Raw genomic sequence first — 57671 nt, 5'->3', positions numbered from 1 at the left:
CGCCCTCAAAAAGGCGATCGTCGCCAAGTTCAAGCGCGAAAACGGCCTCGAGTATCAGCCGAACCAGATCACCGTCGGCACCGGCGGCAAGCAGATCCTCTACAATGCCTTCGTGGCCACGCTCGACCCGGGTGACGAGGTCATCATCCCGGCGCCCTATTGGGTGTCGTACCCCGACATGGTGGCGCTCGCCGAGGGCGAGCCGGTCTCGGTGCCGTGCGGCCAGAATGCCGGCTTCAAGCTGACGCCCGACGCGCTCGCCCAAGCGATCACGCCCAAGACCAAGTGGCTGATCCTGAACTCGCCGTCGAACCCGACCGGAGCGGCCTACACAGCGGCCGAGCTCAAGGCGCTGGCGGACGTGCTGCTCGACCATCCGCAGGTCTGGATCATGACCGACGACATGTACGAGCATCTGCTCTACGACGGCTGTGAATTCGCGACCATCGCCCAGGTCGAGCCGCGCCTCATGTCGCGCACGCTCACCGTCAATGGCGTCAGCAAGGCCTATTGCATGACCGGCTGGCGCATCGGCTACGCCGGCGGCCCGGTCGAGCTCATCAAGGCCATGGGCATGATCCAGTCGCAGTCGACCTCGAACCCGAGCTCGATCAGCCAAGCCGCCGCGGTCGAGGCCCTGAACGGCACGCAGGACTTCATCCCGAAGCACAACGAGAGCTTCACGGCCCGCCGCGACATGGTCGTCGCCATGCTGAACGAGGCCAAGGGCATCCATTGCACCAAGCCCGACGGCGCCTTCTACGTCTATCCGTCCTGCGCCGGCACGATCGGCAAGAAGACGCCGGCCGGCAAGGTGATCGAGACCGACACGGACTTCGCGACGGCTCTGCTCGAGGCCGAGGGGGTGGCGGTGGTGCAGGGCACGGCCTTCGGGCTCGCCCCTTATTTCCGCATCTCGTACGCGACCTCGACCGAGGTGCTGCGCGACGCCTGCACCCGCATCCAGCGGTTCTGCGCCTCGCTCAGCTAAGGAGTTCCGCGACCTCCCGCCCGGCACACCAACGGTCTGCACACCAATTGGTGATTTGCCCGGCGGGAGGGAGCGTCCTATGTCCCTTGCCATGAGGTCATGGTTGGTTGGGACAAGGGTGGCAGCATGTTGATCAAGCGCAAGCGCGGCTGGGAAATGCCGGAGCGAGAGGCAACGCCCGAGGCGCTGTTCCTCAATCGGCGCAATCTGCTGAAGGGGGCCGTCGCCGGCGGTCTGGTGGCGGCAGGCGGCCTCGGCGCCTTGGGCCTGGGCGCGTTCGGTGGTGGCAAGGCGATGTCCGCAGCACTGGCGGCCGACACGTCCGATCCCTCGGCTTCGCTCTATCCGGCCAAGCAGAACCCGGCTTTCACGCTCGACCGGCCGGTGACGGCCGAGAAGCTCGCGACCGGCTACAATAATTTCTACGAGTTCGGCACCGACAAGGACATCGTCGACGCCTCGCACGCGCTCAAGATCCGGCCCTGGACCGTCAAGATCGACGGGCTGGTCGAGCAGGAGCAGACGCTCGCGATCGACGACCTGTTCCGCCAAGTGCAGTTCGAAGAGCGGCTCTATCGCCACCGCTGCGTCGAGGCCTGGTCGATGGCCGTGCCCTGGACCGGCTTTCCCTTGAAGGCGCTCGTCGATCTGGCGAAGCCGACCTCGGGGGCCAAGTACCTGCGCATGGAGACGTTCAAGGACTCGTCGGTCGCACCGGGGCAGCGGCAGTTCTGGTATCCCTGGCCCTATGTCGAGGGCCTGACCATGGCCGAGGCGACGAACGAGCTCGCCTTCCTCGTCACCGGCATCTACGGCAAGCCGCTGCCGACCCAGAACGGCGCGCCGCTGCGCCTCGCGATCCCCTGGAAATACGGCTTCAAGTCGGTGAAGTCGATCGTCCGCTTCAGCTTCACGGCTGAGCCGCCGAAGACGATGTGGCAGTCGCTGCAGCCCGAGGAATACGGCTTCTGGGCGAACGTGAACCCCGACGTGCCGCACCCGCGCTGGAGCCAGGCGACCGAACGTTTCCTCGGTCAGCCCGGCCGCCGCCCGACCCTGCTCTTCAACGGCTACGCCGAGCAGGTGGCCGACCTCTACAAGGGCCTCGAGGGCGAGAAGCTCTATATGTGAGAGGGTGGCCGGCGAAGCCCAACTGATGCCGGCTCGCGAGCTGCAGCAGGAGAGGATCATGCGCGTGTTCCGACTGGGCGTTCCAGTTCTCTTCGGGCTCCTCGCGTTCGCAGCGCGAAGCGCTTCGGCACAATCGGCGCCCTCCAACGGCCTCGTCACGTTGCAAAGCCATCACACGGTGCTCGAGACGATCGACCGCTTCGAGGCCGCGGTGCGCGGCCGGGGATGGACGATTTTCACGGTGATCGATCATGCCGCCGCCGCCAAGGCGGTCGGCCTGACATTGCGGCCGCGGAGCGTGATCGTCTTCGGTCAACCGGAGCGGGGTACCGACGCCATGCGAAGCAATCCGACCCTGGCGATCGACCTGCCGATGAAGGCGCTGATCTGGCAGGACGACGAGGACAAGGTCTGGCTCACCTACAACTCGGCCGACTATATCGTTACCGATATTTATCCTCGGCATGGCCTGTCGATCCCGCCGGCAGCGCGCGACGGTATGAACCAGGTGTTCCGGGAATTCGCGCGCCAGGCCACCGACTGATGCCCTGTCCCGGAGTCGAAAATTCCGCGGCCGCAGTGCCTTGCTGGAGTGCGATCCGCTCTCGTAGAACCGCCTAACCCGCGACGGAGCAAGGTAATGGAACGCTTCTTCGGCCAGCTCAGCCGCTGGCCGACCTCTAGAAGGGGCTCGAGGGCAAGAAGCTCCATATGTCAGGGCGCGTAGGGCGACCGCGATTTAATCCTATGGTTGACTAACCGCACGGCAGCAGCAAACCTTCCCGCCAAGCTCGGCCTGTGTCGAGTCGGTTGGGGGGAATGTTTCCATGGGTTCGTGGTGTCGGCAGGGCGCGGTTGCGGCTCTGATTGCGGTTGTCGGGGTCGCAGGATGTCAAACGGTACCGCCCGAGCAAGCATCGCTGCCGGCGGCGGAAGCCGCCTTCAATCAACACAAGTTTCCGGACGCTTATGCGCAGGCGAAGCCGCTAGCCGACCGCGGTGACGTCAAGGCGGAGTGGCTATTGTACCGGATGTACTTCCAGGGCGGGTACAATTTCAGCCGCGACCTGGACGAAGCCGTCCGCTGGCTGACCAAGGCGGCCGAGCAGGGCGATGCGGAAGCGCAGGTGACGCTGTCGCTCGACTATGCCAACGGCTACGGTGGCATCCCTGTGAACGATCCGCTCTCGCTTAAATGGGCCCGGGCAGCGGCGGACCAGAACTATGCCGGCGGCCAACGCGTCCTTGGATATCTCTATGAGGTCGGGCGCGGCGTCCCCAAAGATCTAGGCGAATCCATTCGATGGACGGCTTTGGCGGCCGAGCAGGGCGACGGCACTGCACTCAGCAATCTCGGCGGCGATTTCCTCAACGGGAGGGGCGTGCCGCAGGACTACAAGGAGGCGTTGTTCTGGTTTTCGGCCTCCATCCCCCGAACAAACAATCCGACCATGCTGTCTCGCATTACGGCTGCGCGTGATACGGCTTCGTCGCATCTGAGCCAGACGGATGCGCAGCAAGTCAAGATGGAGGCGATGGCCTGGACGCCGACGGCCGGTGCGCTCGATCATGTTCGCTCTCTGGCTGGTCTCACCGGAACGCCGACCGCAGCTTCGACGCAGAAGATCGCTTCGGGCTCGGGCTTCGTGCTCAATAGGGCTGGTTACATTCTGACGAATGAGCATGTCGTCAAGAGCTGCGGCACGGTGACGGTGCGGCTCGCCGGCGGCCAGAACGAGAAGGCGGACGTCGTGGCGGTCGACAAGACGAATGATCTGGCCTTGCTCAAGGCGCAAGTTCCTGTCGGCGTGCCGGCAGCGTTTCGCGCGGGCCCTTCGATCCAGCAGGGCGATTCCGTCGTCCTCGTCGGGTTTCCGCTGAGCGGTTTGCTGACGACCGATCTCAATGTCACCACCGGATCGGTGAGCGCGCTGAGCGGCTTGCAGGACGATACGCGAAAGCTGCAGTTCACGGCCCCGACGCAGTCCGGCAATTCCGGCGGCCCGCTGATGGATCAGACGGGCGCCGTCGTCGGCGTCGCCGAGATGACGTTGAACAGCCTGGCCCTGGCGGTCACGACGGGCGCGCAGTCTGAAAACGCGAATTTCGCCATCAAGAGCTCGGTGGTTGAAACGTTCCTCGACAGCAAGGGCGTCCATTACGAGACCTCGTCCGTGGGGCGCGAGAGAAAGGTGGCCGATCTCACCAGTGCCGCCCGGGCCTTCACGATTTTTGTGGAGTGCCGGCGCTGACGGACGACCGATCGGCCCCAACCGGGACAACCGCGAGATCGGCCGACGATCGGCGATGACGGCGCCCCCGTTCACGGAAGCGTCGTCCGAGCGAGTCCTCCTGACCGGCGCCAACGGTTTCATCGGCCGCTACCTGATGGGGCATCTTCTGGCGGCGGGCTACCATGTGGTGCCCGCCGTCCGGCGGCCGGAAGAGATCGACCGGCTGGAGACGGCGCCGGCAGCGATCCGGGTTGACATGAACCGGGATGTCCGGCCCGAGGATTGGCTGCCGCGGCTCGACGGCATCGATGTCGTGATCAATTGCGCCGGCGTGCTGCAGGGCAGACCCGGTCAGTCGATCGAGGCGATTCATGAGGCCGCGCCCAAGGCGCTGTTCGAAGCGTGCCGTCGAGCCGGTGTCAGCCGCGTCATCCAGATTTCGGCGATCTCCGCCGAGCTCTCGGCGGGCACGGAATATGCCCTGACCAAGCTCGCCGCCGACCGGTTCCTGGCGACGACGGATCTCGACTGGGTCATCCTGCGGCCGTCGCTCGTCTATGCTTCTGGTGCCTTCGGCGGGACCGCGCTGTTCCGCGCGCTGGCGGCCCTGCCCGGGATCATTCTGGTGATCGGCCGCGGGGATCAGCCGTTCCGGCCAATCCATATCGACGATCTGGCGACTACGGTGCTACGAGTGCTGCGCGATCATTCGATCAATCGGGTTGTCATCGATCCGGTCGGGCCGGATCGGGTCACCTTGCGCGAGGTGCTGGTCGATCTGCGCGCCTGGCTCGGCCTGCCGCCGGCCCGTGTCGTTCCGGTGCCGCGTGCGCTCGTCGCCGGGGTTGCACGTCTTGGCGATCTGGTCGGCGGGCCGGTCAGCACGACGGCGCTCCGGCAACTCGACTTCGGCAACGACGGCAACCCCGCCGCTTTTGCCGCCGCGACCGGGATCGCGCCGAGAGGCTGGCGCCAGATGCTGCGGGCCTGTCCGGCGCAATGGCAGGACCGCTGGCACGCGCGGCTCTATTTCGTACGGCCACTGCTGCGCGGCGCGCTGGTGCTGACCTGGCTTGGCTCCGGCATTGCCGGTCTGGCGCAGCCGCCGGCGCGCCTGGGCGCGGTGCTCACATCGGTGGGCCTGTCTGGTCCGGTCGGCGAGGCTATGGCCAAAGCGTTCTCCGTGCTGGATCTGGCGATCGCGCTCGCCTAGCTGTTGCGCTGGCGGCCGGCGCTCGCTTGCTGGATTCAGCTGGTAGCCGTGCTCGGCTACACGATCGGACTCGGGCTCCTGGCGCCAGCGCTCTGGCTCGACCCCTTCGGTGCGCTGTTGAAGAACTTGCCGATCCTGGCCGCAATCCTGGCGCTCGGTGCCATGGAGGCCGATCGATGAGCGGGCTCTACGATCTGGTCAAGACGCTCCATATCCTGAGCGCCACGGTACTGTTCGGTACCGGGCTCGGGACGGCCTTCCATATGTGGTTCGCCCACTTGGGCGGTGAGCCGCGGACGATCGCGACGGTCGCGCGCAACGTCGTGCGCGCCGATTTCTGGTTCACCACTCCCGCCGTCGTTCTGCAGCCGGCGACCGGGATTGCGCTCATCCATCTCTCGGGGATCGATCCCGCGGCGCCCTGGCTCATGGCGGTCTACGGCCTCTATCTGATGATCGGCTTGTGCTGGTTGCCCGTCGTCTGGCTGCAAATCCGGGCGCGCGACCTGGCGGCGGTGGCTGCCGCGTCGGGCGTCACCCTGCCCGCGGCCTATTACCGGACGATGCGGCTCTGGTTCGGCCTCGGCTGGCCCGCGTTCCTCGGCACCATGGCGATCTTCTGGCTCATGGTCGCGAAGCCCGAGTTTTGGTAAGGCGCTAAAATCGCCGCACGAGCGCCAGGTTGAACAGGGCCGCCGCGATGCCGCAGGTGCAGATGACGGCGCCCAAGGGCACGGCGGTGCCGTTGGCGAGCGAGCCCACGGCCGAGCCGGCGATGGCGCCGAAGGTGAATTGCAAGGCGCCCATCAGGGCCGAGGCGGAGCCCGCGATCTCGGGATAGATCGACATGCCGCCGGCCATGGCATTGGCGGCGATCATGCCGGTCAGGCCCATGAACACGAAGAGCGCCGTCGCGATGGCGGCGAGCCCGCCGAAGCCGCTGGCGCACAGGCCGAGCAGCACGAAGCCGGTAAGGGCCGCGAGCAGGCAACCCATGCGCAGCACCCGGTCGGTGCCGAAGCGCAGCACGACCCGGCTGTTCACCGTGTTGACGATGATCATGCCGACGATATTGACGCCGAACAGATAGCCGTAGTTTTCCGGCCGCACGCCGAACAGCTCGATATAGACGAAGGGCGTGCCGGAGACGTAAGCGAACATGCCGCCGTAGATGAACGACGAGCAGAGCGCATAGCCCAGATAGCGCCGGCTGCCGAGCAGGCGGAAATATCCCGAGACCATGCCGGCGAGGCGCGACGGCTGGCGCCGGTCGGCCGGCAGCGTCTCGGGCAGGCTCATGAGGCCGGCGAAGGCGACGATGACGAAGCAGGCCTGGACCCAGAAGATCGTGCGCCAGGTGCCGATCAGCAAGACATGGCCGCCCAGGATCGGCGCCACCATGGGGGCGATGCCCATGACCAACATCATGAGCGATAGCACGCTCGCCGCCCGGTCGCGGCCGAATACGTCGCGCACCATGGCGCGCGCCAGCACCGGGCCGGCGCAGGCGCCCAGCGCCTGGACGAAGCGCCAGACTGCCAAATGGCCGATGTCGTTGGTGAGGCTGCAGCCGATGCAGCCGATGCCGTAGAGCAGGATGCCGGCGGCGACCGGCCGGCGCCGGCCGAGCCTGTCCGCAAGCGCGCCCCAGGCGATCTGGCCGATGCCGAAGCCCAGGAAGAAGGCCGACAGCGACCATTGCACCTTGTCCTGGCCGACGCCGAAGGCTTGGCCGATCGCCGGCAGGGCCGGGAGATACATGTCGATCGCCATGGGGCCGAAACACATCAGCACGCCCAACGCCGCAATGAATAGCGGGCCGGGCTGCGCAGGGCGCGATCCGACCTCGATACCTGCCGACATGGCTCTGTTCCAGCTGAGATAAGATTTCGAAGTATCCAAGCGTCCGGGAACTCCGGCCCGGGCACAAGCGGGCTTCTTGGCATGGCTGCCCTGAAATCATCGGACTATTGAACGGGCATGACGCTCGATCCAGCGCTTGCCGTCGGCGGCGATCCCGGTCACATGTCTTCCCGCACATTCCATGCGCGCGGCATCGGCCGCATCATTCTGCCGCATCAATCTGGAGAGTTGGAAATGGCGAAGCTCACGCGTATCGGGGTCGGTCCCCGGCTTTGCGAGGCGGTGATCCACGGCGACATTATCTATCTGTCAGGCCAGGTCGCCGACAAGGCCGCGGGCCAGTCGGTCGCGGCGCAGACCACCGACATCCTGGGCCAGATCGATCGCATCCTGGCCGATGCCGGCACGGACAAGACCAAGATCATCGAGGCGACGATCTGGCTCGCCGACATCTCGACCTTCGCCGAGATGAATTCGGTCTGGGACAAGTGGGTGCCGCAGGGCAACACGCCGTCGCGCGCCTGCGTCGAGGCGAAGCTCGCCCGGCCGGACCTGACGGTCGAGATCCGCGTCAACGCGGCGCTCTGATCAAAGATTGACCCCGCTCGGCGGCCAGCCGGGCGGGTTCCCGCCGGCTACCGGACCGTCGGCGACGGCGGTTCGAAATCGTAGGAGATCCTGCCCGCGGGCAGATAGAAGAGCGCGATCACGGCGCCACCGCGGACCTCAGGGAAATGCCGACTGCCCGGATCGGGCGCGGTCCAGCCGGCGCCCTGCCAGCCCTGAAGGCCTTTGAGCTCCGCCCCGGCATCGAGCGGCACCACCAGGTTCACCTCGCCATAGGGATGGCCGTGGTAGTCGCCGCGCAGCACGTCGTCGGGTCCCTCCTTGAAGGCGCGCGCGTCCTTGCTGTTCATGTAGACGGCGGTGACGCTGAAATGGAACGTCTCGGGTGAGGGCGGCAGGATTCGGCTGCGCCGGTAATTGGGGCCGGCAATCTCCTCGTTGGCGGCCCAGCCTTCGGTCATGCCCAGCTTGATCAGGTCCGCGAGCGTCCGGTAGAGCGCGCTGTCGGCGCCATAGGTCGCGTTCAGCCAGCGCTCCATGGCCGCGCCGGGGGTCATGTCCTTGATCTCCCGGAGAAACGGAATGCTGCGCTCGATCAGTTGCGCGCGATGATCCATCGTCCTGTCCTTCCTTTCAGAGCCTTAATCAAGGCGCGAGCGTGCAGCCGCCCTCGTTGGCGGGCCGGAACGCCTCAGCCGCCGGGATGGTGCCGACCAGTTCGTAGTCGTCCCAGGGACCGCGGCTCTGCGACGGCTTCTTCACGCGATAGAGATACATGTCGTGCACGGCCCGGCCGTCCGGGCGGATCGCGACCCGGCCGAACAGCGGATCGTCGATCGGCGCGCGCTTCATCTCCTTGACGACCGTCTCGCCATCGATCGACCGGACTGTCCGGACCGCGCGCAGATAGGCGAGGGTGGCCGAATAGACGCCGGCCTGGTCCATGGTCGGCATGCGCCCGCCCATCCGTGCCGCGAAGCGCCGGCTCCAGTCGCGGGTCGCCGCGTTCTGGTCCCAGTAGAACGCCTCGGTCAGCAGCAGCCCCTGCGCTGCGGCCAGGCCCAGCGTCTGGATGTCCGAGATCTGCAGGAACAGGGCGGCCAGCTGCATCTGGCCGGAGATGCCGAACTCGCCGGCCTGCTTGATCGCGTTGATCGCGTCGGCGCCGGTGTCGGCGAGCGCCAGCACCTTGGCGCCCGACGATTGCGCCTGCAGCAGCATGGCCGAGAGGTCGGGCGTGCCGAGCGGGTGCCGGGCCGCACCGCGCACCTCGCCGCCTTCGGCCGTGAGCGCCTCGGTCGCGTCGCGCTCGAGCGTCTTGCCGAGCGCATAGTCGACGGTCAGGAAGAACCAACTCTTGGCACCCTGTGCTGCGAGCGCGTGGGCCGTGCTGTGGCCCTGCGACCAGGTGTCGGTGACCCATTGCACCGTCGTGGGCGCGCAGGCCTTGCCGGTCAGGTCGGACGAGGCGGAACTCGAGGCGAGCGCCGTGCGGTGTTTTTCGCGCAGCGCCTCGGCGACGCCCAATGCCACGCCGGAATTGGGCAAGTCGACGACGGCGGCGACGCCGTCCTCGTCGATCCAGCGGCGGGCGATCGAGACACCGATGTCCGGCTTGTTCTGATGGTCGGCGGACAGGATCTCGACCTTGAGACCGCCGGCCTCCTTGGCGAAGTCTTCGGCCGCGAGATTGGCCGCGGCTACTGATCCCTGGCCGACCTGGTCGGCGAAGGGGCCTGACAGATCGGTCAGCACGCCGATCTTGACCAGACTGCCCGGCACCTCGGCCAGTGCGGACTGCGCCGTCAATCCAGCCAGCAAGATCGCCGCCAGTGTTGCCGGTCTGCTGGTCCTGAAGCGAACCCGTGAAGCTCCCGTCATGCTGTCCCCCTGCTGGATTGCTTCTGCTTTGGTTGGTGCGGGCGTGTGTCGGCGGCCCCTGGCTTTGGCGGCGTCAGAACAGCGAGAAATATTCCCGGTGCTCCCACTCGGTTACCTCGGCTTCGAAGCGGGCGAGTTCGGCGCGCTTCAGGTGCAGGTAATAGTCGACGAAGGCTGCGCCGAGGCCTGCCCGGAGGCATTCGTCCTGGGCCAGCGCACTCAGCGCCTCCTCGAGCCGGACCGGCAGGTGCTCGGCCTTGGTCTCGTAGGGCATGTCGGCCGACGGGCCGGGATCGAGCTGCCGCTCGATGCCGTCGATGCCGGTCAGGATCTGGCTCGCCATGTAGAGATACGGATTGGCCGCCGGCTCGCCGACCCGGTTCTCGAGCCGGGTCGCGGGATCGCCGGGGCCGCCCAGGACCCTGACCATGACGCCGCGGTTGTCGCGGCCCCAGATCGCCCGGTCGGGCGCGTTCGAGTAGGGACGGTAGCGCTTGTAGCCGTTGATCGTCGGCGTGCTGAACGCCGCCGCCGCCCGGGCGTGGGCGAGCAGGCCGCCGAGATAGGCCCGCCCGACGGGCGACAGGACAGCGCTGTCCTCGTCGGGCTGGAACGCGTTCCGGCCGGTGCCGGCCTCGATCAGCGACTGGTGCAGGTGCCAGCCGCTCGACACGACGTTTGGGATCTTCGGCCGGCACATGAAGGTCGCGTGATGGCCGTGGCGCCGGGCGATCTGCTTCACGGCGCTGCGCGCCAGCACGACCAGGTCGGCCGGCGCCAGCCCAGCGCCCGGGCCGAACGTGATCTCGCACTGGCTCGGGCCGAACTCGACCTCCAGCGAGCGCAGCGGCAGGCCCAGCGCCTGCAGGCCGCGCCGCAGATGCTCGAAGATGTCGTCGAGTTCGTCGTAGCGGGCCTCGGTCAGGTATTGGTAGCCCTGGGTGGTCAGCGCCACGTCCGGCGGCGAGCCGGGCTGGCCTGCGTCCGCCGGCGCCAGCCGCGGATCGACCAGGCGGAACAGGTGGAACTCCAGCTCGGCGCCGGCCACGAAGCCGTAGCCCTTGGCGGCGAGCCGGTCGAGTGCAGCCCGATAGAGATCGCGCGTCGAGAAAGGTACCGGGTGCCCGTTGGTGAAGCGCAGGTCGCACAAGAGCCAGCCGGTGTGCGGCGCCCAGGGCAGGACGTTGAACGTGGTTGGATCGGGCAGCATCAGCACGTCGCCGGCGCCCGCCATCTCACTGACGCCGATGCCGGCGCCGGCGGTAAAGACCGGGAACACGGTCCGGTGCGACGTGTCCTTGGCGAGCAGCGACGAGGGGCAGCCGCAGCCGTTCTTGAGTGCTGCCTGAAGTTCCGACGCGACGATGGTCTTGCCGCGCAGGATACCGTGCTGGTCGGCGAAGGACAGGCGGACGATCTCGACGCCGTCGCGCTCGATCCGCGCTTGGATTTCGGTGGCGGCCCGGGCGTGGTCGGCGGTCCACAGGCCGTGGCGCTCGACGAAGCTCGCCCGGCGCTTGCTGTCATGCGGCATGGTCTTTGGCTCCCCATGGCGCGCCGGTCCGGCGCTCGCGCTCGAGCCGGCGCCAATGCTCCTCCCAACCGACGGTCGGCCCGATGCTGTCGATGGTCGCCGGGCCGGTCAGGCCGGCCGCCTCGTCCGGCGACAGCACCATCAACGGCCGCTCGCCTGCCTCGGCCTGGTCGATCGCGGCCTGCAACAGGCGGCGATAGAGCGTGATCGCCTTGTCGGTCTGCCCCAGATGCTCGCGGGTGCGGTCCTGGATGCGGCCCTGGGATTCGACCGCCCACTGGTCGTGGACGTTGATGTCGTTCCCCATGCCCGTATAGGTCTGCTCGCGCTGCTCCTCGGCGCTGAAACCGTAATCATTGGCCTTGTTGCGGCGCGGGCGATAGTCCGGCAGCTCGTAGAGCTCGAGCCGCTGGGCGCGCATCTGCGCCTTGTCGACGGCGCCGGTGAAGCTGGTGAAGATCGCGTACCAATAGCAGGAGGTGTCGTCGACCGGCACGTGCCACTGGGTGATCGTCATCTCGGGGCTCATCGGGATGACGAAGGCGTGCGGGAAGGCGAGGTTGGTCACCCGCACGTGGGTATGCTCGTCGTCGATCCGGCGCAGCGCCGTCAGCCGCAAGCCATAGTCCGCGCGCTCGACCTCGATCACCGGTCGCGGGAATTCGCGGAGGACCTGCGTCATCGGCATGTCCGAGCCGGCTGAGGCGCCGCGGAACTGCTTGCCATAGGCGCCCGACGTGTCCTCGTCCTCGAAGAAGCGATGCAGGAAGGACGCGTGGGCGGGATCGATGCCAACCTCGAGCGCCTGCAGCCAGTTGCAGTCGATGAGGCCCTTGAAGGCGAAAACGTGGCTGTCCGGTGCCGTGAAGCAGTCGAAGGCCGGGAAGGCCGGCGGCTCGCCCTCGCCCAGATAGGCGAAGATGATGCCGCCACGCTCGATGACCGGATAGGACTTCTGCCGGATCCGCGTGCAGAGCGTGCTGCCCTCGGGCTCGGCTGGGGTGTCGAGGCACCGGCCGGCGGCGTCGAACAGCCAGCCGTGGAACGCGCAGCGCAGGCCGCCGCCCTCGAGCCGCCCGAAAGCGAGATCGGCGCCGCGATGCGGGCAGTCGCGATCGAGCAGCCCCAGCCGGCCCGTCTCGTCCCGGAACAGCACGAGATCCTGGCCCAGCAGGCGTACCGGCTTGATCGGCCGCTCGCCCATGAGTTCGTCCGCGAGGGCCGCCGGCTGCCAGTAAAGGCGCATCAGCTTGCCGGCCGGCGTTCCCGCGCCGACGCGCGTGATCCGTTCGTTCTGCTCACGGCTCATCATGATCGGTTTCCTCCCGCACGAGATGATTGATTTGTCCGATTAACGAACATATGTTCGATATTATTCCAATTCGAGACGCGCCGCAATGACGAACCGACGAGGTCGTCGCCAAAAGGGCGCTTGCCATCCGTGATGCTCTGATCGATAATCGAACAATAGTTCGTTAATCGGACAAATGGGAGGAGTCGATGCCGACGATCGTCTATGTGCAAGTCGATGGGGCCGAGCGTCGCGTCGAGGTGCCGAGCGGCCAGAGCGTCATGCTGGGCGCGATCCAGAACAATGTGCGCGGCATCGATGCCGAATGCGGCGGCTGCCTCTCATGCGCCACGTGCCACATCTATGTCGACACGGCCTGGGCCGACCGCCTGCCGGCACCCGACGCGGCGGAGAGCGAGCTCCTGGACGGCGTTGCCGCCGAGCGTCGGCCGACGAGCCGGCTCTCCTGCCAGCTTACGGTCGGACCGGCGCTGGACGGGCTCATCGTCCATGTGCCGGCCACCCAGTCGTGAGGTGCTGCCCGTGACCGCCGGGCTCGTCATCGTCGGGGCGTCCTATGCAGGCGTGCAGATGGCCGCGACCGCGCGCGACCTGGGCTTTGCCGAGCCCATTCTGCTGCTGAGCGAGGAGCCGCACGCGCCTTATCAAAAGCCGCCGCTCTCCAAGGGCTATCTCTCAGGCAAGGTCGATGACGCGGCGCTGCCGCTGCGCGGCGAGGCGTTCTTTACGGAAAATGCCATCGACCTGGTCTGCAACACGCGGGTCGCGGCGCTCGATCTCGCTGGCCGACGGGTGCTAACCGCGGACGGCGTCTATGGTTTCAGGAAACTGATGCTTGCCACGGGCAGCCGTCCGCGGCGGCTCGCCATTCCGGGGGCGGACCTCGACGGCGTCCACGTCCTGCGCACGCTCGACGATGCCCGCGCCCTGCGCGCGGCGATGCGGCAGGCCGAGCGCGCGGTCGTGGTCGGCGGGGGGTATATCGGCCTGGAAATCGCCTCAAGCCTGATTGCCGCCGGCCTGGCGGTGATGCTGCTCGAGGCGGCGGACCAGGTGCTGGCCCGGGTCGCGATGCCGCCGCTCGCCCGGTATCTCGCGCGCAAGCATCGTGAGAAGGGGGTGGCGCTGCGGCTCGGCATGACGGCCAAGGCCATTGTCGGCGACGCGGGGCGCGTTCAGGCGGTCGAATGCGACGACGGCCGGCAGATCCCGGCCGATCTGGTGGTGATCGGCATCGGTGCCGTGCCGAACGGCGAGCTCGCTATCGATGCCGGCCTCGCCACCTGCTCGGGGGTGGTTGTGGTCGATGACCGGGCGCAAACAAGCGTGCCCGACGTCTTTGCGGCCGGCGACTGCGCCTGCGCCGAGCAGGGTGGACGTCTCATTCGCCTGGAATCCGTGCAGAACGCCGGCGACCAGGCCCGGGCCGCCGCCGCGGCCGCGACGGGCCACGCGCCGCCCGCGCGGCCGGTTCCGTGGTTCTGGTCGGATCAATATGACTTCAAGGTGCAGTCCGCCGGCCTCGCCGCCGGCTATGACGAGGTCGCGATGCGCGGGAACGCCGAAAGCGACCGCTTCGCCCTGTTCTATTTCCGCGGCCAGCGGCTGATCGCTGTCGACACGGTGAACCGGCCCGGTGATCACCTGACCGCCCGCAAGCTGTTGGCGCGCCGTGCGCCGCTCACGCCGCAGCAGGCGGCGGACGAGAGCACCGATCTGCGCGCGCTGCTGGATCAGGCCGCTGCCACCTGATAGACAGCAGCCATGGCGAAACTTCGATCACAAGATGCGGCCGCTCGGATCGAGAACGGCCTCGGCCCGGACTTTTCCGAAGCGCTCGCCCGCGGGCTCGCCGTACTGACGGCGTTCGGCACCGAGCGCGGTCCGCTGACCTTGAGCGACATCGCGCGCCTGGTCGACCTGCCCCGGGCGACGACCCGACGCGCGCTCTACACGCTGACACACCTGGGCTTCGCCGAGAGCGACGGCAAGCTCTACCGCCTGACGCCCAAGGTGCTGACGCTCGCCGGCAGCTATCTGCTGTCGAACCAGATCTCGACGATCCTGCAGCCGGCGTGCGACGCCTTGTCGGCGGAATTCGGCGAAGCCGTCTCGGCGGCTGTGCTGCTTGATGACCAGGTCGTCATGATCGCCCACGCGTCGCCGCAGCGCCTGATGGCAGCTGGCGCCGGAATCGGCTTCCGCGTCCCGGCCTATTGCTCGGCACTCGGGCGGGTCTTGCTCGCCGCATTGCCGGATCTGGCGCTCGATCGCTATTTCGAGGTCTTGATGCCGGTCGCCGTCACCGCCGTGACGATCACCGACAAGGCAGCTCTCAGGGCCGCGGTGCTGGAGACCCGGACCCGCGGCTACGCGCTCGTCGACCAGGAGGCCGAGAGCGGCTTCCGGTCGCTGGCGGTGCCGATCCGCCGGTACGACGGCCGGGTCATCGCCGCCATGAACATCGGCGCCCGCGTCGAGCGGAGCAGCGTCGAAGATATGGTGGCGGCCCATCTGGAACGGCTGTGCGCCGTCAGCGACGAGATCTGCCGGCAGCTGATCTAGGGGCGGATCGAATTGACTGGAATCGCGTGGCGATTTCAGTCAATTCGTGAATCCGTCCCTAATCAAATAGTTAGAGCATGGCTGCATTGGCTGGCTCCAGCCAATGCAGCCATGCTCTATTCTTCCTTCGCCTGCATCTCGAGCGCCTCGAGGAAGCGGACGACCCGCGGGATCTCGTCGACCGGCAGCTGCACCGTGCATTCGTCGCCGGATTTGAACTGAATGCAGAATTCGATCTCGCGGCCGTTCTCGATCAGGATTCCCCGGTTGATATGCTTGAACCGGCCCAACATCTTCGCCATCACGCACCTGTTCCAGAATGAATGGATTGGCGCGCAGCTTTGCCTCATCCGGCCTCTTTTTTCCATCCCACGTCGGCGCGGTGCTGGCCGATCCAGTTCGAGACCATCGCCAGCATGGTCGCCGCGTCGAGCGGCTTCGACAGGTAATCGTCCATGCCGGCCGCGATGTAATGCTCGCGGTCGCCCGCCATCGCGTTGGCGGTGAGCGCGATGATCGGCACGCGGCCCCGGCCGTTGGCGAGCTTGCGGATCTCCTGCGTCGCCTGCAGCCCGTCCATGTTCGGCATCTGCGCGTCCATCAGGATGAGATCGTAGGCCTGCTGCTTGACCGCGGCGACCGCCTCGGTCCCATCCTCCGCCACGTCGACCGCATAGCCGGCATCGGTCAACAGGGTCACGACCAGCAGCTGGTTCACCGCATTGTCTTCGGCGACCAGGATGCGCCCGGCCTTGCTTGCGACGGGCGGCAGCGGCGAGGCGCCTGGCGCGGTGCTTCCGCCCGAGGCCTTGTCGCGCGCCGTCTTGTCCTCTGGCACCAGATCCACGGGCGCGGTGTCGGTCACCGGCAGCGTGAGCTCGACGGTGAAGCGGCTGCCGTAGCCGGGCGTGCTCGAGACGCCGATGCGGCCGCCCATGCGATCGATCAGCTGCTTGGAGATGGCGAGGCCCAGGCCGGTGCCGCCGAAGCGCCGGGCGACCGACGTGTCGGCCTGCTCGAATTTCCGGAACAGCTTCGCTCTCACCGTTTCGTCCATGCCGATGCCGGAATCCTCGACATGGATCCGGATGAACGACGCGCCGGTCGCGAGCGCCGTCGCCTTGACCTTGATCGAGACGAAGCCGTGGTCGGTGAATTTCACCGCATTCGACAGGAGATTGAGGATGATCTGCCGGAGCCGCGTCGGATCGCCGAGGTGGGGCAGGTAGGCCCGCTCAGCCACTTCGGCGGTGAGTGTGATGCCCTTGTCGAGCGCCTTGGCCGTCATGAGCTCGACGCAGTTCTCGACGATCGTCGAGAAATCGAACGGCACGGTCTCGAGGTTGAGCTTGCCCGCCTCGAGCTTGGACAGGTCGAGAATGTCGTTGATGACCGACAGCAGCGCGTCGGCGGAGATGCGCACGGCATCGGCGAAGCGCCGCTGCTCGGGGTCGAGCCGGGTCGCGAGCAGCAGGCCCGTCATGCCGATGATGCCGTTCATCGGCGTGCGGATCTCGTGGCTCATGTTGGCGAGGAAGTCGGACTTGAGCTGGCTCGCTTTCTCCGCCTCGATGCGCGCCCGTTCGAGCCGCTCCTCGATCGCCTTCTGTTGCGAGATGTCGCGCATGACGGCGATCATCTCCACAAGCTCGTTCGTCTCCGCTGCGCGGACCAGCGAGATGCGCGCTTCCAGCCAGATCGTCGTGCCGTCGCGCCGGATCACGCGGAAGGCGATGACATTGTCGCCGTCGCCCGCCACGATCGCCGCCATGCGTGCCTCAATGTGCGCGCGGTCCTCCGGATGGCTGAACGTGCCGCGCTTGGTGCCGACCAGCTCTTCCGGCTCGTAGCCCAGTACCGTGCGGCACGACGGCGAGACGTAGCGCAGCCGGCCGTCCGGCCCGCTGCGGATGATGACGTCGCTGACGCTGTTGGCGAGCGAGCGGAATTGCAGTTCGCTCTCGCGGATCGCCTGCTCGATTTCGTGGCGGCGGCTGATGTCGCGGATCAGGCCCAGGACGCGCAACTCGTCGGTCAGCGGATCGCGAACCAGGCGCATGTGGGTCTCGACCCAGACATAGTCGCCGCCTTTGCGCTGGGCGCGAACCTGGGCGACCGCGCTGGGCGCGCCGTTCGTCAGCTGCTCGAACGCATCGGTCAGGAAATGCCGGTCCTCGGGGTGGGCGGCGCCGAAGGTGTTGGAGCCCATCATCTCTTCGGGCTCGTAGCCGTAGAGTTCGCGCGCCGCGGGCGAAATGAAGCGCCGGACGCCGTCGATGTCGGCAAGCACGATCAGGTCCGAGGAATTGTCGGCGAGCAGGCGGTAGAGCCGCTCGTTCTCGAGCGCCGCCTGCTCTGCCAGGCTGCGGCGGTTGAGCTCCCTGAGCGCGAAGGTGCCGAGCAGCAGCGTGAGCCCGGCCGCAAACAGCATGGTGGCCCCCACGACCAGCGCCTTCTGGCGCCATTCGGCGAAGACCGTATCGCAGGCGGTCGCGATGCTGATGACGAGCGGGAACTTGCCGATCCGCTGATAGGCGGCGATCCGTTCGACCCCATCGGTGAGCGAGTGATATTGGAACCAGCCGGTGCTGTTCTGGGCAAGCTTCTGGAACAGGGGAGAGCGGGGAAGGCTTCGCCCCCACTCCGACGGGTTGTAGGGCTTGCGCAGGATCATGGTTCGGTCGACGTTGAACAGGGCGGCCGCCCCGTTCGGCCCGAGATCGATGCCGTCGAACAGGTTCTGGAAGAACGCGAGCTTCAGGCTGCCGGCGACGACTCCGGCAAAGCTGTCGTCCGGGTTGCTGATCCGGCGGCTGAGCGCGATCTCCCAGTCGCCGGTCACGCGGCTCTTGAACGGCGGGCTGATGTAGAGCCCGACGGCGGTATTGTCGCGATGGACCTTGAAATAATCCCGATCGGCATAGTCGCCCGAGTGCGGCTCGGTCGACTGGGAGTCGATCATCATCCGGCCGTCGGCGCCGATCACGGTGATGGAGCCGAAGAACGCCGCCGTCGCCGCCCGATCGAACAGGATCTGGCGCTGGAGGTCGGGCTTGAGAGTCCTCGTTTCGTCGAACTTGAGCCCGTCGATGACGCCCTGCAGCGAGAGATCGTAGCTGGTGATGTTGCGTTCCGCATCGTGGGCGAGCGTCGCGGTCAGGTTCTGCGCGGTCTGCACGGCGTGATCGAGCGCGCTGCGGCGCGAATCCCAGAGTGACCAGAAGAAAACGCTCAAGACGCAGACGGCCACGACACAGCTGCCGGCGATCAGCATCCGGGATTGCCGGGTGCGGGATCCGGGTTGCAGCCGTTTCGACGGCGGTTCGATGGCCTCTGACGCCGGCAAGGTCGCTCCTCGATTGCCGATTCGACCGAGGGTCTGCCTACAGGTCCTAATATATTCTTCAGATTTTATCTATGGCAGCGCAATAACGCCCTGATTGTAGCGACCGCCATGGCCGCCTGTTCAAGGCGCTATTCGCAAGGGCGCGAAAAAAAGGCCGGACACCTTGCGGGTCCGGCCTGAGTCAACAGGGAGGCTTCACGTCTGGGAGACGTAGGATCCGAAGACCCTTTCCCAAGCGCGAGCGCTTGGGAACTCGGTGCCGGCGGCCTCGACCGCCGGCGAATTCGTTCGGGGGAGGGCACGTTGGCCGCGCGCCGCATCGATCCCGCAGCGCAATACTTGGGCAGTTTGCCTGCGGAAACCACCCTAAAATTGGGCAAGTCACCCCTGCGGAGAACGCATCGCCTGTCGTTTATTTGACGTTTTCATGACGAACTCTTGCCGCAATGTGGAAAACGCCCGCGGGAAGGGCGGGCGTTTCGATTGAAGGTGCCAGCGGTATTAGGCTTAGGTCAGGCGGGATTCCTGGACCTTGCGGATGAGGAAGTCGCGGAACACCGCGATACGCTTCGACGGGCGCAGTTCCTCCGGATAGACGAAATAGGCTTCGACCGTGGGGCCGGACAGTTCCGGCAGCACGCGGACCAGGTCGCTCGTCTCCTGGCCCATGTAATTGGGCAGCGAGCCGATCCCGAGGCCGCTCTGCACGGCGCGATAGATGCCGTAGATGTTGTTGACCTTGAGGATCGGCCGGCGCTCGGCTCCCGGCTTGGCGCCGACCTCGGCCAGCCAGTTGATGCTGGGCGTCGGCGGCCGCGAATCGTCGCCGTAGATGACGGTGCGATGCTCGTCCAGATCCTCGGGCCGGGTCGGCGTGCCGTGCTTCTTCAGATAGTCGGGCGACGCGTAGGCATGCGAGCGCACGGTCATCAGGTGACGCTGCACCAGGTCGGGCTGGCGCGGCGGCGCCATGCGGATCGCGACGTCTGCCTCGCGCATGGAGAGATCGAGTTCGCCGTCGTCGACCAGCAGGCTCAAGGTGATCTCGGGATAGAGCTCGAGGAACTCGCGGATGCGCGGCGTCAGCCACGCCGAGCCGAAGGCGACGGTCGTCGTCACCTTGAGCGGCCCCTTGGGCCGGTCCTTGCTCTCCGACAGCATGGCCTCGGTCATCGACAGCTTCGCGAACACGTCGCGCGCCGTGCGATAGAGCAATTCGCCCTGCTCGGTCAGAATGAGGCCCCGCGCATGCCGGTGGAACAGCGGCACCTGCAGGCTCTCCTCGAGCCCGCTGATCTGCCGGCTGACCGCCGACTGGCTGAGGTTCAGCGCATCACCCGCGTGGGTGAAGCTGCCGGCCTCCGCGACCGCATGAAAGACCCGCAGCTTGTCCCAGTCCATTCCCGTCCCCTGTCGAACTTGGCGTCAGTCCACGGGCTGAATCGGAAGTCCCCCCGTCCAACGCCTCCCGCTACCGACCTCGCACGCGCATTTACTCGGCTGCGCGCAGTGCCGTACCGCCTTCGGTGCGATGATTGCGATGCCCTTCGGCCTCTTGGGCCGCGATGAATTTCTCGGCTTCGAGCGCCGCCATGCAGCCCATGCCGGCGGCGGTCACCGCCTGGCGATAGACCTTGTCCTTGACGTCGCCGGCCGCATACACGCCCGGCACGTTGGTCGCCGTCGAGTCCGGCCGCGTCACGATGTAGCCGTCCTGGTCCAGCGTGATCTGGTCCTTGAAAATCTCCGTCACCGGCGTATGGCCGATCGCGACGAAGAAGCCGTCAACCGCCATATGGTTCACGTCGCCGGTGACCGTGTCCTTGAGGCGGAGCCCGGTCACGCGCGGCGGGTTTTGCTCGCCCAGGATCTCCTCGACCGCGCTGTTCCAGATGACGCGGATCTTCGGATTGGCGAACAGACGGTCCTGCATGATCTTTTCCGCGCGCAGGCTGTCGCGCCGGTGGATCAAGGTCACCGTGTCGGCGTGGTTGGTGAGGTAGATCGCCTCCTCGACCGCAGTATTGCCGCCGCCGACGATCGCAATGTTCTTGTTGCGGAAGAAGAAGCCGTCGCAGGTGGCGCAGGCCGAGACGCCGAAGCCGCGATAGGTCTCCTCGCCGGGGACGCTGAGCCAGCGCGCCTGGGCGCCGGTCGCGATGATGACCGTCTCGGCCACGAACACGTCGCCGCTGTCGGCAGTGCACACGAACGGGCGCTTCGAGAAATCGACCGAGGTGATGAGGTCGAACACCATCTTGGTGCCCACATGCTCGGCCTGTTTCTGCATCTGCTCCATGAGCCAGGGGCCCTGGATCACGTCGGCGAAGCCCGGGTAATTCTCGACGTCGGTCGTGATCGTCAGCTGGCCACCCGGCTGCATGCCCTGCACCAGGATCGGCTGCAGGTTCGCGCGCGCAGCGTAGATCGCCGCGGTATAACCGGCCGGGCCGGCGCCGATGATCAGGACTTTCGTATGATGACGCTCGGACATGACTACTCCGGGCCTGTCGCAGGCCACACTGCTTTAGAGAGTATTGAGTTTTACCCCTGAAACGCAAGGGCTAAGGCTGAAAAAGTCTACGGATTGTGTGTCTCCGCGGTCAGAACCCGAACATATGGTCAAGACTGAATCGGCCGTCGGTTCCGGCGAGCCCATGATAGCCGAACAGGCGGCAGGTCGTGTCGCGTACCACGATATAGGCGTCGGTGCCGGCGGCTGCGCGCTCCTCGGCGGTGAAGGTTTCGTGATACCGCCAGAACAGCGAGCCGCCGCACGGGATCTGCACGCGCCGGCGTGCGACCTCGCGGCCCGTCGCGTCCAGCAGCGTGAGGTCGGTCTCGGACAAGGGATGCCAAGGCGTCGACGCCGGATAGACCAGGTGGCAGAGCGTGTCGAGCGGCTCCGCGCCCAGGCGCAGGAACAGGCGGGTCGAAAGCCCCGGCGGCCGGCCGGCATAGCTCTGCGGCTCGTCCTTGTAGGTGAGCACGGTATTGAAGACATGGGCACCGAAGCTCGTCTCCGCCGCATGGCCGCTCGCCCGGTTCTCGTAGCGGAAGAGCGCGTGCAGCCAGCCGTCGACGTCGGTGCCGGCAGCGAAGTCGTAGGTCAGCTCGACATGGCCCCAGGGGAGCGCGGTCGCATCGGCGACGAGCTCGTCGAGCGCCAGTTCCACAGACTCGCGGCGCGCGAGACGGCCGAAGCGCTTGGTGCCGAGCGCGCGGCCGGCCGGGTCATAGGCCGTCGCCTGGATCGGCAGCGCCGCCTGGCTGAGCGCCATGGGCGTCGGCAGCAGCAGGCTCGACCATTGCGCGGGCGGCAGGATCGGCGCCGGCAGGATGAAGCCTTTGCCGAGCCAAGGGCCAAGCTCGGCGATCTTCGGATCGGGCTTCAGGTCCGTGCGCTCGACGTTCGGATGGGCGATACGGGTGCGCGGCCCGCGGATCACTTCGTAGCGCGGGCGCACGACATATTTGCCGGCGGCGATCTCGATCTGCTGCGGCCAGCGCGCCTCGGGCAGCAGGCTCGCCACGTCGAGCGGCACGGTCGCGAACGGGGCGACTTCCTCGGGGAACGGCACGATATGCGCGTCGCCCATCAGGTTGAGCGCGATGCCGCCCGGCGGAATGGCGATCGGCAGGCTGTTCTGGACCCAGAGCACGACACGCTCGTCGGCGCGCGGAGCCGGCAGGCCGGCATAGAAATCGGCCGGCCAGGCGTTGGCGTCGTGGGTGCAGGAGAGCGACGGGCCGTCCTCTTCGAACGTATCGAGCGCGTATTTCACCACGTCGTGGCCTGCGCCGCCGACTGCATGAATGAAGAGCTGGCCCTCGAACGCCGGCAGGCCGAAGCGCGCGCGGACCCGCCGGCTGTCGATCACGACGGCGGACTGGCCGGGTGGGAGCGCCTCGCGCCAGCGCGCCAGCACCTGGCCGTCGGCATCGAACAGGGTCAAGGCGAGCGCCGTCTCCTTGGCGCCGTAGTTCGACCAGTAATTCGCGGTGACGACGCGGCTATGGCTGCCGTCGCGATCGCGGAAGAACGCGAAATTGGTCGCGAAATTGAGCGGGTCGAGATAGTTGCGCGGGTTGGTGATGAGGCTCTGCTCGAGCCGGAGCTCGTCCAGGCTCACGACCTCGGCGCCGGCCGGGACGAGATGGGCGATCTGCTGGGTGAGGCGCTCGGCATCGAACGCGGTGACGAACACCAGGTCGGCCGCACTTCCGGCGAGCGCCGTCACCGGCTTCGTCGCATGGCCGAGCCGCTCCTGGCCGAGGTCGGTCACCGCCTGGACATAGACGCCGGCGATGCGCACGGCCGAGAGGTCGCGCACGGCGGCAAAGCCGGTGGCGAAGCCCAATGGGTCATAGATCGCGACCGAGCGCGCCTCGCTCAAGCGCCGGATCAGCGCCGCCGCCTGCGTCGCCGCCTCCGGATGCGTCACCGCCTTGAAGAAGCTGTTGCCGCCCTTGAGCGACGAGAAGGTTTCGATCTTGAGCGCCATGTCGTCCGGAACTTGCTGGAAAGGGCTTTGGGCCATCAAAGATTGGAAGGCCGCCACGGAAGCGCCATATGGCGACGATCCCCCTGGCCCGAAACCCCGTTCTTAGCATGCGAGACCGGCGGATGCGATCAATCGCGCGGATAGGGCGGGCCTATCGAGCGCGAGTGATCAGGTTGGTCCACCTCTCCACCGTCATCCTCGGGCTTGACGGCTGGAGAGAGGCCAGAGGTAGCCTGCGACCCCGCGTCCTTCTAGCGCCGCGGGCCTCGTTTCTGTAGGGTCGCGCCGCCATGAGATCCCCAAAGAAACCGACCGCCGCCGTGCCTCAGAAGGCCTCGACCGCGCCCAAGACCGCCGCGCCCAAGACCCAGGCCCTGCCGCGCCGCGAGATCGACCCGATGTTCCGCGTGGCACTCCTGATCGTGGGCGCCGTCACGTTCCTGCGCCTGCTCTGGCTCGCCGGCCAGCCGATCGACCTCTATCCGGACGAGGCGCAATACTGGATCTGGGCCCAGAAACTCCAGTTCGGCTACTACTCGAAGCCGCCGATGGTCGCTTGGCTGATCTGGGCCACGACGCACCTGTTCAGCACGTCGGACCTGGCGGTCAAGGTCTCGGCGCCCTTGCTCTATGTCGTGACCAGCCTGGTCGTGCACGCGACCGCGAAGCGGCTCTACGACGCGCGCATCGCCGCGTGGTCGACGATCGCCTTCATCACGCTGCCGGCGGTCTCGCTGTCGGCGCTCATCATCTCGACCGACGTGCCGCTGCTGTTCTGCTGGGCGGTCGCGACCTACGGCTTCGTGCGGGCGCGCGAGGAGGGCGGGCAGCGCTGGTGGCTCCTCGTCGGCATCGCCGGCGGTGTCGGCCTGCTCTCGAAATACGCCACGGGCTTCTGGCTCGCCTCCGCACTGGGCTTCCTCCTGCTGGTGCCGGACGAGCGGCGCCACCTGAAGCCGTTCCTCCTGAGCCTGGGTCTGACGCTTGTGGTCTACGCGCCCAACTTCGTTTGGAACGCGACCAACGGCTTCGTCAGCTACTTGCACACCCGCGACAATGCGAACGTGCGCGACTACGGCCTGCACCCGCAGGCGTTCGCCGAGTTCGCGGGCGCGCAGTTCGGCGTGTTCGGGCCGATCTTCCTCGGCACCCTGATCGTGATCGTCGCGGGCGCCCGGCGCATCGGCGCCGACCGGCGTGCGCTCCTGCTGATGAGCTTCGCGCTGCCGACGCTCGCCATCATGCTGGTCGAGGCGATGCTGTCGCGCGCCCAGCCGAACTGGTCGGCACCGACCTATCTCACGGCGACGATCCTGGTCGTGGCGTATCTCACGCAGAAGGGGCGGGACGGGCTCGTGCAATGGTCCGTCGTGCTGCATGTGGCGCTCTGCGTGCTGCTCCTGGGCGCGCGCGACATCAGCAAGGCGGTCGGCCATCCGATCCCCGGCAAGCTCGACCCGCTGCACCGGGTGCGCGGCTGGCAGACGCTCGGCAACAGCCTGTCGCAGATCCACCTGCAGTATCTCGACCTGCCGCTGCTGGCGGACCAGCGCGAGCTGATGGCGGCGATGATCTATTACATGCAGCCGCACCCGTTCGACATGCGCATGTGGAACCCGGCGGGTCATGTGCGCAACGGCTTCGAGATGGACAACAGCCTCGGCGGCACGCCCGGCGGCGACTATCTCTGGATCACCCAGCGCGAGGGCGCCGAGCGGCAAGAAGTGTTCGACCGCTTCGCCGAGCATGCGCAGGTCGCCCATGTCGTGATCCCGCTCGGCCCCGGCCTGGCCCGCGATGTGACGCTCTACAAGCTCACGGGCTTCAAGGGCTACACGGACGCAAAGCCGTAGCCGTCACTTCGGTTCGGCCGCTGACAGTTCGGCGATACTGAACTGATGTTCGAGCATCGGGGCGCCTCGCGGCGCGGGCTCGTTGCGGAATTGATAGAGGACCTGAAGCGCCTGGTGATCTTCCTTGCGGATCACCATGGCGCCTTTGGGCGTGGCGAAGCGCAAGCCCTCCAGCGCGCCGATCAGCGCCTCGGTCTCGGTTGACGGCGCCGCCTTGAGCGCTGCGACCAGCGCCAGGGCGGCCGTCATACCCTCCGCGGCCGAGCCGTCCGGGTAGGCGTGGAACCGCCGGCGCCAGGCCGCGACCAGCCAGTCATTCACCCGATTGTGCGGGAAGCTGTGGAAATAGGACGTGATCCCGTCGAAGCCGACGGCCGGTAGCGGTGCGTTCGGGGCGAGCGGGCCCAGGTAGGCAAGGCGGATGCCGAACCGGTCGGGGCCGGCGGCGGCGATCGATGGGATCGGCGACGCGGCATCCTGCCAGATTGCCAGCAGCGTCCGGCCGCCGTGGAGATCGTGCAGGCCTTCGAAATCCGTGCTCAGCAGGCTACCGACGTCGGCCGTGCTCGGCGGGACGAGGCGAGCGCCGACGAAGAAGCCAGTGTCGGCGTGCCGGCCCAGCGCCTGCTTCAGGGCCGCGACCGTATCGGCGCCGTCGCGCGTGTCCTCGGCCGCGACGAACAGGTTGAGCTCCGGACGGGCGAGCGCCAGCGCCTCGGCCCGTGCCAGCTGGTCGGCGCTGGCGGCGGTGCTGACGACATAGTGGTTGCTGCCGGCAACGACGCTCGCGCGTGCCTCGGCCACGAGCAGGAGGCGCTGCGCCGCAGAAGCTGCGGGAAGCATGGCGAGTACTGTCTCCGACGGGCCGAACGCGACCGCAATGTCGGCACCGTCGCGATAGGCTGTGCCGGGTTCCTCGACGACGCTGAGCGCGACCGGGCGGCCGCGCACCTTGTTCGTGCCGCTCGTTGCATAATCGAGGCCGAGCCGGAAACCTGCGTCGCCGTGGTCGGCCGCGGAAGCCCCTGGAGCTGCGGGCTCTTCGATCAGCGCGATGCAGATGGGATCGGCCGCGGCGGCGCCGGTCGCGGTGGCGAGCAGGATCCCGATCGCAGCGATGAGCGTGCGCATTCTTCTTGTCCTTCCGCGTCATGGCGCGCGCGAAAGGATGCGCCGGTTTCAGGTCGCGGCCTAGTGCCGGTGGGCTTAGAGCCCGAGCAGCCGCCGGCGCCAGGTGAGCGCCGGGCGGACCTGCATGACGCCGGCTTTGAGGTCGGTGAGCGGCAGGCCCGAGCGGGTGAATACGCCGCGGATATAAGCGGTCACCAGCACGGCGAGGAAGGATGCCCCGATCGTGTCGCTCACGAAATGCTGGGTCGTGGCGATGCGGCTCAAGGCGATCAGCGCCACGAACAGCCAATAGGCCGCGACATGCCGCGGCCACAGCATGGTAAGCGCAGCGGCCAGCGCCGCCACGTTGGTCACGTGCCCCGACGGGAACGACCAATGGTCGCTGCGGAACGACAGGCCGGTAAGCGCGAAGCTGCCGTCGGCGAACAGCAGCTTCGGCCGGGTGCGGCCGACCAGGATCTTGACGATGTCGGCCACAAGCCCGCTCACCAGCACGGACAGGAAGATGAAGGCGGGGACGAGCGACCAGGCGATGAGCCGCTCGCGCCGGGCGCCGGCGCGCGGCGAATGTGCGAGGCCCCAGAGGCCGAGGGTCGCAACCCCCGAGATCACGAGCCAGCCCCAGCCGAGGCCGAACTTGGTGACCCATTGGAACCAGTGGACCAGTCGATCATCGTCGGCCTTGAAATAGAAGGCGAGCGGCCGGTCGATCCACAGCACGGACACAGCAATCCCGGCAGCGGTCGCGAGGCTGCCCATAAGCCAGTTCCGGCGCGCGGACGGCGGCAGGTTGTTGAGGGCGTCGCCCGCCCGGGTGAGGGCGCCGCCGAGCCGGCGCACAAGCCGCCGCGTCCATAGCCGGTCGAGCCCATCCGCCTCGACGATCCAGCGATGGAGGCCCCAGGCGACCACGCCGACCAGGAGGCCGGCAAAGATCGTGTCTGAGAGAAAATGGCCACCCTGGCCGATCCGCACCAGCGAGACCAGCACGCCGAAGCCGAGCGCCGCACCGGTCACCCAGCGCCGCCGGCGCTCGATCGCCGGCAGGAAGCCCAGCGCCACGAGCGAGAAGGCCATGGCGCTGTGGCCGGAGGGGAACGAGCAATTATGGTCGCACTGGTCGCTCGGCTGCAGCACCGGTGTGAATTGCTTGGTGCCGCCGAACTCGACGATCTGGCTCGGCCGCGCCCGGCCCCAATGGTCCTTGAGCACCGTGTTGGTCAAGAGGCCGGGCCCGAGTGCGATGGTGAGCAGCAGGAACGGGATCGTGCGCCGGTCGAGCGGCCCGATCGCCCGGCCGAGGATCCAACCCAAGAGCGCCAGCAGCAGCAGGCCCACGACCAAAGCCCAGGTCGCGACCGGCACGGCGTCGTAGACGACGCGGAACGGCGTCCAGTTGCGCAGGACGAAGCCGCCGTCGGCGCGCCAGAACAGGCCGCTCGTCCAGAGGTCGAGCCCCGGGAACGTCATGAACAAGGCGCCCGCTGCGAGGGCGCCCAAGAGCAGCAGCAGCGGGACCGGCAGTCGCAGCAGAAGCTGCATCACGCCGGCCACAGGCCGCGGTCCTGCATCATCTGGCGGATGCGCGCGCCGGCGGCGCCGGTATCGTCGCGCGGCGTGTAGCTCCAGCTGTCGAGCGTGCCGCCGAACGGGTGCGTGATGCCGGCGGCCTGCATCGCCTCGTGGAACCGCTCGAACTTCTTCGAGCCGCCTTCGAGGGCCAGCACATGGACCGGTTTGCCCGTGGCGCTCGCCTCGGTGATCATCGATATCGAGTCGGCGGTGGCCAGCACATGGTCGGCCAGGCCCAGATAGCCGAAATAGGGATTCTCGCCCTCGCCGGTCCAGATCTCGACGCCCGGGCCCTGGACGCGCGTGCGCAGGATGGCCTCGGCCTCGGCGCCCGTGCGGCGGGAGGTCGTGATCATGAGCCCGGCGCCGTCGCGCGCCAGCGCCGCCAGCCGGTCGGCGATGCCGGTCATGATCTCCGGCGTCAGGCGATAGACGCCGTTGTCGCCGCCGATCACCACGGCGATGCGCGGGTGCGGCAGATGGGCGAGGCGCGGGCGCCAGAGCTCGGCCGCCGCCGCGAGCTTGGCCGGCGTCACCGGATGGACGGCGCCCAGCGAGACCATGACGTTAGGTCCGCGTACCTTGTCGTGATCAGCCACGATCATGAGGTCGAAGCGCGCCGGCGGAATCTTCGGGTCCTGAATCTGGACCACCACCGTGCGGCCCTGGTTCTTGCGCCGGATCGCAAGCGCCGGTGCCGCGGCCCGGCCACCGGCGCCGATCACGAGGCGCGGCCAGGGCGGGTTCAGCCGGTCGCCGGCCCGGCTCGCCGCCGCGGTGCCGTTCCACCATAGCAGCGGCGGCAGACCCTTCCAGGGATAGCGAATCGCGAGCTTCTTTTCGACGAAGGGCAGACCCACCGCCTCGGCGACACCGACCACCTGGCTGCGCAATCCGACCTTGCCGTCATAGAGCAGCCACACGTCCGCGTTCACGCGCTCACTCCTGCCGGTCTCCTATGCATCTTGTTCAGATGTGTTGATTCTGCGGGACAATTTGTAAGATAGTTGCCCAAATTTCTTTGAGGGTTCCCTACATGCGTCGAATTAAACTCGACAGGATCGACCGGCGGATCCTGCGGGACTTGCAGGAGGACGGCCGGATGACGAACGTGGAATTGGCCAAACGGGCCGGCATTTCGGCCCCTCCCTGTCTCCGCCGTGTCCGGGCGCTCGAGGACGCCGGCTACATCAAGGGTTATCACGCCTCGATCGAACCGGATGCGCTGGGCTACGGCGTCACGGTCTTCGCCCATGTCGGCCTGGTGAGCCAGGCCGAGGGGGACCTCAAGGCATTCGAGGACTTGGTCGGCACCTGGCCCGAGGTCCGCGAAGCGCACATGCTGGCCGGCGAGACCGACTTCCTCCTGAAGGTCGTGGCGACGGATTGGGACAGCTACCACAAGTTCCTCACCACCAAGCTCACGACGGCCCCCAACGTCAGCCACGTCAAGTCCGCGCTCGCCATCCGGTCGAGCAAATACGCGGTCGGCGTGCCGATCGACGTGGATGCAGTCGACGAGGACTGACGCCGTCAGCCTCGGTGAGACGAAGGGGCGCGGGACCACGGTCCCAGCGCCCCTTTTCAGGTCTTGGAACCCTCCGTCCGTCATGTCTCGCTTTAGGGGGAGCGACGGCGGCAGGGCGTGCCGTCTCAGAACAGGACCTTGACGATCTCGTAGGACTTGGCGCCGCGCGGTGTCGTCACCTCGACGCTTTCCTTGACCTGCTTGCCGATGAGCGCGCGGCCCAAAGGCGAGGTGACGGAGAGCAGGCCCAGCTTGATGTCGGCCTCGTCCTCGCCGACGATCTGGTACTTGGTCTCTTCGTCGGTCTCTTCGTCGGCGAGCACGACGGTCGCGCCGAACTTGACGGCGTTGCCCGACAATTTGCTGACGTCGATCACCTCGGCGCGCGCGATCTTGTCCTCAAGCTCGAGCACACGGCCCTCGATGAAGGACTGGCGCTCGCGCGCAGCATGATATTCGGCGTTTTCGGACAGATCCCCGTGTTCGCGGGCCTCGGCGATCGCACGGATCACGGCCGGGCGGTCTACGCTCTTCAACCGACGCAGCTCTTCCTGCAGCCGGCTGAACCCAGCCTCGGTCATTGGAACTCTTTGCATTTCTTCGACGGCCTGACCTAAAAAGCGGCGATGCGGGAATAAGAAACCGTCCTTAACACGGGGGTCCCACCCCGCTAGGACGGCCCAACAAAATAGGATTGTAGCGCGCCGACTTCAAGGCTGCCGCTTTTGAGCGCCTGAATCGCATGCACCGAGGCTTTGGCGCCCGCCAAAGTCGTGTAATACGGGATCGCATGCGTGAGCGCAGTGCGGCGCAGGCTGAAGCTGTCGCTGATTGCCTGACTACCTTCGGTCGTATTGAAGATCAGCTGCACGCCGCCCGAAACCATGCGGTCGACGATATGCGGCCGGCCCTCCAGCACCTTGTTGACCACGTCCACAGGTAGGCCGGCCTCGGTCAGGCACTGGGCCGTGCCGCTGGTCGCGACCAGCTTGAAGCCCATCTCGACCAGCTTGCGGCACGGCTCGACCACGGCCTGCTTGTCATGGTTGCGCACCGAGACGAAGACGGTGCCCGCGAGCGGCAGCGACACGCCGGATCCCAGCTGCGACTTCGCGAAGGCGCGGCCAAAGTCGGCGTCGAGGCCCATGACTTCGCCGGTCGACTTCATCTCAGGTCCCAGGATCAGGTCGACGCCCGGGAAGCGGTTGAACGGGAACACGGCTTCCTTGACCGCGACATGCTCGAGCGCCGGCCGGGTTGCAGGCGCCAGCGCCGCCAGCGTCTCGCCGGCCATGACGCGGGCCGCGATCTTGGCGATCTGCACGCCGGTCGCCTTGGCGACGAACGGCACGGTGCGGGACGCGCGGGGGTTCACCTCCAGCACGTAGACCGTGCCGTCCTTGACCGCGTACTGCACGTTCATGAGGCCGACGACGCCCAGCTTCAGCGCCATCGCCGTCGTCTGGCGCTCGATCTCGGCCATGATCTCGGCCGAGAGCGAGTAGGGCGGCAGCGAGCAGGCACTATCGCCCGAATGGATGCCGGCCTCCTCGATGTGCTCCATGATGCCGGCGACGTAGACGTGTCGGCCGTCAGAGAGCGCATCGACGTCGACCTCGATCGCGTCCGAGAGATAGCGGTCCAACAGGATCGGGCCGGTCGCCGAGATCTTGGCCGCGTTCGCCATGTATTCCTTCAGGCGCTGCATGCCGTGGACGATCTCCATCGCCCGGCCGCCCAGTACGTAGGATGGCCGCATGACCAGCGGGAAGCCCAGCCGCTCGGCGACCGCCTCGGCCTCTTCGGCCGAATAGGCGGTGCCGTTCTCCGGCTGCTTCAGGCCGAGCTCGCCCAGGAAATGCTGGAAGCGCTTGCGGTCCTCGGCAAGGTCGATCGCGTCCGGCGAGGTGCCGAGGATCGGAATGTCGGCGGCCTCGAGGGCGGCGGCGAGCTTCAGCGGCGTCTGGCCGCCGAACTGCACGATGCAGCCCAAGAGCGTGCCCTTCGACTGCTCGACGCGGACGAGCTCGATCACGTCCTCGGCGGTCAGCGGCTCGAAATAGAGCCGGTCGGACGTGTCATAGTCGGTCGAGACGGTCTCGGGATTGCAGTTGACCATGATCGTCTCGATGCCGGCCTCGCGGAGGGAGTAGGCGGCATGGACGCAGCAATAGTCGAACTCGATGCCCTGGCCGATGCGGTTCGGGCCGCCGCCCAGGATCACGACCTTCCTGCGCTCGGTCGGGTCCGACTCATTCTCCGCCGGCGAAAGTCCGTCGCCCTCGTAGGTCGAGTACATGTAGGGCGTGTTCGACGGGAACTCGGCGGCGCAGGTGTCGATGCGCTTGTAGACGGGCCTGACGCCGAGCTTGTGGCGGAGGGCGGTCACATGCGCCTCGGTCGTGCTCGCGAGCTCGGCCAGCCGCGCATCGCCGAAGCCCTGCTTCTTCAGCGCGTGGAACTGGAACACGTCCTGCGGCAGGCCGTCCTTGCGGATGCGCTCCTCGGTCGCGACGATCGACTGCACCTGACGCAGGAACCACGGCTCGTACTTGCAGGCGGCGTGCACTTCCTCGACGGTCAGGCCGTGGCGGAACGCCTGGGCGATGACGAGCAGGCGGTCCGGCGTCGGCTGGGCCAAGGCCGCGCGCACCGCGTCCTTGCTAGAGCCGCCGGGGATCGCGACCTCGTTGAAGCCGGTCAAGCCCGTCTCGAGCGAGCGCAGCGCCTTCTGGACGCTCTCGGCGAAGCTGCGGCCGATCGCCATGGCCTCGCCGACCGACTTCATGGAGGTCGACAAGAGCGGTGCGGTGCCCGGGAACTTCTCGAACGCGAAGCGCGGGATCTTGGTCACGACATAGTCGATCGTCGGCTCGAACGAGGCCGGCGTCACCTGGGTGATCTCGTTCCGGAGCTCGTCCAGCGTGTAGCCGACGGCGAGCAGGGCCGCGACCTTGGCAATCGGGAAGCCGGTCGCCTTCGAGGCCAGCGCCGAGGAGCGGCTGACGCGCGGGTTCATCTCGATCACGACCAGGCGGCCGTCGGCCGGATTGACCGCGAACTGCACGTTCGACCCGCCGGTGTCGACGCCGATCTCGCGCAGCACCGCGATCGAGGCGTCGCGCATCAGCTGGTATTCTTTATCCGTGAGCGTCAGCGCCGGGGCGACCGTGATGCTGTCGCCGGTGTGCACGCCCATCGGATCGACGTTCTCGATCGAGCAGATGATGATGCAGTTGTCCGCGCGGTCGCGGACCACCTCCATCTCGTATTCCTTCCAGCCCAGCACCGATTCCTCGATGAGGACCTCGTTCGTCGGCGAGGCGCGCAAGCCCCCCTTGACGATCTCCTCATATTCCTCGGTGTTGTAGGCGATGCCGCCGCCGGTGCCGCCCATGGTGAAGGACGGACGGATGATCGCCGGCAGGCCGATCTCGGCCATGGCCTCGCGTGCCGCGTCCAGCGACTGGACCGCGCGCGACTTCGGCGACTGCAGGCCGATCTTGTCCATGGCATCGCGGAACAGCTGCCGGTCCTCGGCCTTGGCGATCGCCTCTTCCTTGGCGCCGATCAGTTCGACACCGAAACGAGCGAGCGTGCCGTCCTTGGCGAGCGCCAGCGCCGTGTTGAGCGCGGTCTGGCCGCCCATGGTCGGCAGGAGCGCGTCCGGCCGCTCGGCCTCGATCACCTTCGCCACCATCTCGGGCGTGATCGGCTCGATATAGGTCGCATCCGCCAGGTCCGGATCGGTCATGATCGTCGCCGGGTTGGAATTGACCAGGATGATCCGGTAGCCCTCGGCTCGGAGCGCCTTGCACGCCTGGGCGCCGGAATAGTCGAACTCGCAGGCCTGGCCGATGACGATGGGGCCGGCGCCGATGATCAGGATCGACTTGATGTCGGTGCGCTTCGCCATGCTACTTCGCTCCCTTTTCGGCGCTGCGTTCGTCGATCAGGCGCACGAAGCGCTCGAACAGATAGTTGCTGTCCTGCGGCCCCGGCGAGGCCTCGGGATGGTGCTGGACCGAGAAGACCGGCTTATCGGTGAGCCGGAAGCCCTCGTTCGAGCCGTCGAACAGCGAGACGTGGGTCACGACCGCGTTCTTGGGCAGGCTCTCGGGCTCGACACGGAAGCCGTGGTTCTGGCTCGTGATCTCGACCTTGCCGGTCTCGAGATCCTTGACCGGGTGGTTGGCGCCGCGATGGCCGTTGGTCATCTTGGTCGTGGTGCCGCCGATCGCGAGGCTCAAGAGCTGGTGGCCCAAGCAGATGCCGAAGATCGGCTTGCCGGTCTCGAGCAGCTCCTGCAGCACCGGCACGGCGTATTCGCCGGTCGCCGCCGGGTCGCCCGGGCCGTTCGACAGGAAGATGCCGTCGGGTTCGTGGCGCAGGATCTCCTCGGCCGTGGCCGTCGCCGGCACGACCGTGACACGGCAGCCGTTGGCCGCCAGCGTGCGCAGGATATTGTGCTTGGCACCGTAGTCGACCGCGACGACATGGCGCTTCTGCGCGTCCAGCGTGCCGTAGCCGCCGCCGAGGCTCCAGCGCGTCTGGGCCCATTCGTAGGTCTGGCGGCAGCTCACTTCGAGCGCCAGGTCCATGCCTTCGAGGCCGGGCCAGGCCTGGGCCTCTGCCAAGAGCGCATCGATATCGATGTTGCCGTCGGGCGCGTGAATGATGGCGCCGTTCGGCGGCCCCTTGTCGCGGATGCGGCGGGTCAAGGCCCGCGTGTCGATGCCGGCGAGGCCGATGAGGTTGTACTTCTTCAGCCACGCATCGAAGCCCTCGATCGCGCGCCAGTTGGCCGGGTCGGTGATGTCGGTGCGGATGACGAGGCCGCGCGCGGCCGCGGTCACCGCTTCCGTATCTTCCGGATTGGCGCCGACGTTGCCGATGTGCGGGAAGGTGAAGTTGATGATCTGACCGGCGTAGGACGGATCGGTCATGATCTCCTGGTAGCCGGTGATCGAGGTGTTGAAGCAGACCTCGCCGACCTGGGTGCCTGTGGCGCCGACGCCGCGTCCCCAATAGACCGTGCCGTCGTTCAGCACCAAGGCCGCGGTGGCGCCTGGCGGGCGCGGGGGGCGCGCTTGCGCGCTGACGGTCTCGGACATGATCGGCTCCTCGATCGAAAAGGTCGTGTTCATCCTTTAGATGCGCGTCGACCCCCCGTGGGCGGAACGCCGACAGGGAGGACACCGCATCTTGCGGCGAACCCGACCTCTTTAGGGTCACCGGGCGAATGTGGCCCGGCGAGCTTTTCGAGTAGTGCCATGGGGTGCATGCCGTCAAGCGCGACGTCCGCTTCTTTGGCTGGGGGCAGCCTTGCGTGAGCGCCGTGCATGGCGGGGTGCGTGCCGGCGGGGGTGGCGGATTTTGCCGAATCGTTCCTGGAAAAGGGCTAGGAATGGCGTAGGATTTTGCCTATCACTGCCGGCCCTGCTCATAAGCCAAGGATAATACCCATGCTGCGCCAAGCCCTGACCGACGCGGTGAAAGAGGCCATGAAGGCGCGCGACCAGCGCACGACCTCGACGCTGCGGATGATCCAGGCCAAGCTCAAGGACAAGGACATCGAGGCGCGCGGACTGGGCAACCCGGACGGCATCGACGACCAGGCCGTGCTCGCCGTGCTGCAGGGCATGGTGAAGCAGCGCCGCGAGAGTATCGAGCTTTATAAGCAGGGCAACCGCCAGGACCTGGTCGACCAGGAGGCGGCGGAGATCGCCGTCATCGAGCGTTTCCTGCCGCAGCAGATGGACGAGGCCCAGACCCGGGCCGCGATCGGCAAGGTCATTGCCGACATCGGTGCCGCCGGCATCAAGGACATGGGCCGCACCATGGCCGCCTTGAAGGAACGCCATGCCGGCGAGATGGATTTCCAGAAGGCGAGTGCGCTCGTCAAGGAAGCGCTCTCCGCCGCCTGAGCACAGCCTTAACCCGCCCCGCCCGCCATGGCCTTCCCGCCCGGCTTCCTCGACGAGATTCGTATCCGCATCTCGCTGCCCGACGTGATCGGGCGCAAGGTCAGGCTCGTCAAGAAGGGGCGGGAGTACAGCGGCCTCTGCCCGTTCCATAACGAGAAGTCGCCGTCCTTCACGGTCAACGAGGAGAAGGGCTTCTTCCACTGCTTCGGTTGCGGTGCCCATGGCGACGTGATCGGCTTCGTCATGCAGTCGCAGAACCTGGGCTTCCTCGAGGCGGTCGAGGCCTTGGCCGGCGAGGCCGGCCTCGAGGTACCGCGCGCCTCACCGCAGGAGCGCGAGCGGGTCGTCAAGCAGAAGACGCTGGTCGAGGTCATGGAGGCAGCGGCGGGCTTCTTCCAGGCCCAGCTCGATAGCCACGCCGGTGCCGCCGCGCGCGCCTATCTCGAAGGACGCGGGCTCGACCGCGCTGCGATCGAGCGCTTCCGGCTCGGCTATGCGCCGGGCTTCTCGGGCGGGCAGGGGCTTCTGAAGCAGTTCCTGCTGCGTGAGTTCCCGGAGTCGATGCTGATCGAGGCGGGACTCGTCAAGAAGCCTGAGGATGGACGCGACAGCTTCGACTATTTCCGCGACCGGGTCATGTTCCCGATCCTCGACCGCGCCGGCCGCGTCATCGCCTTCGGCGGCCGCGTCATGGGTGACGCCAAGCCCAAGTACCTGAATTCCCCGGATACGCCGCTCTTTCATAAGGGGCGCGTGCTCTATGGCTTGAGCTGGGCGCGCGCCGGCGTCGGCAAAGGGGCGACGCTCGTCGTGACCGAAGGCTACATGGACGTGATCGCGCTCCATCGCGCGGGGTTCGAGGGGGCGGTCGCCCCGCTTGGCACGGCCCTGACCGAGGAGCAGCTCGAGGAGCTCTGGAAGCTCACGCCGGAGCCGACGCTGTGCTTCGACGGCGATGCCGCCGGCCAGCGGGCCGCCACGCGCGCGCTCGACCGGGCGCTGCCGCTCTTGAAGGCCGGCCGGTCGTTGAAGTTCGCCGTGCTGCCGGCGGGCGAGGATCCGGACAGCCTGATCGGCCGTCAGGGCACCGCCGCCATGCAGGCGGTGCTGGACGGCGCGACGCCGTTCGCCGAGGTGCTGTTCACCCAGGAGCTGGCGGCGCGGCCGATCGATACGCCGGAACGGCGCGCGGACCTGACCCATCGCCTGAATGCGCGGGCGGCCGCGATCGCCGACGAGGGGCTGAAGCGCGAATACCAGTTCTTCTTCCGCAACAAGCTCTACGAGCAGGGGCGCTCGCAGCGCGCGGCGTCCGGCCGCCGGAGCTTGGGCCGGGACGGCCGGGTGCGGTTGCAGGCGCCGGAGCCGGTTTCAGGGGCGCGCCTTGCTCAGGCCACCCAGGCGGTCGAGCGGCGGCGGCAGGAGTTGCTGGTGGCAATCGTGCTGGCAAATCCCGAGCTGCTCGACGAGCATGTCGAGGAATTTGCACACCTGCCCCTGACCGCGCCGGACCTTGACAAGCTGCGCCGCGAGATTTTAAACGTCCACGCGGCAATTTCTGGACTTGACGCCGCGAGTCTTCAGCATCACCTCAGCAACCACGGCTTTGTCCGGGAAGTGGAGCGTTTGCTCGGCCAGCAGGTTCTCGCCCACGCGCAGTTCGCGGAGCCGGCGGATCGGGAGACGACCCGACTGGGCTGGCTCCAGGCGGTCAGCCTGTGGCGCGGTCATCTGGCGCGGGCGCAGGAGCTCGAAGCAGCCGTGCGTCGGTTCGAGACGGAGCCGACAGAGGCCAGTTGGGCTCGCATCATGGCCTTGCAGGAGCAGGCGGAAATCGAGCGCATGGAACAGGCCGAATTCGACGGGACGACAGCCGGATGGGTGTCGTCCGGTCGGCATTGAGTTTTCGACTCCGCCGGTGACGGCGGGGCGGTGAGCGGGGCGCGGCCGTACCGGACGGCCAGGGACCCGCGGCGGATCGACGAGCCGGCTCGGCCGGTCTCGAGGGTGGGGCGGCGAGACCCGGGGCCCCTCGAGTATTTGTTAGGACTGGGTTGAAGATGGCGACAAAAGCGGCGAATACGGCAGAGGTCAACGAAAACCGCGATGAGGCCGCTGAGAGCCTGATCGTCGACAGCATGGCGCAGGCCGTCAAGAAGATGGTCGCGCGCGGCAAGGAGCGCGGCTACGTCACCTACGACGAGCTCAATGCCGCCCTGCCGCAGGACCAGGTCTCTTCCGAGCAGATCGAGGACACGATGACCATGCTCTCGGAGCTGGGCATCAATGTCGTCGAGGCCGAGGAGACCGAGGAGCCGGCGGCGCCCGTCGACGACGATTCGGGCGACGGCGAGTCGCGCGTCAACGGCAACCTCGACGACGAGGACATCGGCCGGACCGACGACCCGGTGCGCATGTACCTGCGTGAGATGGGCTCGGTCGAGCTCCTGTCGCGCGAGGGCGAGATCGCCATCGCCAAGCGCATCGAGGCCGGCCGCGAGATGATGATCGGCGGCATCTGCGAGAGCCCGCTCACCATGCGCGCCGTGATCGGCTGGCGCGACGCCTTGAACGACAGCAAGATCCTGCTGCGCGACATCATCGATCTCGACGCCACCTACGGCAGCGCCTTTCCGGGCGAGGGTGAGGGCGAAGAGGGCGAGGAGCCGGTCGCGGTCGAGGCTGAGGGCGATGAGCCCGAGGGCGAGATCGAGGGAGCTGAAGGCGGCGAGGGCGGCGAAGGCGAGGGCGAGGAGGCGTCGATCTCGCTCTCCGCCATGGAGGCCGAGCTCAAGCCGACCGTCATCGCGGCCTTCGACAAGATCGCCGAGATCTACAAGAAGCTCGCCAAGCTCCATCAGGAGCGGGTCGACGCGGCGCAGGCCGGCGAGGAGCTGCCGAAGGCGACCGAGAAGCGGTACCTGAAGCACAAGGAAGAGATGGTCGAGGCGATGCAGGGCATCCGCCTCAACAACGGCCGGATCGAGACGCTGGTCCAGCAGCTCTACGACTTGAATCGCCAGCTGATCGCGCTCGAGGGCAAGCTGCTGCGCCTCGCCGAATCCGACGGCGTCAAGCGTCAGGACTTCCTGAACCACTATTTCGGCAGCGAGCTCAACCCGAACTGGTTCGACAAGATCCGGACCCTGTCGGGCAAGGGCTGGCAGACTTTCCTGACCAAGCACGTGACCGAGGCCGAGAACATTCGCAAGACCATCAGCGAGGTGGCGGCCGAGACCGGCCTGCCGATCGGCGAGTTCCGCCGGGTGGTCGCGACCGTGCAGCGCGGCGAGCGCGAGGCGAGCCGGGCCAAGAAGGAGATGGTCGAGGCGAACCTGCGCCTCGTCATCTCGATTGCGAAGAAATACACGAACCGCGGCCTGCAGTTCCTGGACCTGATCCAGGAGGGCAACATCGGCCTCATGAAGGCGGTCGACAAGTTCGAGTACCGGCGCGGCTACAAGTTCTCGACCTACGCCACCTGGTGGATCCGGCAGGCGATCACCCGCTCGATCGCCGACCAGGCGCGCACGATCCGCATCCCGGTGCACATGATCGAAACGATCAACAAGCTGGTCCGCACCTCGCGCCAGATGCTGCACGAGATTGGCCGCGAGCCGACGCCGGAAGAGCTGGCCGAAAAGCTGATGATGCCGCTCGAGAAGGTCCGCAAAGTCCTGAAGATCGCCAAGGAGCCGATCAGCCTCGAGACGCCGATCGGCGACGAGGAAGACAGCCACTTGGGCGACTTCATCGAGGACAAGAACGCGGTCCTGCCGCTCGACGCCGCGATCCAGGCGAACCTGCGCGAGACCACGACCCGCGTGCTGGCGAGCCTCACCGCCCGCGAGGAACGCGTGCTCCGGATGCGCTTCGGTATCGGCATGAACACCGATCACACGCTGGAAGAGGTCGGCCAGCAGTTCTCGGTCACCCGCGAGCGCATCCGCCAGATCGAGGCGAAGGCGCTCCGCAAGCTGAAGCACCCGAGCCGGTCGCGGAAGCTCAGGAGCTTCCTCGATACTTGAGGAAACTCGGAAGGGCCGGTCGAAAGACCGGCCCTTTTGGTTTGAAGGGCAGCGCAGCCTCTCCTGCGTCATGGCCGTGGGTCGAGCCCGTACATGACGGATGGGGGGTAACTTGTACGGCGCGAGGGCCGCGACAGGGGATATCCGCCGCTGAAATGCCGTAAGATCGCCACCGAAGGTTATCCCGGGAGGCAGCATCTTGGCGGCGACGGTCGACTGGACAGAGATTGCGACGGCGGCGGCTGACCGGCTCGATGGCCGCGAGGTCGAGCTCATGGGCTTCATGGCGCCGCCCGAACCGAACGACCGCCACGATTATTTCCTGCTGCTGGCCGAGCCGATGTGCTGCGTCGGCTGCTGGCCCCGCGATCCGCTGGCGGCGGTCGAAGTGTTCACGGCCGAGGCCGTGCCGGCCGAGGGATGTGCGGTGCGGCTCGTCGGACGCTGGCATCGGCAGAGGGGCGAGCCGGACAGCTGGCGGTACCAGCTGCGCGACGCGCGGCTTGTCGCGGTCGAGCCGGTGGTGCCGTTGCTGCCGAGCCGGCGCAGCCTGCTCGCGGCCGGGGCGCTCCTGGGGCTCGCCGCCTGCGCGCCGGCGCCGGTTGTAACGACCGCAGCCAGCCCGACACCATCAACGCCTGCCGCGCCGGACGAGGCCGCGGTTGCGGAAGTGCTACGCCAGACCGCGCCGGCCGACCTGCACAGCCATGCCGGTCGCATCATCCTCGGCCGCAACGGCGTCGAACGGCCGTTCCTACCCATCGCCGCCCCCATGCGGGCGGGCGGCATGGCGATCATCTCGCTCGCCGTCGTCGCCGACGCACCGGCGACCCATATCGACGACCGGCGGATCCGGCCCTATCGCGAGCCGGCGCCGGGCGAGCTCTATGCCTGGAGCCACAATACCTTCGCCCGCGCCCATCGCCTGGTCGCCGAGGAGGGGCTGGCGATCATCACCGACCGCGCCTCGCTCGATGCGGCGAGCGCCGAGCGGCCCTCCGTCGTCATCGCGTCGGAAGGGGCGGATTTCCTCGAAGGCCAGCTTGACCGGGTCGACGAGGCCTACGAGGCGCATAAGCTGCGTCACCTGCAGCTGACCCATTATCGGGTGAACGAGCTCGGCGACATCCAGACCGAACCGGCGGTCCATGGCGGGCTCACCGATTTCGGTGCCGACGTGATCCGCCGCTGCAACGAGCGGGGCATCGTGGTCGACATCGCCCACGGCACGTACGATCTGGTGAAGCGCGCAGCGGACGTCACGACCAAGCCGCTGCTCCTGTCGCACACCTCGCTCGCGACCCGGCAGCTCGCCTGGACCCGGCGCATCACGCCGGAGCATGCACGCCTCGTCGCCGCGACCGGCGGCGTCATCGGCATCTGGCCGCCCACGACCGAATTTCCCGATCTTCCGACACTGGCACGAGGCATGGCGCGCATGGCCGATGTGGTCGGCGTCGACCATGTCGGGCTCGGCAGCGACATGCTGGGCCTGCTTTCGCCCGCCGCCTTCGCCAATTACGACCAGCTGCCCGATCTCGCCCGCGCCCTCCTCGCCGAAGGCTTTCATCCGGACGAAGCCGGCCGCATCCTGGGCGGCAACTATCTCCGGGTCTTCCGCGCGACGCTCGTCTGACCCATGTTGGTATTGCCGCTTCGTCTGCCGGGTCGCTCCTCCATGCCGTTCCGCCGCTTCCTGCTCCTTCTGCTGCTGTTGCTTCTGCCGCCGGCGGCCGACGCCGCCGCGCCGAAGGAGGTTGCCTACGGCCCAACCCTCGAGCATTTCGACTATCCCTATCCGGTCAAGCGCTTCGCGTTCCAGTCTGAGAACGTCAAGCTCGACATGGCCTACATGGACGTGCCGGCGGTGGGGGAGGCGCGCGGCACGGCGGTGCTGCTGCATGGCAAGAATTTCTGTGCCGCGACCTGGGAAGCGACGATCCGCGTGCTGAGCGATGCCGGCTATCGCGTCGTGGCGCCCGACCAGATCGGCTTCTGCAAGTCGACCAAGCCGCAGCATTATCAGTATTCGTTCCAGCAGCTGGCGCGGAACACGAACGCGCTGCTGCAGTCGCTCGGCATCGATCGGGCGGTGCTGATCGGCCATTCGACCGGCGGCATGCTCGCGGTGCGCTATGCGCTCATGTATCCGGGGCAGGTGAGCCGCTTGATGCTGGTCGACCCGATCGGGCTTGAGGATTGGAAGGCGATCGGCGTGCCGTGGCAGAGCGTCGACCAATGGTACGGGCGCGAGCTCAAGACCAGCGCCGAAGGTATTCGCGCCTATGAGCAGGCGACCTATTATGCCGGCGACTGGCGGCCCGAGTTCGGCCGCTGGGTCGACATGCTGGCTGGCATGTATCGTGGGCCGGGGCGCGAGCTCGTCGCCTGGAACTCGGCCCTGCTCTACGACATGATCTTCACCCAGCCCGTGCTCTACGAGCTCGACAAGCTGGCGCCGCCGACGGTGCTGTTCATCGGCGACAAGGACACGACGGCGGTCGGCAAGGACCTGGCCCCGCCCGAGGTCCATGCCAAGCTCGGCGACTACCCGGCCTTGGGCCGGCGTGCGGTCGACCTCATCCCCAAGGCCAAGCTCGTCGAGTTCCCGACGCTCGGCCACGCGCCGCAGATCCAGGACCCCGACGCGTTCCACAAGGCGTTGCTGGAGAATCTTACCGGGTCGGCGCAGGCGGATTAGTTCGTCGCCCGGTTAGTTTGCAGCCGGCAGGCAGCGCGCGGTCGCGTCCGTTGCTGCGATCCCGGCCGCGAGCGTCCGGCACAGCGCGTGGGCGGCCTCGGGCGGGGCTGCGATCACGATGCGCAGGCCCTTGGCGGCGATCATGTCCTCAGCACCGGCCGTGCTTGCCGCGAGTTCCTTGGGCGCCTCACTGGCGCAGCGGGATTCGGCGAGGCTGCATTCCTTGCAGTTCGCCAGCATCGCCTCGGTCACGCGCCGGTTTGCCGCCTGGCAGTCGGCCTCGCTTTGCACCTGCTCCTGCAGGAAGCTGAGGGCGACCCCGTCGGGTGCGGCGATCCGGGCGACCGGATAATGCGCGGTCGGCCGCAGCAGCATGACGAGCGCCACGCTCACGATTACGATCGCGGCTGCCACCAGCAAAGCCGTCCGTGCCATGCGTCGTCCTCCGATCCGCGCTAGTAAACGCCCGGCACCAGGCGCGCGGTGCGCCGGGCATAGGCGTCATATTCCGGGAAATGCTCGCGCAGCACCGTCTCCTCATAGCCGAGGCGCCAGAGCTGGATCACCAGATGGCCGAGGAGGATGGCCGTCGCCGGCCAGCTCATGAACTGCAGCCACACGCCCAGGATCGCGATCTCCTCGGCGGCATAGAGCGGGTGGCGCACGAAGCGATAGGGGCCGCTCGTCACCAGCCGCCGCGCCTCGGGCATGATGCTGAGCGAGCGGCCGAGCGACAGGACCCCGACGATCGACAGGTAGTTGCCAATGAGGATCAGGACGGCGGAGGCGATGTCGCGCGGGACCGAGCCTGGCGCACGGTCGAGCAGCACCATGGCGAGCGTCATCGTGGCGCCGAGGAACGCCACGAGTCGCGGTCGCCAGCCGCGCGACTTGCCGATCGGCCGCCGGCGCACCAGGTGGAAGCTGATCAGGAGCACGAGGAACAGGATGAGCGCCACGCGCGAGGCGAGCACGGCCGCGGCGGCGAGCGTCGGGGCGAAGGGCGCCGGCTGGGCTGCGATCCAGGCCGCAAGGCCGCGCAGCTCGCGTACCAGCACATAGCCGTTGTAGAGGATGATCGGCAGCCGCATGAGCGCGTCGTAGGTCCGGCCCGCCATGAACGCGGCCAGCCGGCCGCCGGTCGCGGTGCCGTCCAAAGTTCCTTCGCTCAACCGATGGCCCTCAATCCCCACTCCGGCGCGGACCCTAGACGATCCGGCCCGGGCAAGGCTAGCGGCGTTCGATGACAGCGGGATAAGCTCGGCCCCGGTCGTTCCAACCTCGCCCGAGGAGCCATGCCCCGTCGCCTGCCGCCGCTTGCCGCCCTTCGCGCCTTCGAGGCGGCCGGGCGGCACTTAAGCTTCAGCAAGGCGGGCGACGAGCTGCTGATCAGCCAGAGCGCCGTCAGCCACCACATCCGTACGCTCGAGGCGAGCCTCGGCGTGACCCTGTTCCGGCGCGAGGTGCGGGCGGTGAGCCTGACGCCGGACGGTGCCCGCTATCTCGCGAGCGTGCGCCCGGCGTTCGATCTGCTGGTCGAAGGCACCGATGCGGTGACGCGGACCGCCAAGGCGACGGTCCGCGTCAATCTGCTGGCCTCGTTCGCGACCCATTGGCTGGTGCCGCGGCTCGGTCGGTTTCGGGCGCGCCATCCCGGCATCGAGCTCATGCTCGATCCGGCGATCGGGCTCGTCGACCTGGAGACAAGCGACGCCGACCTCGCCATCCGCTATGGCCAGGGCAATTGGCCGGGCATCGAGGCGCGTCGGCTGATGGACGAGCGGATCGCGCCGGTCGCAAGCCCGGCGCTCATCGTCCGCGGGCCGGCGATCGCCGCACCGGCCGACCTGCTCGGTCACGAGATCCTGTTCTCCTATTCGCGCACGCTGTTCGAATGGGATTCCTGGAGCCGGGCGGCCGGGCTCGACCTTTCGACCGCGCGGCGCAGCCTGCTGCACGACTATAATATCGTGCTGCAGGCAGCCCTCGACGGCCAGGGTGTGGCGATCGGCCGGCACCGGCTCGTCCGCGACCGGCTGGCCTCCGGTCAGCTCGTGCAGCCGTTGACCCTCACGGTCCATGCCGGCATTGCCTGGTGGCTGATTCTGCCGCGGCGCAAGCCGACCCGTGCCGCCGCCGCCTTCGTCGACTGGCTGGCCGAAGAGGCGGCCATGGATGAGTTTGATTCATCCGTCGAGGCGGTGCTTTGAATTGGTCAGGCGGGCGCGCTGCGGCCTACCATCCGGCCATTCGTAATCCCAAGGGACGGAGTTCGACATGACCGATACGATCGCCGAGCGGCTGCAGCGCCTGGGCCACCGTCTGCCCGAGGCCTCGGCCCCCCGCGGCCAATTACGTGCCCGTGACCCGCGTCGGCAACCTTGCCTTCATCTCCGGCCAGATCTCGCCGGCCGTGGAAGGAGCTAAGCCCTCGTCCCGGCTCGGCGCCGAGCTCTCGGTCGAACAGGGCCAGGCGGCTGCGGCCGGTGCGGCGCTCGCGGTTCTGGCCCAGATCGATCGCCTGGTCGAGGGCGACGTCACGCGCGTGCGGCGGGTGGCGCGGCTCGGCGTGTTCGTCGCGGCGACGCCGGATTTCACGCAGCAATCGCTCGTCGGCAACGGCGCCTCCGACCTGGTGGTCGCCGTGCTGGGCGAAGCCGGGCGGCATGCGCGGGCCGCGGTCGGCGTCGCCTCGCTGCCCCGGGGTGCGGCGGTCGAGGTCGAGGCCATCGTGGAACTTGAGGACTAGGCGTCATGACGCTCGATATCGCGCGGCTGCGGGCCGAGACACCCGGCGTCGACCGGGTGCTGCATCTCAATCACGCCGGCAGCTCGCTCTTGTCGGCGGCGACGCTCGCCGGGATCGAGGCCCAGTTCCGTCGCGAGGCGGAGCTGGGCTCGATGGAAGCGGGCGCCGCCGCGGCCGGGGCGATTGACGCGGCACGCGCCGATATCGCGACGCTCATTGGTGCCGCGGCCGACGAGATCGCCTTCACCGGCGGCAATTCCGACGGCTGGGGCCGGGCCTTCGCTGCACTCCGGCTCCGGCCCGGCGACCGGGTGCTGGTCGGCCGGTCGGAATGGGGCGGCAATCTCGCGTGCTTGGAGCGGGCGGGCCTCGCGGTCGAGACCGTGCCGGCGGACGAGTACGGGCAGATTTCGCTCGAGGCCTTGGCCGGCCTGCTCGACGAACGGGTCCGGCTCCTGGCGCTCACCTGGGCACCGGCCAACGGCGGTCTGATCCAGCCGGCCGCTGCAGTCGGGCGGCTCGTACGGGCGGTGGGCGTGCCCTATTTCATCGATGCGGCCCAGATCGTGGGCCAGATGCCGGTCGATGTTGCCAAGCTTGGCTGCGATGTGCTGGTAGCACCCGCGCGCAAGCATCTGCGCGGCCCGCGTGGTGTCGGCTTCGCTTATGTTCGGCGCGATTTCGCCGAACGGCTCGATCCGGCGTTCGTCGATACCCGTTCGGCACCGATCGGCCCTGGCGGCGCCCTGTTGCAGCCGGGTGCGCGTCGGCTCGAATCGGCGGAATGCGCGCCGGCGCTCCGGATCGGCTTCGGTCTCGCGGTGCGCCATGCGCTCGACCTCGGCGTCGACCACATCCGTGCTGCGATCGCGGCTCGCGCCGAAAGCCTCCGGGCCCGGCTCGCGGCACTGCCGGGCGTGGCGCTCTGCGACCTGGGCGTCGAGCGCTCGGGCCTTGTCGCCTTCACGCTCGACGGCTGGTCGGGTCCGCGGGCCCAGGCGGCGCTCGCATCCCAGAAGATCAACATCGGCTTCAACGGCCGCGCCTATACGCCGCTCGACATGGACGCGCGCGGCCTCGCCGAGGTGCTGCGCGCGTCCGTCAGCTACCTTACGACCGAGGATGAGCTCGACCGCTTCACGGCGGCGCTTGCAGCGCTTGGGGCCTGAGGGCGGCCATGCGTAAGGCTCGGCGGCCCGGGACTTGCCTTTTGCCCCATGGCGCGGGCACACTCCGCGGCCCTGGGGGCCCGTAGTTCAGTTGGTTAGAACGCGCCGCTCATAACGGTGTTGTCGTCGGTTCGAGTCCGGCCGGGCCTACCAAGCTTTTCAAGGGGTTGAGGCCCATCGGTTTGGGCGGTGGCGATCTCCGCATCCCACCAGCCGCCGCCCATCGCGGCCAGCAGCTGGATCGCGTCGCGATAGCGCTGCGCGCCGGCGCGGACATAGCCCAGCCGCGCCTGCTGGTATTGGCGTTGAGCGTCGAGCAGGTCGAGAATGCCGGTGCCGCCGCCGGCATAGCTAATGCGCTGCAGCCGCACCGATTCGGAGGAGAGGTCGAGGGCGCGCTGCTGGGCGGCCAGGAGCTGGGTATCGTGATCCAGCGCCTGGAGAACGTCCGCCACCTGGCCGAACGCCTGGAGCACGGTCTGCCGGTAATCGGCGGCCGATGCCTTGAAGGCGGCAAGCGCCGCCTGCCGCTCGGCCTCGCGCATCCCGCCGTCGAAGACCGGTTGGGTGAGCCCCGCCGCCAGGCTCCAGATGAGCCCGGCCGGGTTGAAGAGGTGACCCGGGTCGAGTCCCGCCACGCCGGCGCTGGCGGAGAGCGTGATCGACGGGTAGACCTGCGCGGTCGCGACGCCGATCTGAGCGCTTGCGGCGTGAAGCTCAGCCTCCGCTGCCAGGATGTCCGGACGCTGGTGCAAGAGTTCCGAGGGCAGGCTCACCGGAAGTTGGGCCGGCAGTGCCAGTGCCGCGAGGTCGATCTCCGGCGGCGCCCAGCTGCCCGGCGGACGGCCCAGCAGGACGGCCAGCGCATGCTTCGCCACGCTCGACTGCTGCATCGGGCCGGGACGCAGCGTCTCGTCGGCGGCAAGCTGGCTTTCGGCACTGACCACGTCCGTGTCCGGCTTCGACCCGGCCTGACGCTCCGTGCGCACGAGCGACAGGTTTTGGCGGTCGATATCGAGAATGTCGTCGATCGCCCGGAGCTGGGCTGCGGCCTCGGCCAGATCGATCGCCTCGAGCGCCGTGTTGCCGGTCAGGCTCACATAGGCGGCGTCCAGCAGGTCCTGCTGATAGTCGGCCTCCGCCGACCGTTCCTCGACCTGCCGGCGCGTGCCGCCGAACAGGTCGAGCGCATAGCTGGCGCTGGGGCCGACCTGGAAAACGTTGAAGTTCGGCGGCAGCGGGAATTGCGATGGACTGAGCCCGAACGTTGTCGTGCTGAGCTTTTCCCGCGTAACGCCGGCATTGAAATTCACCTGCGGATAAAGCGCTGCGGCGGCGGTCGCGACGGTCTCGCGCGCGGCCGCAAGCCTCGCCCGGGCGCCTTCGAGCGTGGGGCTGCCGGCGATCGCGTCTTTCACCAGCCCGTCGATCCTGGGCGAATGAAACAGCGTCCACCAGTCCGCCGTCACCTTTTCTCCGAGAGCGATGGCCGGCGTCGCCGTCGCGGTGCCGTTTGCCGCTTCTTCGGCAGGCAGGTAATGGTCGGCCGGAGGGGCCTTGGGCGGGGCGAAATCAGGACCGACGGTGCAGCCGGCGCCCGCCGCCAAAAGGGCCGCCAGAAGGAGCCTGTGGGCGTTACGCATGGTTCAGGGGTCTCTATTCCAGCACGGCGGCATGGTCGTCACCCGAGGGGGCGGATGACGGTCTGCTGAAGAGGAGGAGGAGGGGCAGCACGGCAAGGGTTGCGAGCATCAGCAGCTTGTAGTCGTCGATGTAGGCGATGATCTGGGCCTGCCGGGTCACCATGGCGTCGAGGGCGGCGCGTCCGGCGGCGGTCATCGGATTCCAGAATCGCGCGATCTCCGCGTTCTCGAAGGCTCGATTGATGGCACTGACGTGCGGCGCGATCGTCGCGTGATTGACCTGGGTGTTCCGCGTCACGAGCGCGTTCACGACCGAAATGCCGACGCTGGAGCCGATATTGCGCGCCAGGCTGTAGAGGCCGGCGCCTTCGGCGCGAGTAGCCGCCGGGAGCGTTGCCAAGGTCACGAGGCTCAGCGGCACGAAGATGAAGCCCAGGCCCAGGCCCTGGATGACGCCGACCGTGACGATGGTCGCCTGTGCGACATCGGGCGTCCAGCCCGTCATCGCGTAGAACGACCAGGCGGTGGTCCCGAGGCCGATCCCAAGCAGCAGGCGCGTGTCGATCCGCCCGATCAGCTTGCCCACGACCATCATGGCGGCCATGGTTCCGACGCCGCGCGGCCCCATGACAAGGCCGGCGCTGACGATCGGGTAATTCATCAGATCCTGCAGATAGGGCGGCTGCAGCGCCATCGAGGCGTAGTAGGTGAGGCCGACGACCGTGACGAACAGCGTGCCGGCGGTGAAGTTGCGGTCGTGGAACAGCGACGGCCGGACGAACGGCGCGCGCGCCGTGAAGGTATGGACGAGGAACAGATAGAAGGCCGCAGCGGCGATGATCGCCTCGGTGACGATCTCGCCGGAGCCGAACCAGTCCTTCTGTTCGCCGCGGTCGACCGCGACCTGCATGGCGCCGATGGCGAGGCTCAGCGTACCGAAGCCGAACCAGTCGAGCTTCGCTGCGGCGTTCCGCTTCGTCTCGGTGAGGAACGTCGACATTCCGAGGAAGGCCAGAACGCCGATCGGCAAGTTGATGTAGAAGACGAAGCGCCAGCTATAGACCGAGGTGAGCCAGCCGCCGAGCACCGGACCGAGCACCGGACCGGCCATCACGGCGACGCCCCAGAGCGCCATGGCCGATCCTTGCCGCTCCTTCGGGTTGATGTTGAGCAGCGTGGTCTGCGAGAGCGGGACGAGCGCCGCGCCGAACAGGCCCTGCAGCACGCGGAACAACACGATCTGGACCAGCGACTGTGCCATGCCGCACAGCATCGAAGCGATGGTGAAGCCGGCGACCGAGAAGAGGAACAGGCGCTTCAGCCCGAACCGCCCGGCGAGATAACCGGTCGGCGGCGTCATGATCGCGGCGGCGACGATATAGGAGGTCAAGACCCAGGCGATCTGGTCCTGGCTCGCCGCGACGCTGCCCTGGATATAGGGGAGCGCCACGTTGGCGATGGTCGTGTCGAGCGCCTGCATGAGCGTGGCCAGGATCACGCAAACGGTGATCGCCGCCCGATTGGCGACCGCCGGCGTCCCTTCCGCCGACATCAATGATCCCTGGAAGCGCCGAAGAGCGCGCCGAGGAAATGCGGCAGGCCCCGCCGATGGCCGGTGTCGACCTCGACCTCGACGCTCATCCCGGCCCTGAGCGGCGGCAGCGTCTGGTCGCTGGTGTCGACCCGCACGCGCATCGGGATGCGCTGCACGACCTTCACCCAGTTGCCGCTCGTGTTCTGCGCCGGCAACAGGGAGAACTCCTGGGCCGCCGCCGGGCTGATGCTCTCGACGGTGCCATGCCATTCGGCATCCGGATAGGTGTCGACCGTCACCGTGACCGGCTGCCCGGACCGCACATAGGTCAATTCCGTTTCCTTCGGGCTCGTGTCGATCCAGACGTGATCTGTCGCGACGAGATAGAAGGCGGTTGCCGAGGCCTGGAGATATTTGCCGGGAGCGATGGCCGGCACATTCGTCACGATGCCGGCGAACGGCGCCCGGACGGTCGCATGGTCGAGCTGGCGGGCCGCCTCATCCCGCTGGGCCAGCGCATCGCGGTAGCGCGGATGCTGCTCGATCGGCGCATTCGGATCGCCGTTGAGGTTCGCCGCGACCCCAGCGAGCTGCCGGGTCAGCGACGCCAGCTTCTGCTGGGCGTTCTGCAGGTTCCGCCGTGCCGTGTCGAACGTCGCCTCGGAGGCGACGTGCTGGTTGTTGAGATATTGCTGGCGGTGGAATTCGCGATCGTAGTAGGCGAGATCGTCCTGCGCCTGCTTGATCTGCGTCCCGACGTCGGCGTAATTCGCCTTCAGCGCCTCGAGACTGTTGCGAACCATGCCGATCTGCGCCTCGGCACGCTCGAGCGCCAGCCGAAACGGCAGATCGTCGAGACGATAGAGGATCTGTCCGGTCTCGACATGCTGGTTCTCCGAGACGTCGACGTCGCGGACGATGCCCGGCACATCGGTGGAAACGCCGACCCGTTCGGCTTCGACATAGGCGTCGTCCGTCGACATCATCTGCCCGCCGGTGACATACCGGTAGCCCCCGGCAATGACGGCGAGCGGCAGCAGCGCGAACAGAAGCGGCCGTGTCCAGCGCTGGCGCCGGGACCGACCCGGCAGAACTGCCTTTTGTCCTTTCAGCTCTTCATCTGCGGTGTCGTGCCTGGTCTCCGACGCGTCGGCCACCGCCGGGCGCCGCGAAACCGTCCCTCCATCATCGGGCATGGTTTCTCCCTTTGCGCGCCCTCTCACATCGCAGGGATGGTACCGACGAATGGGCCAGGCGATAATTCTATGTGTGTTGCATACTCTGCTGAGGGAAATTCACTAATGCGCCTGGTCTTCGAGACCTCCTCACGGACGATCTTGAGGAAGGCGAGCACCGCGGGCGAGCGCTCCTGCGGCCGGTAGGCGAGTTTCATCGGGATCGAGGGCGCCGCCGTGAGTGGCACGAAGCGCACGCCAGCCCGCGGGACATGGCCGTAGCCGGAAGAGACGACCGCCAGGCCCATGCCGGCCGCGACCAGGCCGAGGCAAGATTCCATGGATTGCGCTTCGACCACTGCCTGCGGCTCGATCCCTCCCTGACGGAACAGGGACAGGATGAAGTCGCTTTCCACGCCCCGCGCCGCACGGCCGCCGAAGAGTACGATCGGTTGGCCGGCGAGCTCGGCGATGTGCAGTCCGGCACGCGACGCAAAGGGGTGGTCAGCCGGCACGGCGATCCCGACGGGCTCGGCGTAGAGCAGTTCCTCGACCAGCTCATCATGTCCAATCGCGGGCCGCACGAAGCCCACATGGATCCGCCGGTCGAGGAGTGCCGCCGCCTGATCGGCCGTCAGCATCTCGAACAGCAACACCTCCACGCCCGGATGTTCGGCATGGAAACGGCGCAGTACCGGAGGCACCAGCACATGCATGGCCGAGCCGACATAGCCGAGGCCGAGCCAGCCCGTCTGGCCGCGGGCGATGCGACGGGTACCGTCGACTGCTGCGTCGAGCTTGGCGAGGATCTGGCGCGCCTCGGTGTGGAAGAAGCGGCCCGCCTCGGTAAGGCGCAGAGGCCGGCTGCCGCGCTCGAACAGCTGGAGCCCGAGCTCGTCCTCGAGCTGGCGGATCTGCTGGCTCAAGGGCGGCTGGGCGATGTGCAGGTGCTGAGCGGCGCGGCTGAAATTCAGCTCCTCCGCCACGGCCAGGAAATAACGCAGATGCCGGAGCTCCATCGGACGTTCTGCCCATAATTGCGGTCGCTGTCGCTCAGTGGCGACGTCGCCGCCGGATGTCCGCAATGAGAGTTTCGAGCCTGGCAAGGGGCACGCCGTCGCTCCGCATGACGGCTCGAACGAGCGGATCAGCGAGCACCTCGCGCAGCGGGGGCTCGATGCCCGGCAGTCCCCAGGGCTGACGCTCGTGCAAAGCATCATGAAGTTCGGGCCAGACGAACTTTTGCGGCATGGCTCCCTCCTTTCCGAGCAGAGGGCGCTCAAAGCGAGAGCCCGCTTGAGGGATGCGGGGGAAATGCTATTGACCATCTCGCAAAGGGATAATTCCCTATGTGCTGCATACACTGCTGAGGCAAACTCACCAATGCGCCGAGGAGATCTCGCGGATCTAGCCGCCTTCGTCACCGTTGCCGATCAGCTGAGCTTCCGCGCGGCTGCCGCGCGGCTGGACGTGACGCCATCGGCGCTAAGCCACACCATGCGCCAGCTCGAGAGCCGCCTTGGCGTGCGGCTGCTGCATCGCACGACCCGCAGTGTTTCGGTGACGGATGCGGGCCATCGCCTGCTCGAACGGCTGAGGCCGGCCATCAGCGAGATCTCCGGCGCCCTTGAGGATTTGGGCGAGGAACAACGCAAGCCCTTCGGTCGCCTGCGCATCTATGCCAGTCACCTGGCCGCGGCGACGGTGGTGGCGCCGGTCTGGGGCCGTTTTCTTTCGACATATCCCGACGTCCATCTCGAGCTTCTGGTCGGTGAAGCGCCGATCGACATCGTGGCCAAGGGCTTCGACGCCGGGATCGGGCCCAAGGACCGGGCAGCGGAGGACATGATCGCCGTCCGGGTCATGGGACCGATGCGGGTGGCGGTCGTCGGAGCGCCGAACTACTTCGCATTGCGGCGTCCGCCACGCACGCCCGACGATCTCGCCCGCCACTGCTGCGTCCAATATCGCCGTGCCGCCGATGCCCCTCTCTACGAATGGTCCTTCAGCCGCGCTGGCGAGGAACGGCGCCTCGCGGTGGACGGCCGGGTCATCGTCAACAACCCCGACATGGCCATTCGCGCCGCGATTGACGGGTTGGGCATCGCCTATACGCTCGAATCGCTGGCTGAAATGTTCCTGCGCTCGGGCCAGCTCATTCGCGTCCTGGAGGACTGGTCGCCCTCTTTCGAGGGGCTGTTCCTCTATTACCCCGGGCGGCGACAGGTTCCAGCCGCGCTGCGCGCCTTCATCGACATGCTGAGCGCGGCCAGTACGGCGGCAATGCCGACGCAAGTGCTGCGGAACCCGTTCGCTAAAGAGGCATAGCCCGCTGGCTGGAACGGAAGACTGCTTGTCGAGAGTGCGCTGACGCCGCGGTAACGCGATCGGCGGCGGCAGGCATCCCTCCAAGGATCAACTTGCGAGAGTAGAAGCCAGGAGGCTTCCCGATGCTGGGCCGGACGCGTATGATGACCAGTCAATCGGCGCAACTTCCGAATTTTCCCCCGCCGCTGCCGAAGGTTGTGCTCGACCGAGTCGAGTGCAACTGTAATTGGGAGAAGCAGATGGCGTGGATTGGCGGCGGATATTACCCACCCGCATGGCAATCAGTATCGCTCTGTAAGGAAAATATCGAAATCTGTTCCGTTTTTTCTGCAGCCGCCAGGCTGAGCGGGAACTTATTCCTGGCAGGATCACCATGAGCGCGCCTGGAGACTGGGAGGGGCTACGCGCAAGATGACAGGCGCCGGAAAAGACGATCCTCCCCGGTCCTCTGTAACTGGGGCATCTGCAACGGGGTCATCTGCATTTGGGCAGGACGACGGCGAGGGCGGCCGCGCTCCGGCATCTGCCGAGCTGACCTTCTCGTTCGGCCCGTTCCGTCTTATCCCGCGCCAGCATCTTCTGCTGCAGGACGGCAACGCCGTTCCGCTCGGTAGCCGTGCCTTCGAAGTTCTCTTGGCACTGGTCGAGCGTGCCGGGGAACTGCTCGACAAGGATGCCCTCATGGCCCGCGCCTGGTCCGGCGTGACGGTCGAAGAGTCCAATCTACGCGCCCAGATCACGGCACTCCGCCGAGTGCTCGCGGAAGGTGGCACTGGCGAAAACTACGTGGTGACCGAGCCGGGCAGGGGCTATCGCTTCGTGGCCGCGGTCGCGCGGTCCACTTGTGAGGCGGTGCAGGCGCAAGCGCTGCCCAAGGGACACAATCTTCCGGGCCGTCTGACGAGGCCGATCGGTCGCACCGATGTTGTCGCCATGGTGTCGAGCCGGCTCAGGCGGAGCCGCTTCCTCACGATCATCGGCGCCGGCGGGATCGGCAAGACCACGGTCGCTCTCGCCGCCGCCGACGAGCTGCAGGCGTCGTACAAGGACGGCGCACGCTTCGTCGATCTGGCGCCGCTCAAGGACCCGCGGCTCGTGCCGAGCGCGCTTGCCTCCGTGCTCGGCGTCGCCATCCGCTCGGAGAACCCGTACCCGGCGCTGACATCCTTCCTCAAAGACAAGCAGATGCTGATCCTGCTCGACAATTGCGAGCATGTCGTCGAAGCGGCGGCGGAATTGGCCGAGGAAGTGCTCAAAGCAGCATCGGGCGTGCACGTGCTCGCAACGAGCCGCGAGCCGCTTAGGGCCGAGGACGAGCGCGTGCAACGCCTGCTGCCGCTCGAGACGCCCCCCGCGTCGGCGACGCTCACCGCAGCCCAGGCCCTGACCTTTCCCGCGATCCAGCTGTTCGTCGAGCGCGCGGGCGCAAGTGCCGGCGGCTATGAGCTCACCGATGCCGATGTCCCGGTCGTGGCGCAGATCTGCCGGCGGCTCGACGGGATCGCTCTCGCGATCGAGCTCGCGGCCGGTCGCATCGACGCCTTTGGCGTGCGCGGGGTGGCGGCCCGGCTCGACAATCTCTTCGCGCTCTTGACCCGCGGCCGGCGGACGGCGTTGCCGCGGCATCAGACCCTGAGTGCCACCTTCGACTGGAGCTACGAACTGCTCCCCGAGGTGGAGCGGTTCGTCATGCGCCGGCTCGGCATATTTGCCGGGCGTTTCACGATGGAGGCGGCGACCGCTGTCGCCGAGGACGCCGACATTGCCGCGGCGGAGGTGGACGAAAGCGTCGCCAATCTGGTCGACAAATCGCTGGTCGGGGCGGATGTCGGGGGCAGTGCCGTCCACTACCGCATGACCGATACGGCGCGCGCCTATGCCGGGAAGAAGCTGCAGGAGGCTGGCGAGTTCCAGATGGTGGCGCGGCGCCACGCGCAATATCTGCGGAACCAGCTGGAACGGGCGAAGGCGGATTGGGAGACGCAGCCGACGGCCGAGTGGCTGGCTGTCCATACGTCTCAAATAGACGATCTCCGCACGGCGCTGGACTGGGCGTTTTCGTCGGAGGGGGACGCGTCGATCGGCGTGGCGCTGACGGTGGCCGCGGTGCCGCTGTGGTTCGAAATGTCGCTGATGGAGGAGTGCCGCACGGGCGCGGAACGGGCGCTCGCCATGCTCGAGGCCGGGCCTGCCAAGGACGAACAGCGCCGGATGCAGCTCTATGTCGCCGTCGCCTGGTCGCAGATGTATACGACGGGCTCCGCGCGGGACACGGGCACCGCCTGGGCGACCGCCTTTGCCATCGCGGAAGCGCTGGGCGACACCGATTATCAGTTGCGCGCGCTCTGGGGCACCTGGGCGACCCACGTCAACAGAGGCGAGTTCGGCGACGCGCTGGCGCTTGCCAAGCGGTTCTCGAACCTGGCTGAAACGCGGGCGGATGCCAACGATCGGCTGCTCGGTGACCGGTTGACCGGGGTGGCGCTGCATTTCCTCGGCGACCAGTCCGGGGCGAGACGGCACATCGAGCGGATGCTCGCAAGCTATGTCGCGCCGGTCTCTCGATCCCATGCGGTCCGTTTCCAATTCGACCAGCGGGTGACGGCCCGGATGACCCTCGGCCGGGTTCTCTGGCTGCAGGGATACCCGGACCAGGCGCTCCGCTGCGTCGACATCAATATCGCCGACGCGCTCTCGATCAATCACACGCTGTCGCTGTGCAACGCCCTCGCCCAGGCGGCATGCCCGGTGGCGCTGCTCGCCGGCGATCTCGCGGCGGCAGAGCGTTACACGACGACGCTGCTCGAGCTCACGCAGCGGGATGCATTCGACATCTGGCATGCCTATGGCGGCTGCTTCGCCGGGGAATTGCTGATCAAGCGCGGTGATCTCGCGACCGGATTGCCGCGGCTGCGGGCGAGCGTCGACCAGCTGCGCCAGGCGAGCTTTGTCCAATATCTGACGGCGTTTCTGGGCGCGCTGGCGACGGGCCTGGCGGATGCCGGCGACTACGACCAGGCCTTGGCGACGATCGACGATGCGATCGCGCGCTCTGCCCGCGGCGAGGAGCGCTGGTACAGCCCGGAGCTTCTCCGCATCAAGGGCGTCATTCTCTGGGGCATGACGGCGGTGGACGCGGCCGAGCAGCATTTCCAGGAATCGCTCGAGCTGGCCCGCAAGCAGGAAGCGCTGGGATGGGAGCTCAGGACCGCCATCGCGTTCGCCCGCCTGAAGCGGGAACAGGGACGTGGCGGCGAAGCCCACGATCTGCTGAGGCCGATCCACGCGAGCTTCCGCGAGGGCCATGGGACCGGCGACCTCAGGCTCGCAACCGCGTTGCTGGACGAACTCGCCTCGCGACGCCGGTAGCGGCCGCTCCGCGCGAGCATTCGGCCCATTTCGCAAACGCTTCCGCAAAATCACAGGAATTCACGGCGTTTTGCTGGGAGCGCTGCGCCTCCGCATGCACCATGGCTGCAAGGATCAAAGAACTCTTCGTGAGCCGGGGGCAATTTTGTCCACAGACTTGCAGCAGACCGCAGACTTGGCCGACGCACCCTCTCTTGAGCCGGTGACCCAGCAGTTCATCGACGCGCTGGCCGCCGGCGATCCGCCGATCTACACGCTCTCGCCAGCCGTGGCACGGCGAGCCCTTGCCAACATCCAGGCCGCCGGGGTCGGCAAGCCGGCTGCACGTTTGGAGGATACGCTCTTTCCTGTCGGTCCCACGGGATCGGTGCGGGCTCGGATTGTTCGGCCCGAAGGGGCCGACGAGCCGCTGCCGGTGGTGATCTATCTCCATGGCGGCGGCTGGATCCTCGGTGACGCCGAAACGCATGACCGGCTCATCCGGGAAATCGCGGTCGGCGCCCGCGTCGCCTTGTTCTTCATCGATTACGATCGGTCGCCGGAGGCGAGGTATCCGACGGCGATCGAGCAGATCTATGCCGCGACGAAGCATGTCGTCGAACAGGGCGCGCAGCTCGGTGTCGATCCGACGCGCCTTGCCGTCGTCGGTGACGGTGTCGGCGGCAACATGACCGCCGCCGTTACCCTGATGGCGAAGGAACGCCGCGGCCCCAAGATCGATCTCCAGGTGCTGTTCTATCCGGTAACGGACGGCAATCTCAGCACCGGTTCCTATGCGACCTTCGCGGACGGGCCGTGGCTGACAAGGCGCGCCATGGAATGGTTCTGGGACGCCTATCTCCCCGACGCGAGGGCGGGCACCCAGATCACAGCTGCACCGCTCTCCGCTTCGGTCGACCAACTGGTGGGCCTGCCTGACACGGTGATCATCGTCGCAGAAAACGATGTCTTGCGCGATGAGGGGGAAAGTTACGCCCGAAAACTGTCGCAGGCCGGCGTGCGCGTTACCAGCACGCGCTACAACGGCACGATCCACGACTTCGTCATGCTGAATGCCTTGGCCGACACGCCGGCGGCCCGCGGTGCCATTGCGCAGGCGATTGCCGCCCTCAAGTCCGTTCTCGAATAGCGCTGGGCAGACGGCAAATGGCGGAAAGATGTCTTTGGAGCCTGGAAAGATGCGAACCGGGAACGAGGGGCGGGGAACCAAAGACGAGTGCGGATCCCGCGAGGTAGAGATGGAAAGCATGCCTAAGGCGCAGAATTCGGCCCTCGGTGAATTCGCAGCATCAATTGCTCACGAGATCACGGAGCCGCTGAGCGCCATCGCAATGAACGGCGAAACCAGCTTGCGCTGGCTCGATCGTACTGAACCCAATCTCGGCAAGGTGCGTGAGCTGTTGCAGCGCATCGTCGACGACGCGCGCCGCGCCGCCGATATCGTGGCACGGATCCAGGCCGAGGCGACCGGGCCTGACGTGACCGGGCCTGACGTGACCGGGCCTGAGGTGACCGGGCCTGAGGCGATCCGGCCGGCTGCCCGCGACGGAGCCGTCGCTTCACGCCGTCATCGAGCGATCGATGACGGCTCTCCGCTGTGAGTCCAATGGGGCTTCCTCTGAGCTTCGCATGTCATTCCGGCAGCCCCGCTCTTCGCAGGCCCTCCTCGAACGTGGCGAGATCCTCCGGCGCGCTCTAGATGTCGAAGCTATGAAGGTTGTTCATCCAGGTCCGGGCAGTGAAGCTGTGGTTACCACACCGAAGCGCACGTTCCTGGAGCCCTGGATGAACATTCACAAGAATGCACGGCTGACGCCGCAAG

48 protein-coding genes, 1 tRNA gene and 1 pseudogene (1 of these 50 running past the window's edge) are annotated in these 57671 nt (G+C 67.3%); 27 read left to right on the top strand and 23 right to left on the bottom strand.

The features are described 5' to 3' along the window. From IEY58_RS29995 to IEY58_RS29965, 7 genes are all read left to right on the top strand, one after another. On the top strand, window positions 1–991 hold the 3' portion of the coding sequence (locus IEY58_RS29995; protein WP_189051854.1) for a pyridoxal phosphate-dependent aminotransferase. 212 nt of this gene lie to the left of the window's left edge; the window shows 991 of its 1203 coding nt (coding positions 213–1203); its start codon lies off the left edge, out of view; the stop codon is at window positions 989–991. 126 nt (window positions 992–1117) lie between these two features. Next, window positions 1118–2122 carry a protein-methionine-sulfoxide reductase catalytic subunit MsrP gene (gene msrP, locus IEY58_RS29990; protein ID WP_189051853.1) on the top strand — a complete coding sequence of 335 codons (1005 nt, stop codon included), beginning with the start codon at window positions 1118–1120 and terminating at the stop codon, window positions 2120–2122. A gap of 58 nt (window positions 2123–2180) precedes the next feature. Continuing rightward, window positions 2181–2666 carry a DUF302 domain-containing protein gene (locus IEY58_RS29985; protein WP_189051852.1) on the top strand — a complete coding sequence of 162 codons (486 nt, stop codon included), beginning with the start codon at window positions 2181–2183 and terminating at the stop codon, window positions 2664–2666. A gap of 283 nt (window positions 2667–2949) precedes the next feature. Then, a complete protein-coding gene (locus IEY58_RS29980; RefSeq protein ID WP_189051851.1) occupies window positions 2950–4374 on the top strand; it encodes a tetratricopeptide repeat-containing serine protease family protein in 1425 nt (474 codons plus the stop codon). 55 nt (window positions 4375–4429) lie between these two features. Then, window positions 4430–5569, top strand: a complete 1140-nt coding sequence (locus tag IEY58_RS29975; protein WP_189051850.1) for a complex I NDUFA9 subunit family protein — start codon at window positions 4430–4432, stop codon at window positions 5567–5569. A 3-nt stretch (window positions 5570–5572) separates the two neighbouring features. Continuing rightward, the gene (locus IEY58_RS29970; protein ID WP_189051849.1) at window positions 5573–5749 is read left to right on the top strand and encodes a DoxX-like family protein; all 177 of its coding nucleotides are present in this window, start codon (window positions 5573–5575) and stop codon (window positions 5747–5749) included. Further along, the gene (locus IEY58_RS29965; protein ID WP_189051848.1) at window positions 5746–6222 is read left to right on the top strand and encodes a DUF2269 family protein; all 477 of its coding nucleotides are present in this window, start codon (window positions 5746–5748) and stop codon (window positions 6220–6222) included. The genes IEY58_RS29970 and IEY58_RS29965 overlap by 4 nt, the downstream gene beginning before the upstream one ends. 4 nt (window positions 6223–6226) lie before the next feature. Here IEY58_RS29965 and IEY58_RS29960 read toward each other — a convergent pair whose 3' ends face one another. Beyond that, window positions 6227–7432, bottom strand: a complete 1206-nt coding sequence (locus tag IEY58_RS29960; protein WP_189051847.1) for a Bcr/CflA family multidrug efflux MFS transporter — start codon at window positions 7430–7432, stop codon at window positions 6227–6229. Window positions 7433–7666: 234 nt separating this feature from the next. Here IEY58_RS29960 and IEY58_RS29955 point away from each other — a divergent pair, with 234 nt between their 5' ends. Further along, window positions 7667–8020, top strand: a complete 354-nt coding sequence (locus IEY58_RS29955; protein ID WP_189051897.1) for a RidA family protein — start codon at window positions 7667–7669, stop codon at window positions 8018–8020. A 47-nt stretch (window positions 8021–8067) separates the two neighbouring features. On the opposite strand, the gene IEY58_RS29950 is transcribed toward IEY58_RS29955, so the two are convergent. The 4 genes from IEY58_RS29950 to IEY58_RS29935 all read right to left on the bottom strand — a co-directional run bounded on the left by IEY58_RS29950 (window position 8068) and on the right by IEY58_RS29935 (window position 12726). Further along, the gene (locus tag IEY58_RS29950) at window positions 8068–8616 is read right to left on the bottom strand and encodes a 4-hydroxylaminobenzoate lyase (protein WP_189051846.1); all 549 of its coding nucleotides are present in this window, start codon (window positions 8614–8616) and stop codon (window positions 8068–8070) included. 28 nt (window positions 8617–8644) lie between these two features. After that, complete coding sequence (locus tag IEY58_RS29945) at window positions 8645–9820, bottom strand: ABC transporter substrate-binding protein (protein ID WP_229744065.1); 1176 nt, start codon at window positions 9818–9820, stop codon at window positions 8645–8647. Window positions 9821–9953: 133 nt separating this feature from the next. Beyond that, complete coding sequence (locus IEY58_RS29940) at window positions 9954–11414, bottom strand: glutamine synthetase family protein (RefSeq protein ID WP_189051844.1); 1461 nt, start codon at window positions 11412–11414, stop codon at window positions 9954–9956. Continuing rightward, window positions 11404–12726 carry an aromatic ring-hydroxylating dioxygenase subunit alpha gene (locus IEY58_RS29935; protein ID WP_189051843.1) on the bottom strand — a complete coding sequence of 441 codons (1323 nt, stop codon included), beginning with the start codon at window positions 12724–12726 and terminating at the stop codon, window positions 11404–11406. Before IEY58_RS29935 ends, IEY58_RS29940 begins: the two co-directional genes overlap by 11 nt. Window positions 12727–12914: 188 nt before the next feature. Here IEY58_RS29935 and IEY58_RS29930 point away from each other — a divergent pair, with 188 nt between their 5' ends. From IEY58_RS29930 to IEY58_RS29920, 3 genes are read left to right on the top strand one after another with little or no spacing between them, the layout of a single operon-like run. Further along, window positions 12915–13238, top strand: a complete 324-nt coding sequence (locus tag IEY58_RS29930; protein WP_189051842.1) for a 2Fe-2S iron-sulfur cluster-binding protein — start codon at window positions 12915–12917, stop codon at window positions 13236–13238. 10 nt (window positions 13239–13248) lie between these two features. Beyond that, window positions 13249–14478, top strand: a complete 1230-nt coding sequence (locus IEY58_RS29925) for an NAD(P)/FAD-dependent oxidoreductase (RefSeq protein WP_189051841.1) — start codon at window positions 13249–13251, stop codon at window positions 14476–14478. A 12-nt stretch (window positions 14479–14490) separates the two neighbouring features. Further along, the gene (locus IEY58_RS29920; protein WP_189051840.1) at window positions 14491–15291 is read left to right on the top strand and encodes an IclR family transcriptional regulator domain-containing protein; all 801 of its coding nucleotides are present in this window, start codon (window positions 14491–14493) and stop codon (window positions 15289–15291) included. A 116-nt stretch (window positions 15292–15407) separates the two neighbouring features. On the opposite strand, the gene IEY58_RS29915 is transcribed toward IEY58_RS29920, so the two are convergent. From IEY58_RS29915 to IEY58_RS29895, 5 genes are all read right to left on the bottom strand, one after another. Beyond that, window positions 15408–15593, bottom strand: coding sequence for a hypothetical protein (locus IEY58_RS29915; protein ID WP_189051839.1), 186 nt, complete (start codon window positions 15591–15593; stop codon window positions 15408–15410). Between the two features lie 44 nt (window positions 15594–15637). Beyond that, a complete protein-coding gene (locus tag IEY58_RS29910; protein WP_189051838.1) occupies window positions 15638–18565 on the bottom strand; it encodes a PAS domain S-box protein in 2928 nt (975 codons plus the stop codon). A 579-nt stretch (window positions 18566–19144) separates the two neighbouring features. Beyond that, window positions 19145–20038, bottom strand: a complete 894-nt coding sequence (locus IEY58_RS29905) for a LysR family transcriptional regulator (protein ID WP_189051837.1) — start codon at window positions 20036–20038, stop codon at window positions 19145–19147. 91 nt (window positions 20039–20129) lie between these two features. Next, complete coding sequence (gene trxB, locus IEY58_RS29900; RefSeq protein ID WP_189051836.1) at window positions 20130–21131, bottom strand: thioredoxin-disulfide reductase; 1002 nt, start codon at window positions 21129–21131, stop codon at window positions 20130–20132. Between the two features lie 109 nt (window positions 21132–21240). Continuing rightward, window positions 21241–23178 carry a hypothetical protein gene (locus IEY58_RS29895; RefSeq protein WP_229744064.1) on the bottom strand — a complete coding sequence of 646 codons (1938 nt, stop codon included), beginning with the start codon at window positions 23176–23178 and terminating at the stop codon, window positions 21241–21243. Window positions 23179–23462: 284 nt separating this feature from the next. Here IEY58_RS29895 and IEY58_RS29890 point away from each other — a divergent pair, with 284 nt between their 5' ends. Beyond that, entirely contained in the window at window positions 23463–24995 is a 1533-nt protein-coding gene (locus IEY58_RS29890; RefSeq protein ID WP_189051835.1) for an ArnT family glycosyltransferase, read from the top strand. Window positions 24996–24998: 3 nt separating this feature from the next. On the opposite strand, the gene IEY58_RS29885 is transcribed toward IEY58_RS29890, so the two are convergent. The 3 genes from IEY58_RS29885 to IEY58_RS29875 form a co-directional block, all read right to left on the bottom strand. Further along, on the bottom strand, window positions 24999–26126 hold the full coding sequence (locus tag IEY58_RS29885) for an ABC transporter substrate-binding protein (RefSeq protein WP_189051834.1): 1128 nt from the start codon (window positions 26124–26126) through the stop codon (window positions 24999–25001). Window positions 26127–26201: 75 nt separating this feature from the next. Then, window positions 26202–27668, bottom strand: coding sequence for a phosphatase PAP2 family protein (locus IEY58_RS29880; RefSeq protein WP_189051833.1), 1467 nt, complete (start codon window positions 27666–27668; stop codon window positions 26202–26204). Next, complete coding sequence (locus tag IEY58_RS29875) at window positions 27668–28633, bottom strand: mitochondrial fission ELM1 family protein (protein ID WP_189051832.1); 966 nt, start codon at window positions 28631–28633, stop codon at window positions 27668–27670. The genes IEY58_RS29880 and IEY58_RS29875 overlap by 1 nt, the downstream gene beginning before the upstream one ends. A 101-nt stretch (window positions 28634–28734) precedes the next feature. Between IEY58_RS29875 and IEY58_RS29870 the strand changes: the two genes are divergently transcribed. Further along, entirely contained in the window at window positions 28735–29226 is a 492-nt protein-coding gene (locus IEY58_RS29870) for an Lrp/AsnC family transcriptional regulator (protein ID WP_189051831.1), read from the top strand. A 125-nt stretch (window positions 29227–29351) separates the two neighbouring features. Here the strand turns inward: IEY58_RS29870 and greA are convergent, their stop codons facing one another. From greA to carA, 3 genes are all read right to left on the bottom strand, one after another. Then, window positions 29352–29822 (bottom strand): transcription elongation factor GreA, encoded by a 471-nt coding sequence (gene greA, locus IEY58_RS29865; RefSeq protein ID WP_189051830.1) that lies wholly within the window; start codon window positions 29820–29822, stop codon window positions 29352–29354. A gap of 74 nt (window positions 29823–29896) precedes the next feature. Further along, window positions 29897–33142: a carbamoyl-phosphate synthase large subunit gene (gene carB, locus IEY58_RS29860; RefSeq protein WP_189051829.1), complete on the bottom strand. Its 3246-nt coding sequence runs from the start codon at window positions 33140–33142 to the stop codon at window positions 29897–29899. A 1-nt stretch (window position 33143) separates the two neighbouring features. Then, window positions 33144–34340: a glutamine-hydrolyzing carbamoyl-phosphate synthase small subunit gene (carA, locus tag IEY58_RS29855; protein ID WP_189051828.1), complete on the bottom strand. Its 1197-nt coding sequence runs from the start codon at window positions 34338–34340 to the stop codon at window positions 33144–33146. A 351-nt stretch (window positions 34341–34691) separates the two neighbouring features. On the opposite strand from carA, the gene IEY58_RS29850 reads away from it, so the two are divergent. The 5 genes from IEY58_RS29850 (at window position 34692) to IEY58_RS29830 (ending at window position 41882) form a co-directional block, all read left to right on the top strand. Continuing rightward, window positions 34692–35153: a GatB/YqeY domain-containing protein gene (locus tag IEY58_RS29850; protein ID WP_189051827.1), complete on the top strand. Its 462-nt coding sequence runs from the start codon at window positions 34692–34694 to the stop codon at window positions 35151–35153. A 27-nt stretch (window positions 35154–35180) separates the two neighbouring features. After that, window positions 35181–37055 carry a DNA primase gene (gene dnaG, locus IEY58_RS29845; RefSeq protein ID WP_189051826.1) on the top strand — a complete coding sequence of 625 codons (1875 nt, stop codon included), beginning with the start codon at window positions 35181–35183 and terminating at the stop codon, window positions 37053–37055. Window positions 37056–37213: 158 nt separating this feature from the next. Further along, window positions 37214–39181 (top strand): RNA polymerase sigma factor RpoD, encoded by a 1968-nt coding sequence (gene rpoD / locus IEY58_RS29840; RefSeq protein WP_189051825.1) that lies wholly within the window; start codon window positions 37214–37216, stop codon window positions 39179–39181. Window positions 39182–39380: 199 nt separating this feature from the next. Next, window positions 39381–40817 carry a dipeptidase gene (locus IEY58_RS29835; RefSeq protein ID WP_229744063.1) on the top strand — a complete coding sequence of 479 codons (1437 nt, stop codon included), beginning with the start codon at window positions 39381–39383 and terminating at the stop codon, window positions 40815–40817. 42 nt (window positions 40818–40859) lie between these two features. Then, window positions 40860–41882 (top strand): alpha/beta fold hydrolase, encoded by a 1023-nt coding sequence (locus tag IEY58_RS29830; protein ID WP_229744062.1) that lies wholly within the window; start codon window positions 40860–40862, stop codon window positions 41880–41882. 12 nt (window positions 41883–41894) lie between these two features. Here the strand turns inward: IEY58_RS29830 and IEY58_RS29825 are convergent, their stop codons facing one another. Together IEY58_RS29825 and IEY58_RS29820 are read right to left on the bottom strand one after the other, a co-directional pair. Continuing rightward, window positions 41895–42317 (bottom strand): hypothetical protein, encoded by a 423-nt coding sequence (locus IEY58_RS29825; protein ID WP_189051823.1) that lies wholly within the window; start codon window positions 42315–42317, stop codon window positions 41895–41897. A gap of 20 nt (window positions 42318–42337) precedes the next feature. Then, window positions 42338–43054: a methyltransferase family protein gene (locus IEY58_RS29820; protein ID WP_189051822.1), complete on the bottom strand. Its 717-nt coding sequence runs from the start codon at window positions 43052–43054 to the stop codon at window positions 42338–42340. Window positions 43055–43177: 123 nt separating this feature from the next. Here IEY58_RS29820 and gcvA point away from each other — a divergent pair, with 123 nt between their 5' ends. The 4 genes from gcvA (at window position 43178) to IEY58_RS29800 (ending at window position 45953) form a co-directional block, all read left to right on the top strand. Then, a complete protein-coding gene (gcvA, locus tag IEY58_RS29815) occupies window positions 43178–44092 on the top strand; it encodes a transcriptional regulator GcvA (RefSeq protein ID WP_189051821.1) in 915 nt (304 codons plus the stop codon). 146 nt (window positions 44093–44238) lie between these two features. After that, window positions 44239–44631 (top strand): RidA family protein, encoded by a 393-nt coding sequence (locus IEY58_RS29810; RefSeq protein WP_308422460.1) that lies wholly within the window; start codon window positions 44239–44241, stop codon window positions 44629–44631. A gap of 5 nt (window positions 44632–44636) precedes the next feature. Further along, window positions 44637–45800 carry an aminotransferase class V-fold PLP-dependent enzyme gene (locus IEY58_RS29805; protein WP_189051820.1) on the top strand — a complete coding sequence of 388 codons (1164 nt, stop codon included), beginning with the start codon at window positions 44637–44639 and terminating at the stop codon, window positions 45798–45800. A 76-nt stretch (window positions 45801–45876) separates the two neighbouring features. Next, window positions 45877–45953, top strand: a tRNA-Met gene (locus IEY58_RS29800). Between the two features lie 119 nt (window positions 45954–46072). On the opposite strand, the pseudogene IEY58_RS34850 reads toward IEY58_RS29800, so the two are convergent. The 5 genes and pseudogenes from IEY58_RS34850 to IEY58_RS29775 all read right to left on the bottom strand — a co-directional run. Then, window positions 46073–47443 (bottom strand): annotated as a pseudogene (locus IEY58_RS34850) (efflux transporter outer membrane subunit); the annotation flags it as partial. A gap of 13 nt (window positions 47444–47456) precedes the next feature. Next, on the bottom strand, window positions 47457–48995 hold the full coding sequence (locus IEY58_RS29790; protein ID WP_189051819.1) for a DHA2 family efflux MFS transporter permease subunit: 1539 nt from the start codon (window positions 48993–48995) through the stop codon (window positions 47457–47459). Further along, window positions 48995–50173, bottom strand: coding sequence for an HlyD family secretion protein (locus IEY58_RS29785; protein ID WP_189051818.1), 1179 nt, complete (start codon window positions 50171–50173; stop codon window positions 48995–48997). Before IEY58_RS29785 ends, IEY58_RS29790 begins: the two co-directional genes overlap by 1 nt. A gap of 23 nt (window positions 50174–50196) precedes the next feature. Continuing rightward, window positions 50197–51171, bottom strand: a complete 975-nt coding sequence (locus tag IEY58_RS29780; protein ID WP_189051817.1) for a LysR substrate-binding domain-containing protein — start codon at window positions 51169–51171, stop codon at window positions 50197–50199. A gap of 34 nt (window positions 51172–51205) precedes the next feature. Next, complete coding sequence (locus IEY58_RS29775; RefSeq protein WP_189051816.1) at window positions 51206–51403, bottom strand: hypothetical protein; 198 nt, start codon at window positions 51401–51403, stop codon at window positions 51206–51208. A 69-nt stretch (window positions 51404–51472) separates the two neighbouring features. Here IEY58_RS29775 and IEY58_RS29770 point away from each other — a divergent pair, with 69 nt between their 5' ends. The 5 genes from IEY58_RS29770 to IEY58_RS34495 all read left to right on the top strand — a co-directional run. Then, a complete protein-coding gene (locus IEY58_RS29770) occupies window positions 51473–52480 on the top strand; it encodes a LysR family transcriptional regulator (protein ID WP_229744060.1) in 1008 nt (335 codons plus the stop codon). A 411-nt stretch (window positions 52481–52891) separates the two neighbouring features. Further along, window positions 52892–55849, top strand: a complete 2958-nt coding sequence (locus tag IEY58_RS29765; protein WP_268237600.1) for an ATP-binding protein — start codon at window positions 52892–52894, stop codon at window positions 55847–55849. Between the two features lie 70 nt (window positions 55850–55919). Further along, complete coding sequence (locus IEY58_RS29760) at window positions 55920–56978, top strand: alpha/beta hydrolase (protein WP_229744059.1); 1059 nt, start codon at window positions 55920–55922, stop codon at window positions 56976–56978. 109 nt (window positions 56979–57087) lie between these two features. Then, window positions 57088–57450: a histidine kinase dimerization/phospho-acceptor domain-containing protein gene (locus tag IEY58_RS29755; protein ID WP_189051814.1), complete on the top strand. Its 363-nt coding sequence runs from the start codon at window positions 57088–57090 to the stop codon at window positions 57448–57450. Between the two features lie 28 nt (window positions 57451–57478). Then, window positions 57479–57671: hypothetical protein (locus IEY58_RS34495; protein WP_229744058.1), on the top strand; the 193-nt coding region annotated here is incomplete at its 3' end.

Origin of the sequence: Aliidongia dinghuensis, assembly GCF_014643535.1 — a bacterium.
Lineage (GTDB): Bacteria > Pseudomonadota > Alphaproteobacteria > ATCC43930 > CGMCC-115725 > Aliidongia > Aliidongia dinghuensis.
The sequence above is the reverse complement of the archived record's forward strand: the minus strand, read 5'-3'. Positions and strand labels throughout refer to the sequence as shown.

Excerpts from the sequence above, each read along its gene's own strand:
- IEY58_RS29850 (WP_189051827.1), top strand. The coding sequence starts at position 34,692 with ATGCTGCGCCAAGCCCTGACCGACGCGGTGAAAGAGGCCATGAAGGCG.
- IEY58_RS29880 (WP_189051833.1), bottom strand. The coding sequence starts at position 27,668 with ATGCAGCTTCTGCTGCGACTGCCGGTCCCGCTGCTGCTGCTCTTGGGC.
- IEY58_RS29930 (WP_189051842.1), top strand. The coding sequence starts at position 12,915 with ATGCCGACGATCGTCTATGTGCAAGTCGATGGGGCCGAGCGTCGCGTC.
- IEY58_RS29785 (WP_189051818.1), bottom strand. The coding sequence starts at position 50,173 with ATGCCCGATGATGGAGGGACGGTTTCGCGGCGCCCGGCGGTGGCCGAC.
- rpoD (WP_189051825.1), top strand. The coding sequence starts at position 37,214 with ATGGCGACAAAAGCGGCGAATACGGCAGAGGTCAACGAAAACCGCGAT.
- gcvA (WP_189051821.1), top strand. The coding sequence starts at position 43,178 with ATGCCCCGTCGCCTGCCGCCGCTTGCCGCCCTTCGCGCCTTCGAGGCG.
- carA (WP_189051828.1), bottom strand. The coding sequence starts at position 34,340 with ATGTCCGAGACCGTCAGCGCGCAAGCGCGCCCCCCGCGCCCGCCAGGC.
- IEY58_RS29965 (WP_189051848.1), top strand. The coding sequence starts at position 5,746 with ATGAGCGGGCTCTACGATCTGGTCAAGACGCTCCATATCCTGAGCGCC.
- IEY58_RS29895 (WP_229744064.1), bottom strand. The coding sequence starts at position 23,178 with ATGGCCCAAAGCCCTTTCCAGCAAGTTCCGGACGACATGGCGCTCAAG.
- msrP (WP_189051853.1), top strand. The coding sequence starts at position 1,118 with ATGTTGATCAAGCGCAAGCGCGGCTGGGAAATGCCGGAGCGAGAGGCA.
- IEY58_RS29765 (WP_268237600.1), top strand. The coding sequence starts at position 52,892 with ATGACAGGCGCCGGAAAAGACGATCCTCCCCGGTCCTCTGTAACTGGG.
- IEY58_RS29940 (WP_189051844.1), bottom strand. The coding sequence starts at position 11,414 with ATGCCGCATGACAGCAAGCGCCGGGCGAGCTTCGTCGAGCGCCACGGC.
- IEY58_RS29830 (WP_229744062.1), top strand. The coding sequence starts at position 40,860 with ATGCCGTTCCGCCGCTTCCTGCTCCTTCTGCTGCTGTTGCTTCTGCCG.
- IEY58_RS29790 (WP_189051819.1), bottom strand. The coding sequence starts at position 48,995 with ATGTCGGCGGAAGGGACGCCGGCGGTCGCCAATCGGGCGGCGATCACC.
- IEY58_RS29980 (WP_189051851.1), top strand. The coding sequence starts at position 2,950 with ATGGGTTCGTGGTGTCGGCAGGGCGCGGTTGCGGCTCTGATTGCGGTT.
- IEY58_RS29960 (WP_189051847.1), bottom strand. The coding sequence starts at position 7,432 with ATGTCGGCAGGTATCGAGGTCGGATCGCGCCCTGCGCAGCCCGGCCCG.
- IEY58_RS29950 (WP_189051846.1), bottom strand. The coding sequence starts at position 8,616 with ATGGATCATCGCGCGCAACTGATCGAGCGCAGCATTCCGTTTCTCCGG.
- IEY58_RS29985 (WP_189051852.1), top strand. The coding sequence starts at position 2,181 with ATGCGCGTGTTCCGACTGGGCGTTCCAGTTCTCTTCGGGCTCCTCGCG.
- IEY58_RS29885 (WP_189051834.1), bottom strand. The coding sequence starts at position 26,126 with ATGCGCACGCTCATCGCTGCGATCGGGATCCTGCTCGCCACCGCGACC.
- IEY58_RS29915 (WP_189051839.1), bottom strand. The coding sequence starts at position 15,593 with ATGGCGAAGATGTTGGGCCGGTTCAAGCATATCAACCGGGGAATCCTG.
- IEY58_RS29955 (WP_189051897.1), top strand. The coding sequence starts at position 7,667 with ATGGCGAAGCTCACGCGTATCGGGGTCGGTCCCCGGCTTTGCGAGGCG.
- IEY58_RS29905 (WP_189051837.1), bottom strand. The coding sequence starts at position 20,038 with ATGGACTGGGACAAGCTGCGGGTCTTTCATGCGGTCGCGGAGGCCGGC.
- IEY58_RS29935 (WP_189051843.1), bottom strand. The coding sequence starts at position 12,726 with ATGATGAGCCGTGAGCAGAACGAACGGATCACGCGCGTCGGCGCGGGA.
- IEY58_RS29780 (WP_189051817.1), bottom strand. The coding sequence starts at position 51,171 with ATGGAGCTCCGGCATCTGCGTTATTTCCTGGCCGTGGCGGAGGAGCTG.
- carB (WP_189051829.1), bottom strand. The coding sequence starts at position 33,142 with ATGGCGAAGCGCACCGACATCAAGTCGATCCTGATCATCGGCGCCGGC.
- trxB (WP_189051836.1), bottom strand. The coding sequence starts at position 21,131 with ATGTCCGAGCGTCATCATACGAAAGTCCTGATCATCGGCGCCGGCCCG.
- IEY58_RS29805 (WP_189051820.1), top strand. The coding sequence starts at position 44,637 with ATGACGCTCGATATCGCGCGGCTGCGGGCCGAGACACCCGGCGTCGAC.
- IEY58_RS29975 (WP_189051850.1), top strand. The coding sequence starts at position 4,430 with ATGACGGCGCCCCCGTTCACGGAAGCGTCGTCCGAGCGAGTCCTCCTG.
- greA (WP_189051830.1), bottom strand. The coding sequence starts at position 29,822 with ATGCAAAGAGTTCCAATGACCGAGGCTGGGTTCAGCCGGCTGCAGGAA.
- dnaG (WP_189051826.1), top strand. The coding sequence starts at position 35,181 with ATGGCCTTCCCGCCCGGCTTCCTCGACGAGATTCGTATCCGCATCTCG.
- IEY58_RS29910 (WP_189051838.1), bottom strand. The coding sequence starts at position 18,565 with ATGCTGATCGCCGGCAGCTGTGTCGTGGCCGTCTGCGTCTTGAGCGTT.
- IEY58_RS29755 (WP_189051814.1), top strand. The coding sequence starts at position 57,088 with ATGGAAAGCATGCCTAAGGCGCAGAATTCGGCCCTCGGTGAATTCGCA.
- IEY58_RS29775 (WP_189051816.1), bottom strand. The coding sequence starts at position 51,403 with ATGCCGCAAAAGTTCGTCTGGCCCGAACTTCATGATGCTTTGCACGAG.
- IEY58_RS29920 (WP_189051840.1), top strand. The coding sequence starts at position 14,491 with ATGGCGAAACTTCGATCACAAGATGCGGCCGCTCGGATCGAGAACGGC.
- IEY58_RS29870 (WP_189051831.1), top strand. The coding sequence starts at position 28,735 with ATGCGTCGAATTAAACTCGACAGGATCGACCGGCGGATCCTGCGGGAC.
- IEY58_RS29825 (WP_189051823.1), bottom strand. The coding sequence starts at position 42,317 with ATGGCACGGACGGCTTTGCTGGTGGCAGCCGCGATCGTAATCGTGAGC.